The 57671-nt window shown below is 52.2% G+C and carries 53 protein-coding genes, 2 rRNA genes and 1 pseudogene (1 of these 56 running past the window's edge); 33 read left to right on the top strand and 23 right to left on the bottom strand.

The window, feature by feature from the left end:
- Window positions 1–422: the 3' portion of a GGDEF domain-containing protein gene (locus tag FE839_RS16325; RefSeq protein ID WP_138361835.1), read on the top strand. 625 nt of this gene lie to the left of the window's left edge; the window shows 422 of its 1047 coding nt (coding positions 626–1047); its start codon lies beyond the left edge, outside the window; it ends in the stop codon at window positions 420–422.
- Window positions 423–533: 111 nt separating this feature from the next.
- Window positions 534–1322 (top strand): siderophore-iron reductase FhuF, encoded by a 789-nt coding sequence (gene fhuF, locus FE839_RS16320; protein WP_138361834.1) that lies wholly within the window; start codon window positions 534–536, stop codon window positions 1320–1322.
- Between the two features lie 42 nt (window positions 1323–1364).
- Here fhuF and FE839_RS16315 read toward each other — a convergent pair whose 3' ends face one another.
- On the bottom strand, window positions 1365–2708 hold the full coding sequence (locus FE839_RS16315; protein WP_138361833.1) for a PTS sugar transporter subunit IIC: 1344 nt from the start codon (window positions 2706–2708) through the stop codon (window positions 1365–1367).
- A 344-nt stretch (window positions 2709–3052) separates the two neighbouring features.
- On the opposite strand from FE839_RS16315, the gene FE839_RS16310 reads away from it, so the two are divergent.
- A complete protein-coding gene (locus tag FE839_RS16310; RefSeq protein ID WP_138361832.1) occupies window positions 3053–3511 on the top strand; it encodes a YbaK/EbsC family protein in 459 nt (152 codons plus the stop codon).
- A 57-nt stretch (window positions 3512–3568) separates the two neighbouring features.
- On the opposite strand, the gene bglJ is transcribed toward FE839_RS16310, so the two are convergent.
- The 4 genes from bglJ to pobA form a co-directional block, all read right to left on the bottom strand.
- Window positions 3569–4207 (bottom strand): DNA-binding transcriptional activator BglJ, encoded by a 639-nt coding sequence (bglJ, locus tag FE839_RS16305; protein ID WP_171034904.1) that lies wholly within the window; start codon window positions 4205–4207, stop codon window positions 3569–3571.
- Window positions 4197–4889, bottom strand: coding sequence for a LuxR C-terminal-related transcriptional regulator (locus FE839_RS16300; protein WP_171034903.1), 693 nt, complete (start codon window positions 4887–4889; stop codon window positions 4197–4199). Before FE839_RS16300 ends, bglJ begins: the two co-directional genes overlap by 11 nt.
- 273 nt (window positions 4890–5162) lie before the next feature.
- Complete coding sequence (locus FE839_RS16295) at window positions 5163–6032, bottom strand: helix-turn-helix domain-containing protein (RefSeq protein WP_138361831.1); 870 nt, start codon at window positions 6030–6032, stop codon at window positions 5163–5165.
- Between the two features lie 21 nt (window positions 6033–6053).
- Window positions 6054–7238 carry a 4-hydroxybenzoate 3-monooxygenase gene (pobA, locus tag FE839_RS16290; protein WP_138361830.1) on the bottom strand — a complete coding sequence of 395 codons (1185 nt, stop codon included), beginning with the start codon at window positions 7236–7238 and terminating at the stop codon, window positions 6054–6056.
- A 280-nt stretch (window positions 7239–7518) separates the two neighbouring features.
- Between pobA and FE839_RS16285 the strand changes: the two genes are divergently transcribed.
- The 6 genes from FE839_RS16285 to opgB all read left to right on the top strand — a co-directional run bounded on the left by FE839_RS16285 (window position 7519) and on the right by opgB (window position 13259).
- A complete protein-coding gene (locus FE839_RS16285; protein ID WP_138361829.1) occupies window positions 7519–8295 on the top strand; it encodes a threonine/serine exporter family protein in 777 nt (258 codons plus the stop codon).
- The gene (locus FE839_RS16280) at window positions 8286–8759 is read left to right on the top strand and encodes a threonine/serine exporter (RefSeq protein ID WP_138361828.1); all 474 of its coding nucleotides are present in this window, start codon (window positions 8286–8288) and stop codon (window positions 8757–8759) included. The genes FE839_RS16285 and FE839_RS16280 overlap by 10 nt, the downstream gene beginning before the upstream one ends.
- A gap of 106 nt (window positions 8760–8865) precedes the next feature.
- On the top strand, window positions 8866–9408 hold the full coding sequence (dnaT, locus tag FE839_RS16275) for a primosomal protein DnaT (RefSeq protein WP_138361827.1): 543 nt from the start codon (window positions 8866–8868) through the stop codon (window positions 9406–9408).
- A 2-nt stretch (window positions 9409–9410) separates the two neighbouring features.
- Window positions 9411–10148, top strand: coding sequence for a replicative helicase loader DnaC (gene dnaC / locus FE839_RS16270; RefSeq protein WP_138362050.1), 738 nt, complete (start codon window positions 9411–9413; stop codon window positions 10146–10148).
- A gap of 65 nt (window positions 10149–10213) precedes the next feature.
- Entirely contained in the window at window positions 10214–10708 is a 495-nt protein-coding gene (locus FE839_RS16265; RefSeq protein ID WP_138361826.1) for a YjjA family protein, read from the top strand.
- 259 nt (window positions 10709–10967) lie between these two features.
- Complete coding sequence (gene opgB, locus FE839_RS16260) at window positions 10968–13259, top strand: phosphatidylglycerol--membrane-oligosaccharide glycerophosphotransferase (RefSeq protein ID WP_138361825.1); 2292 nt, start codon at window positions 10968–10970, stop codon at window positions 13257–13259.
- A 54-nt stretch (window positions 13260–13313) separates the two neighbouring features.
- On the opposite strand, the pseudogene FE839_RS16255 reads toward opgB, so the two are convergent.
- From FE839_RS16255 to FE839_RS16245, 3 genes and pseudogenes are all read right to left on the bottom strand, one after another.
- Window positions 13314–13514: pseudogene (locus FE839_RS16255) on the bottom strand (ISNCY family transposase); the annotation flags it as partial.
- 139 nt (window positions 13515–13653) lie between these two features.
- Window positions 13654–15099 carry a tagaturonate reductase gene (locus FE839_RS16250; protein ID WP_138361824.1) on the bottom strand — a complete coding sequence of 482 codons (1446 nt, stop codon included), beginning with the start codon at window positions 15097–15099 and terminating at the stop codon, window positions 13654–13656.
- An 11-nt stretch (window positions 15100–15110) separates the two neighbouring features.
- Entirely contained in the window at window positions 15111–16133 is a 1023-nt protein-coding gene (locus FE839_RS16245) for a zinc-binding alcohol dehydrogenase family protein (RefSeq protein WP_138361823.1), read from the bottom strand.
- Between the two features lie 139 nt (window positions 16134–16272).
- Between FE839_RS16245 and FE839_RS16240 the strand changes: the two genes are divergently transcribed.
- The 6 genes from FE839_RS16240 to yjiA all read left to right on the top strand — a co-directional run bounded on the left by FE839_RS16240 (window position 16273) and on the right by yjiA (window position 23983).
- On the top strand, window positions 16273–17193 hold the full coding sequence (locus tag FE839_RS16240; protein WP_138361822.1) for a GntR family transcriptional regulator: 921 nt from the start codon (window positions 16273–16275) through the stop codon (window positions 17191–17193).
- Between the two features lie 140 nt (window positions 17194–17333).
- Window positions 17334–18644, top strand: coding sequence for an enolase C-terminal domain-like protein (locus tag FE839_RS16235; protein ID WP_138361821.1), 1311 nt, complete (start codon window positions 17334–17336; stop codon window positions 18642–18644).
- Between the two features lie 160 nt (window positions 18645–18804).
- The gene (locus FE839_RS16230) at window positions 18805–20184 is read left to right on the top strand and encodes an MFS transporter (RefSeq protein WP_138361820.1); all 1380 of its coding nucleotides are present in this window, start codon (window positions 18805–18807) and stop codon (window positions 20182–20184) included.
- Between the two features lie 364 nt (window positions 20185–20548).
- The gene (gene btsT / locus FE839_RS16225; RefSeq protein ID WP_138361819.1) at window positions 20549–22699 is read left to right on the top strand and encodes a pyruvate/proton symporter BtsT; all 2151 of its coding nucleotides are present in this window, start codon (window positions 20549–20551) and stop codon (window positions 22697–22699) included.
- Between the two features lie 112 nt (window positions 22700–22811).
- Window positions 22812–23015 (top strand): YbdD/YjiX family protein, encoded by a 204-nt coding sequence (locus FE839_RS16220; RefSeq protein ID WP_138361818.1) that lies wholly within the window; start codon window positions 22812–22814, stop codon window positions 23013–23015.
- Window positions 23016–23026: 11 nt separating this feature from the next.
- Window positions 23027–23983, top strand: a complete 957-nt coding sequence (gene yjiA, locus FE839_RS16215; RefSeq protein ID WP_138361817.1) for a GTPase — start codon at window positions 23027–23029, stop codon at window positions 23981–23983.
- 98 nt (window positions 23984–24081) lie between these two features.
- Here the strand turns inward: yjiA and FE839_RS16210 are convergent, their stop codons facing one another.
- The 4 genes from FE839_RS16210 to FE839_RS16195 all read right to left on the bottom strand — a co-directional run bounded on the left by FE839_RS16210 (window position 24082) and on the right by FE839_RS16195 (window position 27002).
- Complete coding sequence (locus tag FE839_RS16210; protein WP_138361816.1) at window positions 24082–25164, bottom strand: DUF2955 domain-containing protein; 1083 nt, start codon at window positions 25162–25164, stop codon at window positions 24082–24084.
- A complete protein-coding gene (locus FE839_RS16205) occupies window positions 25154–26221 on the bottom strand; it encodes an HlyD family secretion protein (RefSeq protein WP_138361815.1) in 1068 nt (355 codons plus the stop codon). Before FE839_RS16205 ends, FE839_RS16210 begins: the two co-directional genes overlap by 11 nt.
- A 5-nt stretch (window positions 26222–26226) precedes the next feature.
- Window positions 26227–26691: a MarR family winged helix-turn-helix transcriptional regulator gene (locus FE839_RS16200; RefSeq protein ID WP_138361814.1), complete on the bottom strand. Its 465-nt coding sequence runs from the start codon at window positions 26689–26691 to the stop codon at window positions 26227–26229.
- Window positions 26692–26837: 146 nt separating this feature from the next.
- Window positions 26838–27002 (bottom strand): YjiS-like domain-containing protein, encoded by a 165-nt coding sequence (locus FE839_RS16195; RefSeq protein WP_138361813.1) that lies wholly within the window; start codon window positions 27000–27002, stop codon window positions 26838–26840.
- Window positions 27003–27182: 180 nt separating this feature from the next.
- On the opposite strand from FE839_RS16195, the gene FE839_RS16190 reads away from it, so the two are divergent.
- From FE839_RS16190 to mdtM, 5 genes are all read left to right on the top strand, one after another.
- On the top strand, window positions 27183–28595 hold the full coding sequence (locus FE839_RS16190) for an aminotransferase-like domain-containing protein (protein ID WP_138361812.1): 1413 nt from the start codon (window positions 27183–27185) through the stop codon (window positions 28593–28595).
- Window positions 28596–28750: 155 nt separating this feature from the next.
- A complete protein-coding gene (locus FE839_RS16185) occupies window positions 28751–29566 on the top strand; it encodes an AraC family transcriptional regulator (protein ID WP_138361811.1) in 816 nt (271 codons plus the stop codon).
- 46 nt (window positions 29567–29612) lie between these two features.
- Window positions 29613–30275 (top strand): LysE family translocator, encoded by a 663-nt coding sequence (locus tag FE839_RS16180; RefSeq protein WP_138361810.1) that lies wholly within the window; start codon window positions 29613–29615, stop codon window positions 30273–30275.
- Complete coding sequence (locus tag FE839_RS16175) at window positions 30268–31557, top strand: DUF445 domain-containing protein (RefSeq protein ID WP_138361809.1); 1290 nt, start codon at window positions 30268–30270, stop codon at window positions 31555–31557. The genes FE839_RS16180 and FE839_RS16175 overlap by 8 nt, the downstream gene beginning before the upstream one ends.
- A 311-nt stretch (window positions 31558–31868) precedes the next feature.
- The gene (gene mdtM, locus FE839_RS16170) at window positions 31869–33119 is read left to right on the top strand and encodes a multidrug efflux MFS transporter MdtM (protein WP_138361808.1); all 1251 of its coding nucleotides are present in this window, start codon (window positions 31869–31871) and stop codon (window positions 33117–33119) included.
- A 7-nt stretch (window positions 33120–33126) separates the two neighbouring features.
- Here the strand turns inward: mdtM and FE839_RS16165 are convergent, their stop codons facing one another.
- Window positions 33127–33753: an IbrB-like domain-containing protein gene (locus FE839_RS16165; protein ID WP_138362049.1), complete on the bottom strand. Its 627-nt coding sequence runs from the start codon at window positions 33751–33753 to the stop codon at window positions 33127–33129.
- Window positions 33753–34964, bottom strand: coding sequence for a phosphoadenosine phosphosulfate reductase (locus FE839_RS16160; RefSeq protein WP_138361807.1), 1212 nt, complete (start codon window positions 34962–34964; stop codon window positions 33753–33755). Before FE839_RS16160 ends, FE839_RS16165 begins: the two co-directional genes overlap by 1 nt.
- A gap of 615 nt (window positions 34965–35579) precedes the next feature.
- Here FE839_RS16160 and FE839_RS16155 point away from each other — a divergent pair.
- From FE839_RS16155 to FE839_RS16140, 4 genes are all read left to right on the top strand, one after another.
- On the top strand, window positions 35580–35819 hold the full coding sequence (locus FE839_RS16155; RefSeq protein WP_138361806.1) for a DUF2164 domain-containing protein: 240 nt from the start codon (window positions 35580–35582) through the stop codon (window positions 35817–35819).
- 82 nt (window positions 35820–35901) lie between these two features.
- Entirely contained in the window at window positions 35902–37059 is a 1158-nt protein-coding gene (locus FE839_RS16150; RefSeq protein ID WP_138361805.1) for a double-cubane-cluster-containing anaerobic reductase, read from the top strand.
- Between the two features lie 2 nt (window positions 37060–37061).
- On the top strand, window positions 37062–37829 hold the full coding sequence (yjiL, locus tag FE839_RS16145; RefSeq protein ID WP_138361804.1) for a putative 2-hydroxyacyl-CoA dehydratase activator YjiL: 768 nt from the start codon (window positions 37062–37064) through the stop codon (window positions 37827–37829).
- Window positions 37826–38074 (top strand): putative Se/S carrier protein, encoded by a 249-nt coding sequence (locus FE839_RS16140; RefSeq protein WP_138361803.1) that lies wholly within the window; start codon window positions 37826–37828, stop codon window positions 38072–38074. Before yjiL ends, FE839_RS16140 begins: the two co-directional genes overlap by 4 nt.
- 169 nt (window positions 38075–38243) lie before the next feature.
- On the opposite strand, the gene FE839_RS16135 is transcribed toward FE839_RS16140, so the two are convergent.
- From FE839_RS16135 to FE839_RS16125, 3 genes are read right to left on the bottom strand one after another with little or no spacing between them, the layout of a single operon-like run.
- Window positions 38244–39347, bottom strand: coding sequence for a M20 peptidase aminoacylase family protein (locus FE839_RS16135; protein ID WP_138361802.1), 1104 nt, complete (start codon window positions 39345–39347; stop codon window positions 38244–38246).
- Window positions 39348–39367: 20 nt separating this feature from the next.
- On the bottom strand, window positions 39368–39835 hold the full coding sequence (locus FE839_RS16130; RefSeq protein ID WP_138361801.1) for a YjiG family protein: 468 nt from the start codon (window positions 39833–39835) through the stop codon (window positions 39368–39370).
- Window positions 39828–40511 (bottom strand): nucleoside recognition domain-containing protein, encoded by a 684-nt coding sequence (locus FE839_RS16125; protein ID WP_138361800.1) that lies wholly within the window; start codon window positions 40509–40511, stop codon window positions 39828–39830. The genes FE839_RS16130 and FE839_RS16125 overlap by 8 nt, the downstream gene beginning before the upstream one ends.
- 365 nt (window positions 40512–40876) lie before the next feature.
- Here FE839_RS16125 and FE839_RS16120 point away from each other — a divergent pair, with 365 nt between their 5' ends.
- Window positions 40877–41791 carry a LysR family transcriptional regulator gene (locus tag FE839_RS16120; RefSeq protein ID WP_138361799.1) on the top strand — a complete coding sequence of 305 codons (915 nt, stop codon included), beginning with the start codon at window positions 40877–40879 and terminating at the stop codon, window positions 41789–41791.
- 239 nt (window positions 41792–42030) lie between these two features.
- Here the strand turns inward: FE839_RS16120 and FE839_RS16115 are convergent, their stop codons facing one another.
- Together FE839_RS16115 and FE839_RS16110 are read right to left on the bottom strand one after the other, a co-directional pair.
- The gene (locus FE839_RS16115; protein WP_138361798.1) at window positions 42031–42450 is read right to left on the bottom strand and encodes a FosA family fosfomycin resistance glutathione transferase; all 420 of its coding nucleotides are present in this window, start codon (window positions 42448–42450) and stop codon (window positions 42031–42033) included.
- Entirely contained in the window at window positions 42444–43352 is a 909-nt protein-coding gene (locus FE839_RS16110) for a LysR family transcriptional regulator (protein ID WP_138361797.1), read from the bottom strand. The genes FE839_RS16115 and FE839_RS16110 overlap by 7 nt, the downstream gene beginning before the upstream one ends.
- A gap of 87 nt (window positions 43353–43439) precedes the next feature.
- On the opposite strand from FE839_RS16110, the gene FE839_RS16105 reads away from it, so the two are divergent.
- From FE839_RS16105 to trpS, 5 genes are all read left to right on the top strand, one after another.
- A complete protein-coding gene (locus FE839_RS16105) occupies window positions 43440–44222 on the top strand; it encodes an NAD(P)H-dependent oxidoreductase (RefSeq protein WP_138361796.1) in 783 nt (260 codons plus the stop codon).
- Window positions 44223–44558: 336 nt separating this feature from the next.
- A complete protein-coding gene (gene tnaC, locus FE839_RS16100) occupies window positions 44559–44654 on the top strand; it encodes a tryptophanase leader peptide (RefSeq protein WP_138361795.1) in 96 nt (31 codons plus the stop codon).
- Window positions 44655–44776: 122 nt separating this feature from the next.
- Window positions 44777–46165, top strand: coding sequence for a tryptophanase (gene tnaA, locus FE839_RS16095; RefSeq protein ID WP_138361794.1), 1389 nt, complete (start codon window positions 44777–44779; stop codon window positions 46163–46165).
- A 139-nt stretch (window positions 46166–46304) separates the two neighbouring features.
- On the top strand, window positions 46305–47549 hold the full coding sequence (gene mtr, locus FE839_RS16090) for a tryptophan permease (protein WP_138361793.1): 1245 nt from the start codon (window positions 46305–46307) through the stop codon (window positions 47547–47549).
- A 205-nt stretch (window positions 47550–47754) separates the two neighbouring features.
- On the top strand, window positions 47755–48762 hold the full coding sequence (gene trpS / locus FE839_RS16085; protein WP_138361792.1) for a tryptophan--tRNA ligase: 1008 nt from the start codon (window positions 47755–47757) through the stop codon (window positions 48760–48762).
- A gap of 28 nt (window positions 48763–48790) precedes the next feature.
- Here the strand turns inward: trpS and FE839_RS16080 are convergent, their stop codons facing one another.
- Window positions 48791–50191, bottom strand: a complete 1401-nt coding sequence (locus tag FE839_RS16080) for a diguanylate cyclase (protein WP_138361791.1) — start codon at window positions 50189–50191, stop codon at window positions 48791–48793.
- Between the two features lie 512 nt (window positions 50192–50703).
- On the opposite strand from FE839_RS16080, the gene FE839_RS16075 reads away from it, so the two are divergent.
- Genes FE839_RS16075 through FE839_RS16065 form a run of 3 tightly spaced genes read left to right on the top strand, consistent with a single transcriptional unit; the run spans window position 50704 to window position 55621 of the window.
- Window positions 50704–51771 (top strand): HlyD family secretion protein, encoded by a 1068-nt coding sequence (locus FE839_RS16075; protein WP_138361790.1) that lies wholly within the window; start codon window positions 50704–50706, stop codon window positions 51769–51771.
- On the top strand, window positions 51768–54497 hold the full coding sequence (rbbA, locus tag FE839_RS16070; RefSeq protein ID WP_138361789.1) for a ribosome-associated ATPase/putative transporter RbbA: 2730 nt from the start codon (window positions 51768–51770) through the stop codon (window positions 54495–54497). The genes FE839_RS16075 and rbbA overlap by 4 nt, the downstream gene beginning before the upstream one ends.
- Window positions 54497–55621 (top strand): ABC transporter permease, encoded by a 1125-nt coding sequence (locus FE839_RS16065; protein WP_138362048.1) that lies wholly within the window; start codon window positions 54497–54499, stop codon window positions 55619–55621. The genes rbbA and FE839_RS16065 overlap by 1 nt, the downstream gene beginning before the upstream one ends.
- A 40-nt stretch (window positions 55622–55661) precedes the next feature.
- Here the strand turns inward: FE839_RS16065 and FE839_RS16060 are convergent, their stop codons facing one another.
- The 3 genes from FE839_RS16060 to FE839_RS16050 form a co-directional block, all read right to left on the bottom strand.
- Entirely contained in the window at window positions 55662–55979 is a 318-nt protein-coding gene (locus tag FE839_RS16060) for a hypothetical protein (protein ID WP_138361788.1), read from the bottom strand.
- Window positions 55980–56906: 927 nt separating this feature from the next.
- Window positions 56907–57022, bottom strand: a 5S ribosomal RNA gene (gene rrf / locus FE839_RS16055).
- A 198-nt stretch (window positions 57023–57220) separates the two neighbouring features.
- Window positions 57221–57671 (bottom strand): 23S ribosomal RNA (locus tag FE839_RS16050); the annotation flags it as partial.

Here is a 57671-nt window from a genome sequence, read left to right as displayed (position 1 = left end):
CTGTTCTTTCATTAGAAAATACCGAGCACTACGTCCTGCTGCTGGATATTGATCATTTCAAAGCTTACAACGATCATTATGGGCATATGATGGGCGATCAGGCGCTGATTCAGGTCTCCGCCGCCATCCGCAACGCCGTGCGCTCACGCGATATCGTTGCCCGCTTTGGCGGCGAAGAATTTATGGTGCTGTTGACCAACAGTACGGCGGAAAATGCGCTTCAGGCTGCGGAACGGATCCGTCAACGAGTCTACGACCTGAAAATTCCCCATATGTTTAATGAAAGTGTCGCGACCAATGTCACTATCAGTATTGGTATGACGCCGCTGATTGATGCCGATGTTGATAGTGCGCTGAAACGGGCGGATAACGCCCTTTATGAAGCCAAAAATATGGGGCGTAACATCATTCTCGCCAGCTAGATCTGGCTGTCCCCCTGCACGACATCATCGCGTAGACAAATCTCTTGCCAGGTCAACATCAGGATATTAATATCAAAAATCATTCTCATTTATATTTTCATTTTATATCCGATGGCTTACCGATCACTCTCATTCAACAATGATCTCATCTGGCGGGCGCCGCTCTCTTCGCCTGAGCAGGCATTGGCGAATACGATTCGGGACAAGATCGCGACATTACGCCCCCATCTGTTGGATTTTCTCCGACTGAATGAACAAGCGCCACATCATGCATTAACCCTGACAGAATGGTCACAGCCGGTGGCGCTAAGTTCCCTGCTGGCGACGTATTCAGACCACATTTATCGCAACCATCCCAAGCATGCGCGTGAACAAAAACCGTTGTTATCCCTGTGGGCGCAATGGTACATCGGTTTACTGGTTCCGCCGCTAATGCTGGCTCTGCTGAGCGAGGAGCGTGCCATTAGCCTGGCGCCGGAGCATATTCGCGTCGAATTTCATGAAACTGGCCGTGCCGCCTGTTTTTGGATCGCCATCCATTCAGCGGAGAACATCTCCGGACAATCCGCTTCATCACGAATGGAAAGGCTGGTCACCCATGCTTTACAGCCCGTCGTTCAGGCGCTGGAAGCCACTGGTGATATCAACGGCAAGCTTATCTGGAGCAATACTGGCTATCTGATCAACTGGTATCTGGGGGAAATGAAAGCCCTGCTGGGGGATGAAAAAGTCACCGAAATTCGCCAACACTGCTTCTTTGAAAAACAGCTTGCCGACGGTCAGGATAACCCGCTGTGGCGAACGGTGGTTTTACGCGAAGGACAACTCGTGCGCCGCACCTGCTGCCAGCGCTATCGTCTGGCGGATGTTCAACAATGCGGCGACTGTACGCTGAAATAGCCTTCTCCTGAAACGGGCGACCAGCCCGGCCACCCGTCATGTTTATGCCGTCTGCTGACTCTCCGCGGCAATACGCTGCGCCTCTTCTGCCTCCTGGGTCAGCAACTGTTTCTCGTACACTTTAAAGAATGGGAAATAAATGATCGCCGAAACGCACGCCAGAATAACGACCAGAATAGCTGCCCGGAAATCCCAGCCTAACGCCCATGCGCCGCCAATCGGTGCCGGCGCCGTCCACGGCACCACTGAAATCACCCGGCTAATCAGGTCCAGCTTCATTGTCGCCCAGGCCAGTACCGCATTAACCATCGGCGCCAACAGGAAAGGAATAAAGAACACCGGATTCATCACAATTGGCGTACCGAAAATCACCGGTTCGTTGATGTTAAACAGGCTTGGCACCACGCTCAAACGACCAATCGAACGCAAATGCGCGGAGCGACTGCGCAGATAGCAAAATACCAGCCCCATTGTGGCTCCCGAACCACCAATGACGATAAAGAATGTCCAGAACGCTTCCATAAAGATATGCGGTAACGGTGCGCCCTGCGCCAGGGCCTGCTGGTTCATGCCAAGATTGGTTAGCCAGAACATCTGCAGCATACCGGAGACAATCGCCGCACCGTGGATACCGGCAAACCACAACAGATGAGCAATCAGTACCGCCAGTAAAATGGCGGGCAACGAATCCGCCGCAGAAACCAGCGGTTTGAAGATAGCCATAATGGCCTGAGGGATCAGCATATCGAAATGATGCTGAATAAACAGACTGAGCGGATAGAGCGTCACCACCACAACCAGCACCGGGATCAGCAGATCAAAAGAGTTTTTAATCATCGGCGGCACCTGATCCGGCAGGCGAATACCGATGTTATGCGCTTTCAGAAAGCGCATCATTTCGACGCAGTAAACCGCCACAAGAAGGGCGGTAAAGATCCCCGTTCCCCCCAGACTATCAACCGGCAAACTGCCATTCGTCTTTGGTGCCGCTACGAGCAGAAAGGCCATAATCGACAGCATCGCGCACATAAAAGGATCAAGCTGATTCGTTTTTTCGTAATGCTTGCCGAGGTTATAGGCAATCGCGGCACAAATGTAGATAGACATAATGCCCATCGTCATATCAAACGGCGTCAGAATTCGCCCCTCATACTCTTTTGCCAGATCCAGCCAGGCACGGGCAATCCCCCAGGTGGTATCCGGCGAAAACGGCGGGTAAGCAAAGACGAGAAGAAAAGAGCCAACAATCATAAACGGCATGGCGGAAATAAAACCGTCGCGGATAGCCATAACATGGCGCTGAGACGAAATACGTCCCGCGGCCGGGCTGATGTAATTTTCTACAAAGCGAAATATCAAATTAAATGCAGCATGGTTAGCAGACATAGCAGCCCTCCTGACAGGCCAGATAAACAGTCCCGGCAACGATTATCTTGCCGCAGCAATGACCCCGGATTGGTGAGTGGGTCAGCACGTCGGATAGCACTCCTGGCGCACTGGCTGCGCAACCAGATCCGGTTCATATACGGCTCTTTTGTTATAGGTGACGCGGGAAATCACGTTGCCAGTATTCATATCTATATGAAAACCCGCAACCGGTTACAGTAACCGGTTGCAGTGATTGTGAAGGAGATCCAGAAATTGGAAAGATTCTTGATTATCCCCCAATGATATTTACACTTTGCGAAGCTTGTGACAGATTTTTAACAAGCCTTAATCAGGAGATTCCAATGAGTCTGCAGTCCGTGCGGCAGTTCTTTGCTGACCGCGCCCCCGATATCGAAATCATCGAACTTAATCAGAGTACAGCAACGGTCGCCTTAGCCGCAGCGGCGCATAACGTTGAGCCCGGGCAAATAGCAAAAACCCTGTCCTTAAAAGTCAAAGAAAGGGTCGTGCTTGTTGTCGCGAAAGGCGATGCACGCCTGGATAATAAAAAACTCAAAGAAGCGTTCGGCGCTAAAGCACGTATGCTAAGCAGTGATGAGGTGGTTACGCTAACCGGGCATCCCGTCGGTGGTGTGTGCCCATTTGGCCTGGAAATTCCGCTGGCGGTTTACTGTGACATCTCACTCAAGCAATACCCCGAAGTCCTGCCAGCCGCAGGATCAATCCATAGCGCCGTTCGCATTTCACCCGAACGAATGGCGCAGTTGACTGACGCCACCTGGATTGATGTTTGCTGTTAAGTAACACCAGGCTGGAGAGAGCAGGCCTCTCGTGCTTCTGGCAACATCCGAGCTCCACTACAGGCGCAGCAGAATATCTGCTGCGCTCAATAGCCCCATATCAGAACTGACGCCAAGCTTAGTCATCGCATTCGATTTATGCGCGCGGATAGTTTTGATATTTCGTTTCAGCTGCGTCGCTATCTCCGCCAGGGAATAGCCGTAGGACATATATCTCAGAATCGTATGTTCCATTGGGCTCAGGATCTGATGACACAACCTCGTTTTTGGGTTCATATCTGCCGCATTTACCTGAGGGTTGAGATTAAGAATCTGCAGCAAGCGTTCCTGCAACTCAATCCGACACGCTGATTTATTCAACAGACCATGTAAACGAGAAGATACCAGATGAACGATCAAACGCATTTCGGCTTCATCATTTGCCAGGACAATTCTTTGTATTTCAGGGTAATAGTGTGCGACTTCATTAAGGAAAAGTAAACTTTCCAGACGCGCTCGACGATTACCCGAAAGTGAAAAAATAATCGCGGAAAAATTATCAGATTTAAATGCTTGCTTTAATGTCTGAGTATCTTTAAAAAAACGAACACAAAATTTCTTATCGCTTTCATTCATTAATATGTGGTGAAGCGCCACTTCCGTCATCGTACATTTTTCGACGACAGCAATATATCGCGTTATGTGATTATTTTCCATTCTGCCGGTCCTCATTGGCCGAATCAATATTCAGCGTTCTCATTCCCTGAACACTGTTAATCCAGGCATACATTTCTGCGTTGCTGCGTAAAGATAAGCGCCGCATAGCGCTATTTTTTTGCGCGCTTATTGTTTTATTACTTTTCTTCAATAAAGCGGCGATTTGATTAATTCCCCACCCTTTTGCGAGAAGCCTCAGCACCTTCCGCTCAGAAAACGTCAGTATGGCCCGTTGATGCATCTCTTCATCAATATTTCCCCTTTCCGGGCGGCATCCCGCCTCGCTGACGCGTTCAGTCGCATTTCCTCCTGGGCAAATCGCGTCGATGAGGTAGTTCACCGGTTCACTGTTAGAAATTAATGTGCTTCCCGACCGCATTAATAACTCAACCGCTAATGGATAACAGGCATCTCCGGCCATAAATACCCAGTGTATATTCTGATATTGAATCATTAAAGAATGGTAATATTCACATATATCTCCAGGTTGATCGATTCCGCTGGAGAGATCTGCAATAACCAGCAGCGCACAACGTAATTGTAGTAAGGTTAACGCTTCCGGAGAGCGACAGAAACTGAATTCGTAATCAGGGCGATACTCCCCCACAATGGCTTTTAGCCCACACTGCATAACCGGAGCGCTACTAATAATAATACAGTGCTTCCCCTCTCCTGGTAACATAAACTCTCCGCTTCCTGTTGAAGATTCAGCCCAGGCAAAAGATCAGATGAATAATTGTGCATCCATCAGATTATTCTGCCGAAATAAATCTTTGTCGTCCCTGGCGAGCACACTATCTCGTGCGCTGAAGTCAATTTATATTATGGCGAGCAACATATTGCCGTTATCCATGCCAATAATTAACATTAACACAGGTATTTGTCAGCAATAAATTAGAAATGGTTAAAACCTTCGTTAGATATGCTAACGCAAGAGAGATGAGCCAACTATGATTTATTTTATTTTCTTCCGAAATGCTTTAGGTGATTCCCCACTATAGCGACGAAAGAAACGGGAGAAATAAGCAGCCTCAGTAAATCCCAAATAATCAGAAAGTTGTGCAATTGTCATGCTGGTATACTGCAGGTTACGACGAGCCTCAAGCATCAACCGTTGATGTAGAACGCCCAGCGCGCTACAGCCATAAAATTCATGGCATAAATAATTCAGATGCGTCACAGATATACCAACCCGCCGGGCATAACCCGTCAAAGGCATATGCTCGCGATAGTGGCTTTCAATAAGACGCGAAAAATGACGCATGACGGTGCGCTTACGCTCAGCTTTATCCTCCGTGATTAGCTGCGGTCGATACCGCCGGTTTAACCAAACCAGCAGCGCCCCCAACAGCGAATGCAGCATCATTTCGCGCGCATCATGATCCTCACGGTACTCTTCCTGTATGGCGGTAAACAGGGCACGGATATGGCTCCTGGACGTTTTCACCGGCACACACTGCGGCTGGTCGAGTACATCCAGTTGCCGCCCAAACTGATTTTCGAAACCTCTAAGCAGCGGCAACGCCAGCGATAAAACATATCCTTCCGTTCCCGGCGAAAAATGAAACCCATGAATACATAACGCCGGAACAACCTGAATACAGGATTCCGTCATCACGGTGGTGGCCCCTTCAATTTCGATGGCAGCCTGCCCTTTATGCAGATACAGCAATTGCACCAACTCCGCATGCTGATGCACGCGGATATGCCATTCATACAGACGGCTACGCTGCAGTATCGATTCACAGTGCAAAAGGTCGGGCGTTGGCCAGTCGCGATCTTCACCATACAGTTTAAAAACGGGAACGATGTTATCTGTCTGCATGATGGCTCCGGATCTTATCGCTTACGCCACACACACCATCGGCAGACCGACATAGTTTTCAGCGATAGTGGTTAAACCGGCACGTGATTCAAGAAAATAGCGACGGTCCGCCGCCTGCATTTTTCTGTCAAACTCGCTTTGCTGGGGGAAGTCATGCAACAGACGCGTCATAAACCAGCTGAATCGCTCACCTTTCCAGACACGATCCAGCGCCAGACGAGAATAGCTTGCTAACAGATCGGCGCGTCCATGGTGATAATATTCACGCAGGATCCGCCACAAATAGTTGACATCGGATGCCGCCAGATTCAGCCCTTTTGCCCCCGTTGGCGGTACGATATGCGCCGCATCCCCCACCAGAAATAATCGCCCATACTGCATCGGTTCCACCACGTAGCTACGCAGCGGCGCGATACTTTTCTCAAGTGAGTGACCAACCACTAACTTATTCGCCAGATCATCAGGCAACCGACGTTTGAGCTCATCCCAGAAACGTTCATCAGACCATGCTTCAACCTTTTCACTGAGCGGTACCTGCAAGTAGTAGCGGCTTCTGGTTAGTGAACGCTGACTGCAAAGCACAAACCCACGCTCATGATGGGCGTAAATGAGCTCCGGATTAACCGGCGGCGTATCCGCCAGCAGCCCAAGCCAGCCAAACGGCCAGACGCTTTCATACTCTTTAAGGATGCCGTCAGGAATACTTTGCCGGGAAACACCGTGAAACCCATCGCAGCCCGCAATAAAGTCGCACGCCAGACGGTAGTTTTCACCATCGCAGCGAAACGAGATCGAGGGCCGGTCGCTTTTCGCATCATTAATGATGACGTCCGTAACGCCATACATAATCGGTGCTGCGCATTCCGCACGCGCCGCCATTAAATCGCGCGTCACTTCGGTCTGCCCATAAACCATGACGCTTTTGCCTTCAGTAAGCTCCGTCAACGCAACCGGTACGCGCTGTCCCTCAAACAGAAACTCGATCCCGTGGTGCACCAGACCCTCAGCATCCATCCGCCGGGCAGCGCCCGCTTCACGCAACAACTCCACCGTTCCAGTTTCCAGAATCCCCGCACGAATCCGCCCTAACACATACTCAGGCGTTTGCCGCTCAAGAATGACCGTCTGGATCCCAGCGTTATGTAACAACTGCCCCAGCAGGAGTCCGGAAGGACCCGCGCCGATAATCGCAACCTGTGTTTTCATAGGATCGCCTCAGCAAGTTAATTATTTGTTGATTTTTTGTTTATTAAAAGTTCGAATTTGCATTTTTGATAAGTCGGGCAGGAAAAAGAAGGTAAGAATTGGTGCAAAAATTGCACTTTTTATCAATCTTGCGGAAATGTGGCAGAGGTCAAATTCCAGAGGCCAACAGACGGGCGATTTTTTACACATTGTTTGATCCTGACCGCTCAGCTAAAACAAGACTTCAGGTAAAAGTATCGCCAGACACGACAGCATCAGGCATCACGGACAGCAGGTATTTATGCAAGCAACGCAGGCAACTCAACGCGCAATCACGCGATTGTGCATTCAATGTGGTCTTTTCTTATTACAACATGGCGCAGAGAGCGCACTGGTTGAGGAGCTTTCAACCCGCCTGGGACGGGCATTGGGAATGGATAGCGTTGAAAGCGCCATCTCTTCCAACGCGATTGTGCTCACCACCATTAAAGATGGTGAATGTCTGACGTCAACGCGGAAAAATGCCGATCGCGGCATCAACATGCATGTCGTTACGGAAGTTCAACATATTGTGATTATGGCGGAGCATAAGCTGCTGGATTATAAGGATGTTGAAAAGCGGTTCGCGCAAATCAAACCGCTGCGCTATCCGCGATGGCAGTTGGTTTTAATGGTCGGCCTCTCCTGCGCCTGCTTTTGTAAACTCAACAATGGCGGTTGGGACGGGGCATTGGTGACCTTCTGCGCCAGCGCGGTGGCCATGTATATTCGCCAGGTGCTCACTCACCGCTCAATGCATCCGCAGATTAACTTCTGCCTTACCGCCTTTGTGGCCACCACAATATCCGGACTGATGCTGCGTCTTCCGGCTTTTGCCGGTACGCCGACAATCGCGATGGCCGCCAGTGTACTGCTGTTGGTTCCCGGTTTTCCGCTGATTAATGCCGTTGCCGACATGTTTAAAGGGCATATCAATACCGGTCTTGCACGCTGGGCCATCGCCAGTCTGCTAACGCTCGCCACCTGCATTGGTGTGGTGATGGCAATGACCATATGGGGGTTACGCGGATGGGTATAATCATGTATCTCCTCGCCCTTGCGCAGGATATGGTCCTGGCGGCTATTCCTGCCGTAGGTTTTGCCATGGTATTTAACGTGCCGCAGCGCGCGCTGCGCTGGTGCGCCCTGCTGGGGGCCATCGGCCACGGTTCGCGCATGGTGATGATGACGGCGGGTGTTAATATTGAGTGGTCGACATTTATGGCCTCCCTGCTGGTTGGCTGCATCGGGATCCAGTGGTCCCGTTGGTATCTGGCGCACCCGAAAATTTTCACCGTTGCGGCCGTCATCCCTATGTTTCCCGGTATATCCGCCTATACCGCGATGATTTCAGCGGTAAAAATCAGCCACTTTGGCTATTCGCAAGAGATGATGGTGATGCTCTTGAGCAACTTTCTTAAGACCTCGTCTATTGTTGGCGCATTATCTATCGGCCTTTCTATTCCAGGCCTGTGGCTCTACCGCAAACGTCCGCGCGTATAACGGTTCGCGTCGCCGGGTCACCTGCGGCGCTCCTTCCTGAGCGCACCCTATGCTACTATGTGTGCAGTTCCCCTCTTTCATTGTCGTTCAGAGTTGAGATTGATTTATGTCTTCACGAATATTAACTACCGATTTTAGCGGTCTGGATGACTTCATGCAGGATCACGCAACGGTACTGGCAAAATCGGCCAGCGGCGTCGTCGCCGTCTTCGCCAACAATGCCCCCGCATTCTATGCGCTCACGCCGGAACGTCTGGCAACGTTGCTGGAACTGGAGGCCAGACTATCGCGCCCTGGTAGCGATATTGCGCTGGACGCGCAGTTTTTTGCCGAGCCTCCTCAGGCGGAACCTTGCGTCGTGCCGATGGGTAAATTTCCAATGTATGCCGACTGGCAGCCGGATGCGGATTTCCAGCGTCTGGCCGCGCTTTGGGGCATTGCCCTGAGCCAGCCCGTCACGCCGGAAGAACTGGCCGCGTTCATCGCTTACTGGCAGGCGGAAGGCAAGGTCTTTCATCATGTCCAGTGGCAACAGAAGCTGGCGCGCAGCGTGCAGATTGGCCGGGCCAGCAACGGGGGTCAGCCGCGACGCGATGTCAACGCGATCAGCGAACCTGATAACCATATTCCACGAGGATTCCGAGGATGAGCATGAAAAATGTCGGCGATTTAATGAAGCGCCTGCAAAAAATGATGCCAGCCCATATCGAACCCGCGTTTAAAACAGGTGAAGAACTGCTGGCCTGGCAAAAAGAGCAGGGCAAACTGCGTTCGGAAGCGCTGGCGCGTGAAAACCGCGCCATGAAAATGCAGCGCACGTTTAACCGCTCCGGCATTCGCCCCCTGCATCAGAACTGTTCGCTGGATAATTACCGGGTAGAGTGCGAAGGCCAGATGATCGCGCTATCCAGGGCGCGACAGTACGTCGAGGAGTTCGACGGCAACATCGCCAGTTTTATCTTCTCCGGCAAACCGGGCACCGGAAAAAATCATCTCGCCGCCGCAATCTGCAATGAACTGCTGCTACGCGGTAAGTCAGTATTAATTATTACCGTCGCCGATATTATGTCGGCGATGAAAGAAACATTTAGCAACCGGGAAACCAGCGAAGAGCAGCTCCTTACTGACCTGAGTAAGGTCGATCTGCTGGTGATTGACGAAATCGGCATGCAAACGGAATCGCGCTACGAGAAGGTCATCATCAACCAGATTGTCGACCGCCGCTCTTCATCAAAACGCCCTACCGGCATGCTGACTAACAGCAATATGGACGAAATGAATAAACTGCTTGGCGAGCGCGTTATGGATCGCATGCGACTCGGCAACAGCCTGTGGGTCAATTTTAACTGGGACAGTTATCGCGACCGTGTGACCGGGAAAGAGTATTAAGATATTTCTGAACCCTGCCAGCGCTATAATTACACGATCGTTAAATCACGGCGAAGAGTATGTCTATGAAATCTACAAAAATGTTGTTCCGCACGGCGATGGTGTCAGCCGCTTTACTGACTTTCGGCGCCCACGCCAGCTCCTGGCAGGATTCTCTTTCCAGCGCCGCTAACCAGCTCAGCGCCCAGAGCGATAGCCAGCAAAGCAGCGGTATATCCCTCTCCTCGCTCACCGGCTTACTAAACGGCGGAAGCCAGTCGTTGACTTCCAGCAGCATGAATAATGCCGCCGGGATTATGTCCTATTGTGCGAAACAGAAGCTGGCATCGGTAACTAATGGCGAAAACATCAAAAATCAGGTTCTGGATAAACTGGGCCTCAACACTGAGGAGAAGCAAAAAGAGGACACCAACTACCTTGAGGGCCTTCAGGGGCTATTAAGTAGCAAAGACGGCCAGCAGTTGAATCTGAATAGCCTTGGCAGCAGCCCACTGGCGGAAAAAGTGAAAACTAAAGCCTGCGATCTGGTCTTAAAACAGGGCGTTAACTTCCTCTCCTGATCCCTTCCTTATCATGCCGCGTTTGGCGACTTAGCTCCGCCAGCGCGGCCGTCATGGCAATTTGTTGCACAGATGTCAGTTTGAGCCCCCTCCGGGCACGATGTGAAGCAGATCAAAAACGGCGTTTTCTAAACCAATTCTGAACCAAAGCACAATTTCATGACCCTATAATTGCAGCAATATGAAGCGGCAATTACAGTGTAGTGTGGAAAATGATCTGCCCCGGCCAGCCGACAGCTGGCATGAATGAGGATGAGCTGTGTCTGAGTTGTTATCTATCGCCCTGTTTCTTGCCTCGGTGATGATTTACGCATTAAAAGCAGGTCGTAATACCTGGTGGTTCGCCGTCACGCTCACCGTACTGGGCCTGTTCGTTATTCTGAATATTACCCTTTACGCCAGCGATTACTTCACCGGCGACGGTATCAACGATGCAGTACTCTATACATTGACCAACAGCCTGACGGGCGCAGGCGTGAGCAAATATATTTTGCCAGGTATTGGGCTGGTGATCGCGCTGGTTGCGGTGTTTGCTGCGCTCGGCTGGGTGCTGCGCCGTCGTCAGCATCATCCTCATCATTTTGGCTACAGCCTTGCCGCACTGGTTCTGGCGATGGCTTCAGTCGATGCCAGCCCCGCCTTTCGCCAGATTAGCGAACTGGTCAAATCCCAGTCACGCGATGGCGATCCCGATTTTGTGGCTTACTATAAAGAACCGTCAAAGAGCATTGCACATCCGAAGCTGAACCTGGTGTATATCTATGGGGAAAGCCTTGAACGGACTTATTTTGACAACGACGCGTTCCCGAAGCTGACTCCCGAACTCGGAAAACTGAAAAACGAGGGTCTGGATTTCAGCAATACCGCCCAGCTACCGGGTACCGACTACACCATTGCCGGGATGGTCGCCTCCCAGTGCGGGATCCCGCTGTTTGCGCCGTTTGAAGGCAATGCATCGGCCTCGGTCTCCAGCTTTTTCCCGCAAAATATCTGTCTGGGCGATATCCTGAAAAACTCCGGCTACGAAAACTACTTCGTCCAGGGGGCTAACCTGCGCTTCGCCGGCAAAGATGTCTTCCTCAAATCTCACGGCTTCGATCATCTGTACGGTGCGGAAGAGCTCAAAGCAACGGTCGCCGATCCCACTTACCGTAACGACTGGGGTTTCTATGATGACACCGTTCTTGATGAGACCTGGAAAAAATTCGTCGCCCTTTCACAATCGGGAAAACGCTTCTCGCTGTTCGCGCTGACGGTCGATACCCATCATCCGGATGGTTTTATCTCCCGCAGTTGCCAGCGAAAAAGCTACGAAATCGATGGTAAAAAGAACCTTTCCTTCAGCGCCGTTTCCTGTAGTCAGGAGCATATTGCCGCGCTGATTAACAAGATAAAAGCCTCGCCCTGGTTCAAAAACACGGTCATCGTCGTATCTTCCGATCACCTGGCGATGAAAAACACCGCGTGGGATTATCTGAACAAACAGGATCGCCGGGATCTTTTTTTCGTCCTGCGCGGCGATCAACCGCAGCAGGATATCCTGACGGTCAAGCGTAATACGATGGACAACGGCGCAACGGTGCTTGATATCCTCGGCGGCGATAACTTTATTGGCCTTGGCCGCAGCAGCCTTTCCGGCGAGTCGCTTTCCGCTATTTTCCTGAACATGAAAGAAAAAGTGCTGGCATGGAAACCAGATATCATCCGGCTGTGGAACTTCCCTAAAGAGATGAAGAATTTCACCATCGATGCGCAGAAGAACATGGTTTCATTTTCCGGCAGCCATTTCCGCCTGCCGTTACTGCTGCGTATCTCCAGTAAGCGCGTTGAACCGCTGCCGGAAAGCGAATACTCTGCGCCATTGCGCTTTCAGTTGGCTGATTTTGCCCCGCGCGACAACTTCGTCTGGATCGATCGCTGCTACAAGATGGGCCAGCTATGGTCGCCGGCGCTGGCGCTCTCTACGGACTGGTGCGTATCGCAGGGACAGTTGGGCGGCGAACAGCACGTCCAGCGTGTCGACAAAGCGCAATGGCAGGGCAAGACGGCGTTCAACGATACCCTTATCGACATGGGGCGCTATAAGAGCAATGTTAATACCCTGAAGATTGTCGATAACGATATTCGTTATAAAGCCGACAGTTTCATTTTTAACGTTGCCGGCGCGCCGGAGGAAGTGAAACAATTCAGCGGCATTTCCCGCCCGGAATCATGGGGGCGCTGGTCCAACGCGCAGCTTGGCGGTGACGTGAAGATAGAATATAAAGCGCCGCTGCCGGAGAAATTCGATCTGGTGATTACCGCCAAAGCCTATGGTCCGAATGCCAATAAGCCAATTCCCGTACGCGTTGGCGACAGCGAGCAAACGCTCACGCTGGCTAACACCGTCACCACCACCACCCTGCATTTTGATAATCCGTCACGCAGCAATACCTTGACCATTACGCCGCCAGATCCGCAGTCAACCAACGAGGGCAATATTCTCGGTCATTCCCCACGCCAGCTCGGTATCGGTATGGTTGAGATCAAAGTGGTAAAACGCGAAGGATAAAATAAACCCGCCCGGCGACTTTCTGTGCCGGGTCGTGGTGACTAAGGCCGGAAATCAGCCATGCAGCGGCTTTAACTCATCCGCCGACAGTCCGGTAATCCGCTGTATCGTCTCGGTATCTAAACCGTTCTTCAGCATACTATCGGCAATACGCAGCGCTTCCCGCCTGCTCCCTTCCTGCCGGCCTTCCTGCCTCCCCTCTTGCCGACCTTCTTGTCGACCTTCCTGCTTGAGTTTTTGAGCGATAGACATCAACCAACAGGAACTGGCGGTTATAATGGGAGTGGTGCTTATGATGCGGGAAATCCGCCAACCGTTGGCGCTTAATTCATTTTTGCGGTTCAGAGCACAAAAAAACGGCGCCCAAATCCGCGGACGCCGCACAACAACCCCACTACAGCCGCCTCAGGGCCTCTCGCATTCCCGCGCTCAACATCACTTCCAGATACCGCGTGACCTGTTCAGCAAGGCCCGGAATTGCCGTGAGATCTTCCCCCCAGTGCGCGTTATCCTGCAGGACTTCAGTGACCAGTTCATGCAGCGGGCGGCCACGCGACACTTGCGCCCACCCTTCGGAAAAACGGGTTAACCAGACTTCATCATCCTGTAATGGATACGCCTGCCCGTCGCGCTGACCGCGATAGAAGGCGATGAGCGCCGCCAGAGCGAACGTTAACCGCGGCGGAATAACGCCATGCCGGCGGATATTCGCCAGCAGTTGCGGCAGGATCCGGGTGCGAAACTTGGTCATGCCGTTCAGGGCGATGGAGGACAACTGATGGCGAATCCAGGGATTAAGGAAACGCCCGGTCACGGCATCGGCAAACTGGCGTAACTCATCGGCCGGCAAATCCAGCGCCGGAATAATCTCCTCGCCGATGGTTTGCTGCACATAATGGCGAATGGCTTTATCATTCATCGCTTCACCAACGGTATCCACACCGCACAGCCACGCCACCGGCACCATCGCGGTATGCGCGCCATTAAGAATGGCAACCTTGCGCTCTTTATAGGGCCGGATATCCTCTACAATACGGATATTGAGCGGGTAGCGATCTAGCCGCAGCGTCTCCGCCAGCGCCTGCGCCCCCTGGATTACGAATAACCAATAGTATTCGGCGGTATCCAGGAAAGCATCATGGTAACCCAGTTCCGTCTCCAGCTTTTCCACTTCATCGCGCGGATAGCCAGTCACGATGCGGTCAACCAGCGTCGAACAAAACGTATTGGCGATTTCAACCCAGTCGCGAAAAGCCGCGGGCAACCGCCACTCTTCGGCATAGCGCAACACCAGTGCTTTCAGTGATTCGCCGTTATAGTCGATCAGCTCGCACGGGATAAGTGTCCAGCCTTTATCCACTGCGCCATTGAAATATCGGAACCGTTCGAAAAGCAGTTGTACCAGCTTAGCCGGGAAGCTTACTGGCGGCCTGGCGTCAGGTCGGTCCCCGGCATGATAGCTGATGCCCGCTTCCGTGGTATTCGAAAACACGAACTCAATATCCGGGTTACGGGCCAGCGCCAGATAACCGGCAAAATCCTGCCATGGATTGATCTCATTATTAACAGAGCGAATAATCCGCGCCTCGCTCACTGCCTCGCCACACTCATTCAGCCCGCGAATCACCGTGGTGTAAAGCCCGTCCTGGGTATTTAACGATGGCGGGAACTTACTGTTAATCGGCCGAACAATGGTCACCCCGGCAGCCAGATCGGTTTTCTCATTCAACAGATCCAGTTGCCAGTCAATAAATGCCCGCAAGAAGTTACCCTCACCGAACTGAATCACACGCGTCGGGTACTGAGGTCCGGGAAAATCTTTTCTGTTTAACGATTTCATAGCCTTTCCTGCTAAAAATGAATGACGCCTTTGATGAGCTGGCGATTGTTAATCACTTCACTTTCGTAAATTTCCGCCAGCAACCTGAAATCGTAACGGTGGGTCAGCATCATCCTGGCAGTCACTTTCCCCTCGGCCATCAGTCGTCCGACTTTCACAAAATCTTCTTCCGTCGCATTACGGCTCCCCATCATGGTCGTCTCTTTCTTATGGAACTCCGGGTCCGAGAACGTCAGATCACCTTTAAACAGGCCAACAAAAGTGATACTGCCGCCGTGGCGAATTAAATTGACCGTGTTGTTCATCGCATGTTGGTTTCCAGTTGCGTCAATGACCTTCTGCGCCAAAGAACCGCCAAACGTTGTGCGCAGTTGCTCGGTGAACAGCCGATCGGTAGGATCGAGGGTTGCCAGACAAAGGTGCTGAGCCACATGATCGCGCCGCGCCGGACTGGTATCCGCCACCACTACGTGCGCTCCGTCCGCTTTGGCAATAGCCGCCGCCCCAAGGCCGATGGGACCCGCACCAACCACCAGCACCTGATCTCCCGGCTGGATAGCCGCACGACGCACTGCGTGAGCGCTAATGGCAAAGGGTTCAATCAGTGCCACAGCTTCAGGATCGACATCATCCACCACCAGCAGATTTTTGACCGGGACGCAGAGGTATTCACTAAACCCGCCGTCCCGATGGACGCCGATCACGGAGATTTTCTCACAACAGTTTGTCCGACCGCTCAGACAGGCCGGGCACTGACAACAGGCGACGTAGGGAATAACGGCAACCTGGAGGCCACTTTTCAGATTAAGAATATTTTTACCGAGACCAATTATCTCACCACATATTTCATGACCGAGAACGCGTGGATAGCTAAAAAAAGGTTGATTGCCACCCCATGCATGAATATCCGTCCCACAAATCCCCACCGTTTTTACTTTAATAAGAACCTCATCATCACCTGGAATGGGAATCTGGCGTTTTTCCCAGTGAAATTTTTTTGGTTCCTGACACACTAATGTATTCATCGACGTCATAATTACTGCCTCCGTTTTTGTTGGCTTAGATATCGATGAAAAATAGAATCGAGGATAAAGTCATTGTGAAAATTGTGAAATCTCGCGCACAAAACTGTTTTAAATCCGGCTTTAATAGCGAAAAAACAGGAAAACCATTATGAGCCGCTCACAAAACCTTCGTCACAACGTGATTAACCAGGTCATTAGCGATATGGCGCGCGGCTTTCTCCCGTCGCCGTTGCCCTCACAAAGCGCGCTCGCCGAGATGTACAATATCAGCCGCACCACCGTGCGCCATATCCTTAGCCACTTATGCGAGCGCGGCGTACTGCATCAGGTCAATCAGGATTACAAGATCCTCCGCCAACCGGAGGTTCGTGACGGCTTCGATGGTTCAAGCGCCACGCTGGCCGAGCAGAATCGCCTCTTTGAACAAGCGTTTTTCACCATGATTAACCAACGTCAGTTGCGCCCCGGAGAAATGTTTTCCGAGCTACAGCTGGCGCGCGCTGCGGGCGTCAGCCCGGTGGTGGTCAGAGAGTTTTTGTTGAAATTCAGCCGCTACAACCTGATTGAAAGCGAAAAGCGCGGCCAGTGGAATATGAAGAAGTTTGAGTTATCCTGGGCGGAACAACTGTTCGAACTGCGGGAAATGCTGGAAACCCATGCGCTTCAGCACTTCCTCAACCTGCCGGACAACGACGCCCGCTGGCTGCAGGCAAAAACTCTGCTTGAACGCCATCGTGCCCTGCGGGACCGCATCGGCGACAGCTTTCGCATGTTTTCCCAGCTCGATCGCGATTTTCACTCACTGCTGCTGTCAGCGGCTGATAATATATTTTTTAATCAATCGCTTGAGATTATTTCTGTTATTTTCCACTTTCACTATCAGTGGGATGAGAGCGACCTTAAACAGCGCAATATCATCGCCATCGATGAACATATGACCATCCTGAGCGCGCTCATCTGCCGCAGCGATCTGGACGCGGTCCTCGCACTTCGTGCTCACCTGGAAAGCGCTAAACAATCAATGATTCGCTCAATCAGACAGGGCGCTCATGGATTAAAAACAGATTAAAAACATAAAATTGCAAAATAATCCACAATATTATTATCAACTCATACTGTTCTATTTACCCACCCTTACACTGAGGATGTTTTTAAAAGCTATCTTTTTACAATCATAATTAGTAAAAAAGCATCGACACAGGAGTAAATATGACTATTACAATCAAAGACATATGTGTAAAAGATATTCGATTTCCAACATCCAAAAATCTGGATGGTTCTGATGCAATGAATGCAATATCAGATTATTCTGCAACTTATGTCACATTAATAACTGACCACTCAGAAGAGCTAAAAGGTTATGGACTAACATTCACAATTGGTCGTGGAAATGATTTGTGCGTTAGCGCGGTAAAATCTTTAGCAGAGTTATTTGTTATTGGTCGTACGCTAGAAGACATTACTGCTAACTTTGGTCTATTCTGGCATGAACTGGTTTCTGGCGATTGCCAGCTACGCTGGGTTGGACCGGAAAAAGGCGTTATTCATCTCGCTACTGCGGCAATTATTAATGCCTTATGGGATCTTTGGGGACGCTCGCAGAATAAAACCGTCTGGAAAATGCTTGTTGATATGTCACCAGAAGAGCTTGTGCGTTGTATCGATTTTACGTACATCTCCGATGTGCTCACACCTGAAGAAGCAATAGCACTATTGCGTAAAGTAGAAAAAGGTAAGGCTCAGCGCGAAAGGGAAATGTTTGAAACTGGTTTCCCTGGCTATACCACCGCCGCTGGCTGGCTTGGTTATTCCGAAGAAAAAATGCGCCAACTCGCGCGGCAAGCTGTTGAAGACGGCTGGACCCACCTAAAACAAAAAGTGGGCGCAGACCTTGAGCAAGACATTCGTCGGGCAACGATCCTACGCGAAGAATTAGGCTGGGAGCGTCATCTGATGATGGATGCGAACCAAACCTGGGGAGTTGATCAAGCTATTGATGCTATGCGTAAACTGGCGAAATTCGATCCGCTGTGGATTGAAGAACCGACAAGTCCCGACGATATCCTGGGGCACGCGGCAATTAAAGCCCGAATCGGCAATATTGGCATTGCCACGGGTGAACATGCACATAACCGGGTTATGTTTAAGCAGTTCTTCCAGACTGGTGCAATGGATTTTTGTCAACTTGACCCTGCCCGCCTTGGCGGACTGAATGAAGTCCTCGCTGTAGTATTGATGGCAGCAAAATTTGGTGTTCCCGTTTGTCCTCATGGCGGTGGTGTAGGCCTGTGCCAATACTCATTAAACATTGTGCTATTCGACTATATCGCGGTTTCTGCATCACTGGAGAACAGAGTGTTAGAATATGTGGATCACTTACATGAAAATTTTGTCGAACCATTAGTTATTAAACGTGGGCGTTATTACCCTCTGTTGCAACCCGGATATGGCGTAAAAATGAAAGCAGAATCATTACAACGCTATTCATGGCCAGATGGGCAAGAATGGGCTCTTGGATAAGAGATGTACAATCAAGCGTTAATTATAACATCTGAATTTTTTCAAAAACTGTATTTACAGGTAAATAATTCGCTATTTTCACATCCATTAGGAAATATAACTATATATTATCCATATGGAAACCATAATACAATTTTGAACATTTTTATTGGAAAAAATCATGAGCCAAAGTGACAATGAAAAAATTGTTAATTCGGCAGTGCGAAAGTCTATTATTCGACTACTGCCGTTTTTAGCACTTATGTATGTTATGGCTTATCTGGATCGAGCCAACATCGGTTTTGCCAAAGATGCCTTCCAAGTCGATACTGGCTTAAGTAATGCAGCATATGCGTTTGGTGCTGGCGTTTTTTTTATCGGCTATGCTATTTTTGAAGTTCCCAGTAATATTTTTTTATATAAAACAGGAGCACGTCTATGGCTTTCACGAATAATGGTAACATGGGGAATTATTTCTGCAGCAATGATGTTTGCCCATGATGAAAAAACGTTTATTATCTTACGTTTTCTTCTCGGGGCATCCGAAGCAGGTTTTATGCCTGGCGTTATGCTATACCTGACATTCTGGTTCCCACTCAATATTCGAGCGAAGGTTTCTGGGTATTTTTGGTTCGGACCACCAATTGCTTTCATTCTTGGAGGGCCAATTTCCGGTGGATTATTAACTATTCATGATTTGTGGGGATTACATAACTGGCAATTAATGTTCATGGTTGAAGGCTTATTGGCTGCACTGGTAGGCATAGTCGCTTTTTTCTACCTTGATAATAAACCCTCAGATAAACGATGTACATTTCTGACACCAGAAGAGAAAAAGGCACTCAGTGCTGTTATGGATACAGAAGAACGTGCAAAAGTTAGCCATGGCCCACAAGGAATATTAAAAGCACTATGCGACCCCAAAGTACTCTATCTGTGCCTGATTTGTTTTACCATTCAGGTTGGCTCATACGGTATTGCTTTTTTCCTGCCTTCTCAGATAGCAGCGCTGTCAGGACATGGAGTCGGCTTTATCGTTGGCGCCTTATCGGGTATCCCATGGCTATGCGCTCTTTTTGCCGCATGGTATATCCCCAATCTTTCGACAAAACTGAAAGAGCGGCGCTGGATCAGCACCATCACTCTATTATTCGGCGGACTGGGAGTTGCCATGTCTGGCGCACTGGCCGGAACACCTATATGGGCGTTTATCGCATTATGCATTGGCTGTGCTGGTTTACTCGCAGTACAACCAATTTACTGGACGTTCCCGACCAGTTATCTCGGAGGTGCAGCAGCAGCTTCCGGCATTGCGTTGATAAATTCAATTGGAAACCTCGGTGGATTTGTTGCACCGAATATCCGTGTGTGGGCTGAAGGTGTGTTTGAGTCGAATATAGCAGGACTTTATCTGTTAGGTGGTATCGCCATTGTCGGAGCGATCATGCTTGCAGCAATCTTCAGAATTGGTATCAAACGTGATATGGATGATACGTCACCAGAGAAAAACCATGGGAAATCCTCATCCGCAGCCATGACAGTCCCCGACTCTACTCATTAGTATCATTCGTCCCCCTATACAAGCAGGGGGACTTCTCTTCCAGTCTCTGGTTCAGAGTTTCCTGAGTAAAGACTTCACTGGCGTCATTACTAAAAAATGAAAATAGTTATTTCATTCGCGTCAAAATTTGTTGTGATCTCAATCACATATCTACCACCCGTCGGCCTTATACCCAACCGCTTACTCCGGCAAGTGACCGCTTAACCCCGCATATAACCACTCGCAGATTTACCCAACTTTACGCATATGAAGTTCTGGCAAGATCGTCTCCAGCATAGCGAGTCAATATCTCCTCAACCCCTAACTTAAACCCAGAACCAGACGGCTTCGGCCTATTACTCATCTAATTAAGCCAGGTTTTACTATGGATACTAAAAAGTTATTCAAGCACATACCCTGGGTGATTCTTGGAATCATCGGGGCATTTTGCCTCTCAGTCATCGCCCTGCGCCGCGGCGAGCACGTTAGTGCCCTGTGGATCGTAGTGGCATCGGTTTCCGTCTACCTTGTCGCCTATCGTTACTACAGCCTGTACATCGCGCAAAAGGTGATGAAGCTCGACCCCACGCGCGCCACGCCGGCGGTCATTAACAACGATGGCCTGAACTACGTACCGACTAACCGCTACGTGCTCTTCGGCCACCACTTTGCCGCTATTGCCGGTGCCGGTCCGCTGGTAGGCCCGGTTCTCGCCGCGCAGATGGGCTACCTGCCGGGCACTCTGTGGCTGCTGGCGGGCGTCGTGCTGGCGGGGGCGGTACAGGACTTTATGGTGCTGTTTATCTCCTCGCGTCGTAACGGCGCTTCGCTGGGGGAAATGATCAAGCAAGAGATGGGGCCGGTACCGGGTTCCATTGCCCTGTTCGGCTGCTTCCTGATTATGATCATCATCCTCGCCGTGCTGGCATTGATTGTCGTAAAAGCGCTGGCGGAAAGCCCGTGGGGCGTGTTCACGGTCTGCTCGACCGTACCGATCGCCCTGTTTATGGGTATCTACATGCGCTTCCTGCGCCCGGGCCGGGTGGGTGAAGTGTCGGTTATCGGTATCGTTCTGCTGGTTGCATCCATCTGGTTCGGCGGCATCATTGCGCACGACCCGTACTGGGGCCCGGCGCTGACCTTTAAAGACACCACCATCACCTTTACCCTGATTGGCTACGCCTTTATTTCCGCACTGCTGCCGGTATGGCTGATTCTGGCGCCGCGCGACTACCTGGCGACCTTCCTGAAAATCGGCGTTATCGTCGGCCTGGCGCTGGGTATCGTGATTCTCAATCCGGATCTGAAAATGCCGGCCGTGACCCAGTATATCGATGGCACCGGCCCGCTGTGGAAAGGCGCGCTGTTCCCGTTCCTGTTTATCACTATCGCCTGCGGCGCGGTCTCCGGCTTCCACGCCCTTATCTCTTCCGGTACGACGCCGAAGCTGCTGGCTAACGAAACCGACGCCCGCTTTATCGGCTACGGCGCGATGCTGATGGAGTCCTTTGTAGCGGTGATGGCGCTGGTGGCGGCATCAATTATCGAGCCGGGCCTCTACTTCGCGATGAATACCCCACCTGCTGGCCTTGGCATCACCATGCCAAACCTGCATGAAATGGGCGGTGAGAACGCCGCGATGATTGCCGCGCAACTGAAGGATGTGACCGCGCACGCCGCAGCAACCGTCAGTTCCTGGGGCTTTGTGATTTCGCCTGAACAGATCCTGCAAACCGCGAAAGATATCGGCGAACCGTCGGTACTGAACCGCGCAGGCGGCGCGCCAACCCTGGCGGTCGGTATTGCTCATGTGTTCCACAAAATTGTTCCGATGGCGGATATGGGCTTCTGGTACCACTTCGGTATTCTGTTTGAAGCGCTGTTTATCCTCACCGCACTGGATGCCGGTACCCGCGCAGGCCGCTTTATGCTCCAGGATCTGCTGGGCAACTTCGTGCCGTTCCTCAAGAAAACCGATTCTCTGGTTGCTGGCGTCATCGGTACTGCGGGTTGCGTCGGTCTGTGGGGATATCTCCTGTATCAGGGCGTGGTCGACCCGCTGGGCGGCGTGAAGAGCCTGTGGCCGCTGTTCGGTATCTCTAACCAGATGCTGGCCGCCGTGGCGCTGGTGCTTGGCACCGTGGTGCTGGTCAAAATGCAGCGCACCAAATACATCTGGGTTACCGTCATCCCCGCCGTATGGCTGCTGCTGTGCACCACCTGGGCACTGGGTCTGAAACTGTTCAGCACCAACCCGCAGATGGAAGGCTTCTTCTACATGGCCCAGCAGTACAAAGAGAAGATTGCTTCCGGCGGTGAACTGACCGCACAGCAGATTGCCAACATGAACCATATCGTGGTGAACAATTACACCAACGCCGGTCTTAGCATTCTGTTCCTGGTGGTGGTCTACAGCATCATCTTCTACGGCATCAAAACCTGGCTCAACGTGCGCAACAATAAAGTGCGCACCGATAAAGAGACCCCGTACGTGCCGGTACCGGAAGGCGGTGTGGAGACCTCTTCACATCACTAACTAAACCTGATGCCGGATGGCGCTACGCTTATCCGGCCTACAAAATGCAGTTAACGTAGGCCGGGTAAGGCGAAAGCCGCCATCCGGCTTTATTCATTAACGGGACGGCAAAATGTTTGGTAACTTAGGTCAGGCAAAAAAATATCTCGGCCAGGCGGCGAAAATGCTGATTGGCATTCCGGATTATGACAACTACGTCGAGCATATGCAGACCAACCATCCGGACAAGCCGTATATGACCTACGATGAATTCTTTCGCGAACGCCAGCTAGCCCGCTACGGTGGCGATGGCAAAGGCGGTATGCGCTGCTGTTAATGGAGGCAAACATGACACCGATTGCAGTGACCCTGCTGACCGGGTTTCTTGGCGCGGGGAAAACCACCCTACTACGCCATATTCTCAACGAACAGCACGGTTTTAAAATCGCCGTTATCGAAAACGAATTTGGCGAGGTTGCTGTTGACGATCAGCTCATCGGCGATCGCGCCACCCAGATCAAAACCCTGACCAACGGCTGCATCTGCTGTACCCGCTCCAATGAACTGGAAGATGCCTTGTTAGACCTGCTCGACAACCTCGACCAGGGCAACATCCATTTTGACCGGCTGGTAATTGAGTGCACCGGCATGGCCGACCCCGGCCCGATTATTCAGACCTTTTTCTCCCATGAAGTGCTGTGCGAACGTTACCTGCTGGACGGCGTCATTGCCTTAGTTGATGCGGTACATGCCGACCAGCAGATGAATCAGTTCACCATCGCCCAGTCGCAGATCGGCTATGCCGATCGCATTCTGCTAACCAAAACCGACGTGGCAGGCGAAAGCGAAAAACTGTGTGAGCGTTTAGCGCGTATCAACGCCCGTGCCCCGATTTACACCGTCACGCACGGCGATATCGACCTCTCCCTGTTGTTCGACACCAGCGGCTTTATGCTGGAAGAGAACGTGGTTAGCAGCAAACCGCGTTTTCACTTTATCGCCGATAAGCAAAACGATGTTTCATCGGTTGTGGTGGAACTGGATTATCCGGTGGATATCAGCGACGTGTCGCGAGTGATGGAAAACCTGCTGCTGGAATCGGCGGAGAAACTTCTGCGCTACAAAGGCATGCTGTGGATTGACGGCGAACCGAACCGCCTGCTGTTCCAGGGCGTCCAGCGCCTTTACAGCGCCGACTGGGACCGCCCGTGGGGCGACGAACAACCGCACAGCACGCTGGTGTTTATCGGCATTCAGTTGCCGGAAGATGAGATCAGAGCCGCATTTGCGGGGTTGAAGAAGTAACCCTTATTCTGGATTGTCCGGTGGCGCTTACCGGACCTACAAATCAACGACACAGGCCGGATAAGGCGAAGCCGCCATCCGGCACTCACTCCCCCCACTCACTCAGTAATCACAAACCGCGTCGCGGCAAAGCAGTTGAGGATGCGGTGGACCAGGAACACCATCGTCAGCGTCGCTACCAGCGCGACGGTGACTGAAGTGATGCGGTACAGATCGCTGAAAACCAGATCGCTGTCCGGGTGCAGGTTCTGGCCGAACATAATCCCGATGGTGGTGATACTGGCAAAACCGACGCCCGCGCCGACCTTTTCCATCACATGCAGACGAGCGCTAAAGGCCAGCCCGAGACCGATCAGCGGCATCATCAGCAGCATATGGTTGCTGAAGTCATAAATGAGCAGCTGCACCAGCAGAATATAGAGACAGGCCAAGACCACGCCGACCACGCGCCAGAGAGAACTTAACACCGCCCCGCGATAATGCATCGGAAACAGAATCAAAATACCCGCCATCAGCGCCGACAACGAATCGCTCAAATCGCAGATCTGAAAGATCACAAAGATCATCGTCGCCACGGTGCCGGAAAGCAGCGACTCATGGCGAATCCGGGCATCATCTTTCTCAATACGCGGCGGCGGCTGACGCGGTTCGACATCGGGGATCAGATAATGCAGCAGCGCGCTCAGGGCTACCGCCATCACGCAGGCTTCCATATTGGAGAACATCAGCGTATGCCAGTTGGTGGTGGGGTAACTCATAAAGTTGAGCATCGTGCTCTGGCACACCACTCCCATCGCTCCGAGTAAAAACAGCGGCCCCTTGCTCATAAAACGAAAGCGCATCACGTACAAACCAAACACCACCAGCGTCATAATGACCGGCCACTGCGAGAGATAGCCGACAATCAACACCATTTCGACACAGTTCACCGCCGCGCTGAATACAAACTGTCTCGCCACATGGCGATTAAACACCGGCACCAGCGACAGCAGCATCAGCGGATAAACCACAAAGAACACGCCGTACTGCACGTTGTAGAAGGTCGAAATGCTCAGCGCTATCGTCCCGGCAACGGAAATACGCACGGTCTGGCGAAAATCATTGGCGGTGTAGGCCACATTATCATGCGAGTTGAATACACGGGCCAGGGTGTTGATCGACGCCAGCAAGTTAATAAACATAATGCAACCAGCTAACGAGGTGAATTTGCACCCCGGCAAAGGTGCGGGCAAACGGCCCTTCGCTGTTATACAACTGCACCGTAGCGCGCGCCCCGGTCGGCAGGGTGGTCTCCAGCGGCTCGTTCAATGCCACATGAATACGCATCCGTTGGGCATCGCGTACCCAGCGCGTCGACTGCTCCGGCTGCGACAACTGGCCGTTAACCGCTTCCTGCCCGGCCAGAATCCCGGCATCGCTACTGGTCACATGCGCAGGAAACACTTTGCCCGGCATGGCGTCAAACACCACTGCCGCATCCGTGCCAATACGGGTATGGCGCAGGCTTTTTTCACGAAAGTCAGCAACAATATCCATCTCAGGACTGACCAGCGCCAGTAAAGGCGTGGCAGCAGTGGCGTAAAGCCCAGGGTTGAGCTGGAGATTGTTCACCGTCCCGTCGGTTTCCGCCCGCACCTTTGTCCACTCCAGGTTCAGTTGCGCCTCCTCCAGCGCATTGCGGTATTTTTGCAGTGTCACATTGCGACTGTCGTCGCGTTCACCGCGCTGGATCAGCAGGTTCTGGATACTGGCATTCAGCGCCGCCACCGACTGCTCGCTGGTCTGCCAGGCCGTGCGTACCTTATCCAGATCAGACTGCGAGACATTCTGCATTGCGCTCAGTCGCTGATAGCGGTCAAGCGTGAGTTTATCGTTGCGGGCGGTATATTGCGCGGTGCGCAGGTTGGCGCGCGCAGAGGCGATCTGCGCATCCAGCTGTTGGTTGCTCAGCTTCGCCTGCTCAAAGGCAATCTGTGCGGCTTCAACTTTATTGATAAACGGCGTTGGGTCCAGTTCATACAACAGGTCGCCCTTTTTCACCTGGCTATTGTTGCGTACGTAGACGTGAGAGACATAGCCGGAAACGCGCGAAGAGATCGGCGTCACCACGCGCATCACGGTGGAATCCGGCGTCAGCGGGATCCAGATATCGGCAACGATAAACCAGGTGAATATTGCAAGGAAAGCGGCAATACTCACCCTTACCCAACGGGCAAATTTTTGTTCTGGGGTCATCATAATTTTTAGTGTTGATTGTCTTCTTCGCGGATTAACCGCAGATTGCAGGCGATTTGATTTAATGTGGCGCTGAAAGCGGCGAGTTCCGCTTCAGGAAGCGTACGCGTGACCCGATGTTGATAGATCTCAATCACCCGGTTCAGTTCTACCAGCCGGGAGCGCCCTGCTTCCGTTAGCGTCAGCAGGCGGATGCGCTTATCATATGGCGATGTTGAACGCACCAGATAACCTTGATTTTCCAGTTGAGTAAGGGTACGCATCAGCGGCGGCAGCTCAATGCCCTGTACCTCCGCCAGTTCACTCACCGAGACGTTATCACCCAGTTGATGCAGTTGCATCAACACCGTCCAGCTTGACTGCGTCAGGCCGGTATCGGTGATAGCGGCATCAATAATGGCTCGCCACTGGCGCACCACCATCGCCATACGCATCCCCATCGGGCGGCGGGCAAACAGATCATCTTCGGTCATGTATTTTCCCTCTTAGCTGAAGAGAAAATAATAGTTACCAGGATAAGTATCAAGAAACAAACTATCAGGAAGCATTAATTGATAAATTTTATGAATATAAAAAGGCCGGATATCAACCTGTTCAGCCTTTATAAACGACCTCATGGCTACTCGACCTGATCCCGCCGTAAGCCAATATCTTTCAATCTCTCATCGCTCATGCATTGCAGGATGCGCCGGGTTTGTGCCTGCCGTCGCCGCGCTTTGTAGGCACGCCAGATCAGCACAAAACCGATAAACGGCTGTTTTGCTTTGTTCTCATGAAATTCCACACGCCACCTCCCCATATGATTAGCAGAGGCTTCATTCTGAGGGCTTGCAGGCCGTATAATACAGATTCACAAAATACTTTTATTTAACATACAGATTGGTTAAAACGGTACCTGAACCGGATTAATTCCCGCCATCTGTACTGGTTTTTCTATCTGTATGACATCCATGAGGGATACAGCGTGACGCGTTACCAACATCTGGCTAATCTGCTGGCCGAGCGTATTGAGCAAGGGCTGTATCGGCACGGGGAAAAACTGCCGTCGGTGCGGAGTCTGAGCCAGCAACACGGGGTCAGCATCAGTACCGTACAGCAGGCGTATCAGACCCTGGAAATGCGGCAGCTCATTACGCCGCAGCCGCGATCGGGCTACTTTGTCGCGCCGCGGAAAGCGCAGCCGCCAGTCCCTCCCATGTCACGTCCGGTACAGCGCCCGGTAGAAATTACGCAATGGGATCAGGTGCTGGATATGCTTGAGGGCCATCACGATAGCTCGATTGTCCCGTTCAGTAGCGGTATTCCGGATGTCAGTCAACCCAGCCTGAAACCGCTCTGGCGCGAGCTTAGCCGGGTGGCGCAGCATAATCTGAAGTCGGTGCTGGGCTACGACCAACTCCCCGGCAGCCGGGAACTGCGTCAACAAATTGCCCGCCTGATGCTGGATAGCGGTTCAGTCATCGACGCCGATGATATTGTGATCACCAGCGGTAGCCAGAGCGCAATGTCACTGGCGCTGTTGACGGTTTGTCAGCCGGGAGACATTGTCGCTATTGAATCCCCCGCCTACTACGGCACCATGCAGCTGTTGCGCGGTCTGGGAATAAAAGTCATTGAAATCCCCACCGATTCTGACACTGGTATCAGTATTGAGGCGCTGGAACTGGCGCTGGAGCAGTGGCCCATCAAAGGCGTCATTCTGGTCCCCAATTGCAATAATCCGCTGGGATTTATCATGCCGGAGGCCCGTAAAAGAGCGGTACTGTCCCTTGCTCAACGCCACGATATTGTGATTTTTGAGGACGATGTGTATGGCGAACTGGCGACGGAATACCCGCGTCCACGCACTATTCACTCCTGGGACATCGACGGCCGGGTCATTCTGTGCAGTTCATTAACCAAATCTGTCGCGCCGGGTCTGCGTGTCGGTTGGGCCGTTCCCGGTCGCTATCATGACAAACTGCTGCACATGAAATACGCCGTTATCGGCACCAATGTCCCCGCCACGCAGCTGGCGGCGGCGGCCTTTATTCGTGAGGGGCATTATCACCGCCATGTCCGACGGATGCGTCAGATCTATCAGCGTAATATGGAGATATTTACCTGCTGGGCGCAAGAATACTTTCCCTGCGGGATCTGCGTTACGCGCCCCAAAGGCGGCTTTATGCTGTGGGTAGAATTGCCGGAGCAGGTTGATATGGTCTGCGTCGCCAGACAGTTATGTCGCCTGAAAATCCAGGTCGCACCGGGCTCGCTCTTTTCCGCATCAGGAAAATACCGCAACTGCGTGCGCATCAACTGCGCGTTAGCGCCAGATGAGAAACATCGGGAAGTCATGCAAAAATTGGGGAACGCGATAAAAGTGGCAATGACATGAAACGTCCTCCTTCCGGCAGGAGAAGAGATCGCTTACTGGCGTATAACCACCAGCTTCGGGTTCACAACGCTTTAATTCGGGAATGGAGGGCTTGCGGCCAAACAATGTGTCCATCTGTGTTATAACAAACCATCCCTTGCCAACACGAGCGCACCATGACGCAACCCCGTGATATTCCGCAAACCTTCTGGCGCAACGAGCAGCTTCCCTGGCTGGAGCTGCGCAGCACCTGGCGCAGCCGCCAGGCCTATAAATGCCACCATCACCCACAACTCTCTCTCGGGGCGATTATTGAAGGGGAAACGCGCTGTATCTGCAACGGACAGGAGTATCTACTGCGTACTGGCGATCTGATTCTTATCCCTGCACAAACGCCCCACAGTTGCAATCCGCGTAACGATCAGCCGCGCAGTTACCATATGCTTTACCTCGATTTAAACTGGTGCCGACAACAGCTGGTGAATATTCCTCTTCAGTGCCAGTTGGCGACATCTCAGCCGGTAATACATGACCGCGGGCTCTTCACGCAGTATCTGCAGATCGTGGACCAGATGAAACAACAACAAACCGCGACGCTCCCCGCAAACATAGCCCGATTACTTCAGTGCCTACCTCTGCGCCCGCTCGCGCCTCTGGCGCTCAGCCAAACCAGCTCACGGCTGTTTAACCGTCTGGGAACAAGCCTGCAGGCTCCGCCTACGCTGGATAACCTCGCCGATGAGTTCGCCCTGCGCAAAGAGACGCTGATCCGCGTCTTTAAGCAGGATACTGGCCTGACTCCTGCCAGTTTTCTGAATATAGCGCGTATTGAATTCGCCAAAACGCGCCTGCGCGCCGGAGATAATATTGCCGACGTCGGCTATCAGGCCGGGTTTGCCGACCAGAGTCACTTCCATAAGACCTTTGTCAGCTATACCGCCGCCACGCCGCGTCAGTACGCACAGGGCCGATCAATATCAGACAATAATTAACGTTCGCGCAGGCGTAGGGTGGCCTCAGTTTATTACTGAGGTTGCTATGAACACACTTACTACGCTCTTTCCCTCAGCCTTTCCGGCGCTCGCGCTCTCTCATTTTGTTGCCTTGTTAAGCCCAGGGCCTGATTTTTTCCTGCTGGTGGGCTACGCCATCCGCTATCGGCTGCGCGGCAGCGCCGGGCTGTGCGTCGGTATTGCTGCCGGTAATGGCCTCTATATCATGCTGGCGATTATCGGCTGGGAAATTCTGCGCCAGCACCCCCTGCTTTTTACGCTGATTGAACTGCTGGGTGCGGCGTATTTGCTGTGGATTGGCAGTTTGCTTGTACGCAGTCGCCCGACAATGCTGGATTTACGCGGCGCGCCGGCTTCACGCCCGTCGCAGCTAAAACAACTGCTTCTGGGGCTCGGTTCCTCACTGCTCAATCCAAAAAACGCCCTGTTTTACCTCGCGCTGATGACCTCGCTACTTGGCCCAAATGTCACGATGTTGCAACAAGTGGTGAGCGGAGTCTGGATGACCGGCGTCGTGTTGCTGTGGGATCTGTTACTGGTATCCCTAATGGCACTCACGTCGGTGCAACGCCGCCTTTCCGCCGTCGTCTGGCGAATTGAGCAGGTAGCCGGTGGCATACTGATGGCTTTTGGTTGCTGGATTGTGTGGCAGTTTTTGCACCCGTTCGCCGTCAGGTTATATGCTTAACCCTATGAATAAAATCGCTGACCTGAAACGCGCCAAACGACTGGCGTTATTGCTGCTGCTGATCGCAGCCGCTATTTTTATCACTACTCTCGTGCTGCCGCCGGCTCCGTGGGTCGGTGCGCTGAAGGCTATTTCCGAAGCGGCGATGGTTGGCGCGCTGGCGGACTGGTTTGCGGTAGTGGCGCTATTTCGCCGCATTCCGCTGCCGTTTGTGTCACGGCATACAGCCATTATCCCGCGCAATAAGAATCGTATTGCGGACAATCTCGGCCATTTCGTGCAGGAAAAATTTCTCGACACGCCGTCGCTGGTGGCGCTAATCCGCCGCTATCAACCGGCGCTAATGCTCGGCAACTGGCTCAGCCAGCCGGAAAACGCTCGCAGGATTGGTCAGCATCTGCTGCAAGTGATGAGCGGCTTTCTGGAACTGACCGATGATGCGCGAATTCAACGTCTGCTGCGTCGGGCGGTGCATAAGGCGATTGATAAGGTTGATTTAACCCAAACCAGCGCCATGATGCTCGAAGGGCTGACCCGCGATAACCGCCACCAGAAACTGCTGGATTCGCTCATTAGCCAGTTGATCGCCCTGCTACAACGCGACAGTTCACGGGCATTTATCTCCCGCGGGATCGTACACTGGCTGAAGACCGAACATCCGCTAAAGGCCAGACTGTTACCCACCGAATGGCTGGGCGAGCACAGCGCGGAAATGGTCACCGATGCGGTCAATACGCTACTTGACGAAGTCAGCCAGGATCGGGCCCATCAGATCCGCAAGGCCTTCGATCGCGCCACGTTGACGTTGATCGACAACCTTAAGTCCGATCCGCAGATGGCGGAAAAAGCGGATCATATTAAGGCATATCTGAAAAACGATGAAACCTTTAATCGTTACCTTGGAGAGGTATGGGCCGACCTGCGCGGCTGGATCAAACGCGACGTCAATCACGAGCATTCACGTATTAAGCAGCGCATTGCCGACGCCGGACAATGGTTTGGTGAAACGCTGCTCCATGATAAAGCGCTGCGTGAATCACTGAGCGAGCATCTTGAGCAGGCGGCGCATCGGGTTGCGCCAGAATTTGCGACGTTCCTGACACGCCATATTAGCGATACGGTAAAAAGCTGGGACTCACGCGACATGTCACGGCAAATCGAACTGAACATTGGCAAGGATCTGCAGTTTATCCGCATCAACGGCACGCTGGTTGGCGGTACTATCGGCCTGGTATTGTGGCTATTTTCACAAATTCCGTCGCTGCTGCATCTTCATATATGACGTAATAGATTGTTTTTAATATCTTTTTATCATAAAGATAATTAACATATTAAAAAATATGGATATTTCTATTGACCCTAAATTTGTTGCCGTGTGAACTGCTGAAATAGCATGCGCCGGTTCAGAATCTATCCCACCGGGGTTATTTCACTGGTCATTTTGCCTCCCGGCCGTACCTGAACAAAACGCTGTGCGTTTTGATAGCCCGATGACCAACCAGTATTACAGACCGTGCTCGCATTTCTGTCAGGCGGTGGATTACGCCAGAGCCGGGCGATAAAATGTACAGAGACTCGACAAGGAGCCCACTGATGTTGCAAGGAATGACTCGTTTTTTCGCCCGGCATTCCGCCACGCTGTTCTTTCCTGTGGCGCTGATCCTGTATGATTTCGCCGCTTACCTGACCACCGATCTTATCCAGCCCGGCATCATTCACGTCGTGCATGATTTTGACGCCGATGTGGCGCTGGCGCCCGCATCGGTTAGCCTGTATATGGCTGGCGGAATGATACTGCAGTGGCTGCTCGGACCGCTATCGGACCGCGTCGGTCGTCGGCCGGTGCTGCTTACCGGCGCGCTGATTTTTACCCTTGCCTGCTGCGCGACGATGTTTACCACCTCGATGACGCAATTCCTCGCAACACGTTTTATCCAGGGCACCAGCATCTGTTTTATCGCTACAGTCGGTTACGTCACCGTGCAGGAGGCGTTCAGCGAGACGAAATCGATCAAGCTAATGGCAATTATTACCTCCACCGTGCTGATCGCCCCGATTATCGGCCCGCTCTCCGGCGCCGCGCTGATGCATTTCGTCCACTGGAAAACGCTGTTCGGTATTATTGCCACGATGGGATTTATCGCCTGGCTGGGGCTATTGCTGAATATGCCGGAAACCATACGACGCGGCGACGTTGCCTTTAGCGTCAGCGGCGTCGTCCGCGACTTCCGCGACGCGTTTCGCAACCGAATCTTTCTGTTCGGCGCCGCCACGATCTCGCTCAGTTATATCCCGCTGATGAGCTGGGTTGCGGTTTCACCGGTTATTCTGATTGATGACGGCGGGTTGAGCTCCGCAGCGTTTGCCTGGACTCAGGCCCCCATATTCAGCTCAGTGATTATCGCCAGTCTGTCAGTGGCGCGCCGGGTAAAAGATCCGGCCCACCCACGCTTTATCTGGCGTGCAGTACCCATTCAAATGACCGGACTGACGCTACTGATCGCCGGCAATCTGCTTTGGCCGCACATCTGGCTGTGGTCAGTGCTGGGCACTTGCTTCTATGCTTTTGGCATTGGGCTGATTTTCCCGACGCTGTTCCGCTTTACCCTGTTCTCTAACGATCTGCCAAAAGGCACCGTTTCCGCTTCGCTGAACATTGTGATCCTCAGCGTCAGCGCACTCTCCATCGAAGCAGCACGCTGGCTGTGGTTTAATGGCGGCAGACTGCCTTTTCACATCCTGGGCGTCGCGGCAGGGATAGCAGCCGCTTTCTGTCTGGCAGGATTGCTGAACCGGATGCGCAAGTTGCCGGATGCAACGCCGATGCAGGAGACGCAGGAGTAGAGAAACGCTACTCCACGGTCCAGGCCTCGCTAAAGTTCTCATCGGCAAACAGTTCCGTCAGGCCGCTGATCTGTTTGAGGCGCAGCACCTCGTCGGCATCCATACCCAGCTCTTCGCCAATGCGCCGATCGTCCCACCCCTGACGGTGTAAATCGCGCACAATATCCGACATCGCCGCGATCTGATGTTTGCCCCTGGCGCGATTATGGCGAATGGTCGCAGCAATACGCTCTTTCTCTCCCTCTCGTTCGGCATTGATCAGCGTCACCGGAAGATAACCATGCAGGCGTCGGCTCAGTTGTGGACGACGCTGGCCAATCAGATGGCGATGAAAACCGTCCACAACCAGATGACGCTGCTGCTGGCGAGCCACCACGACCGGTTGCGTAAAACCATCCAGCTCGATGGAGCGCTCCAGAAGCTGCTTTTCCACACTCGCCATCACGTTTGGATTATAGTCATTCGCCTCTACCGTTTGCGCCTTCACCCAAAGAACGCAGTCCACCGGTTCACGGCGAAACGGACTGTGCTGATGAATCAGGCTCTTTAGCTCGTTTATTGCCTTGATTTTCATATCAAGGTCATCAAACGATTGCAGATATTCAATCACTGTTTTAGCCACATCCGGTGATATCACAACACTCTCCATTCTTTGCGTTTGTTACCCATAAGCCGACAGTACCGTTCATAGTGCTTAGGCTGCGTCGGACTGAATGAAAGCATCCGACACCAGAAATCATTTTTCAGTAGCGTTTTGCAGATACGACGCCATGAGGGAATATCACGATAGCCGAGATCTTTTTCCTGCTCATCGGGAATATCATCGGGGAAACCGCGGGTCTGGTACCAGCGCAGATAAATCGCGATTTTATTCCGGTAATGCTCGGCCGTTTTTTCCGGCATGCTATCGAGCAAAAAGAGCGCATACTCGCGCCAGCTATAGTGCGGCGGCTTGCGGATTTTCGTCTTCAGCGCAAAGTAATCGCCGCTGGTATTGGCGTAAATCGCGCCGCTGTGCGCCCCGCATACCCGACGGCACATGCGCTCCCACGTATCAGGTTCCAGAATATGATAGAGCCATAGCCCACGACGCTGCTCAGGGCCAAAAGGTTCGCATACGCGCATATTCTTCAATGGCACGCCAGCACGATACATCAGATCATAAAGTGGATTGTAGGGCAGTTTCGACTTGTGATTAAAAATCCAGATATCGCGGGTCCGCCAGTCATAGAGGGGATAGCAGGTGTAGCTAAACCCTTCCGGCGAGGCCGTCGTCCAGGGTTTATCTTCCTCAAAGCGCAGTTTCGTCGATGAGGTTAGCGCCATATAGCGATGCAGCGACTCGTCGGTACGAATACCGATCAGCGAGGCGAGACTTTTGCCTGCGGCCAGCCAGTGCGCAAAAGCCGGGACAAAGGATTCGAATGTCATTTCTGGCTGATAAAAAGGAAAGAAGGCCGCATCCGTGATGGCATCATGAGGCGGTTGTCTCACCCATTCCACCCCTGGACGCCAGGCAACCCATTCGGGCTCATGTTGCGATACGCCGCTCACCGTTGTCATAGGCAGCGCCACCCAGTAGAACCGACTCACGACGTCCTGATAACGGTCTTTCATATTTTGTACATGTTGAATGGTTAATAAATACTGCGCTTCCCAGTCAACAAACAATACCGCAAATGTCTTCCCTTTTTTCCGCGCGACGGCGGCAGCCAAATGAAATAATACCGTTGAATCTTTGCCGCCGGAAAAAGATAAACACACCCGATCAAAGGTATCAAATACCCAATCTAAGCGCATCAGGGCAGCGTCAAAAACATTCATATTCAGTTTTACGAGCTTCATCCTTCACCCATGATAAATGAATCGCTGTCAAAATGTACTTATATACCCTCAATAATTCGAGTTGCAGGACAAACGATAACCGTTTTGAACGCGCATACGCCGACTCCGAAACACGATACCGAAGACCGGCCATGCGGCAAGCAAGAGTGTCCCGATGAGCTTACGCAAGTAAGTGATTCGGGAGACAAATCTGCCAGAAACAGATTTGAACGCTGCCTGCAGCAGCCCTGAACGGACCGAATAACGCGCGTCGTCAACGCATAAGCAACTTGAAATATGACGGATATAGATAAATTCCGTCAGCCTGATAATCCAGAATCAGGCCAGAGAATATTCAGATAGATATTACTATGCTGAAAAAAGGCGAACGCAACTAAATGTTGCTAACACTGGCGAGATGATACTATCCCATTTAAATTCATGATGTTATGAGAAATATTGATTATTTCCATTTAATCCGATGAAATTTGATCCAGATCATGTTCTATACTCTGACATATTTTATCAATATCTTCCTGATGAGGAAAAACATCGCGCTTTCGGGCAAGTTAATCATTAATATCGGATATAATTTTGAATTCTGTCTAACGGTAACAATATTTATTAAGGAATGTAATGAACGATATCGATCTCAGCCTGGCGCAACGCGATTTGCTGCGCGAAAAGTTATGTAAATACTGCGAAGATAATTTTGAACTGGAACTGCAGCAATTTGATGCCGAATTCTTTATCGACTTTATCACTAAAGAACTGGGCCCAACGTTTTACAATGCCGGGATTGATGCGGCGATTAGCACTCACCTTGCCTGGAGCGATCGAATCCAGGAAGAGATGGATCTGAAAAAGATCTATTAGCGGGAGATCAATAAATACGTAGTGTTTGCAGGGTTATAATGTGGCTTCTTTCATCATCTCCCGTGTACGGGGAAGGAAAACCATGTCACTTATCACCGATCTACCCGCCATCTTTGACCAGTTCTCTGCAGCCCGCCAGAAGGGATTTCTCACGGTCATGGAGCTTAAAGAACACCATATTCCGCTGGTTGGTACCTACTGCACCTTTATGCCACAAGAGATCCCGCTGGCCGCAGGTGCGGTAGTCGTTTCGCTGTGCTCAACCTCTGACGAAACGATTGAAGAGGCGGAAAAAGATCTGCCGCGCAATCTCTGTCCGCTGATAAAAAGCAGCTACGGCTTTGGCAAAACCGACAAATGTCCCTACTTCTACTTTTCCGACCTCGTGGTGGGTGAAACCACCTGCGACGGCAAAAAGAAAATGTACGAATACATGGCCGAGTTTAAGGCGGTGCACATTATGCAACTGCCCAATAGCGCCAACGACGCGGCCTCAAGAGCGCTGTGGAAAGCGGAAATTCTGCGCCTGCAGCAGGTGGTTGAGGCGCGTTTTGGCACGCCGATCACCGAAGCCGCACTGCGCGAGGCGATTATCCTCAAGAATCGTGAACGCCGGGCGCTGGCGAATTTCTATCGCGTCGGGCAACTCAATCCTCCCGCGCTCAGCGGCAGCGATATCTTAAAAGTGGTCTACGGCGCGACATTCCGCTTCGATAAAGAGGCGTTGATTGATGAACTCAATAACATGGCTGAACGGGTTCGCCAGGAGTGGCACGAGGGTAAACGGCTGGAAGCGCGGCCACGTATTCTGATCACCGGCTGCCCGATTGGCGGCGCGGCGGAAAAAGTCGTCCGCGCTATTGAAGAGAACGGTGGTTGGGTGGTGGGCTTTGAAAACTGCACCGGCGCCAAAGCCACCGAACGCTGTGTGGAGGAGAACGGCGACGTTTACGACGCCCTGACCGACAAATATCTCGCCATCGGCTGCTCCTGCATCTCACCGAATGACCAGCGCTTAACCCTGCTCAGCCAGATGATTGACGAGTATCAGGCCGATGGCGTGGTGGATGTCATTTTGCAGGCCTGCCATACCTACGCGGTGGAATCGCTGGCGATTAAACGTCACGTGCGCCAGCAGCACAACATTCCCTATATCGCTATCGAGACCGACTATTCAACGGCGGATATCGGCCAGCTCAGCACGCGTGTCGCAGCCTTTGTTGAAATGCTCGAGGAGTAAGCATGAGTGTTTGCGTAGGAATTGATTCCGGTTCCACCGCCACAAAGGGCATCCTGCTTGAAAACGGCATCATTCAGCGCCGTTTTCTTAGCCCAACGCCGTTTCGCCCCGCCGACGCCATCGTCGAAGCCTGGGAAACGCTCTGTGCCGGGTTAAGCGAACGCCCGTTTTTAACCTTAACCGGCTATGGTCGCCAGTTAGTGGATTTTGCCGATAAGCAGGTCACCGAAATCTCCTGCCATGGACTGGGGGCTCGCCTGCTGGCCCCCGCCACCCGCACGATCATCGATATTGGCGGCCAGGACAGTAAGGTTATCCAACTGGATGACGACGGTAATCTGACCGACTTTCTGATGAATGACAAATGCGCGGCGGGTACCGGTCGCTTCCTGGAGGTGATCTCGCGCACGCTGGGCGCCAGCGTCGAGCAACTGGACAGCATCACCGCGGGTATTGAGCCGCATGAGATGACCAGCATGTGCACGGTATTTGCCGAATCCGAGGCCATCAGCCTGCGTTCTGCAGGGGTGCAGCCAGAGGCGATCCTTGCCGGGGTCATCAATGCCATGGCCCGGCGCAGCGCCCATTTTATTGGCCGCCTTTCGGCGCATGGTCCACTGCTGTTTACCGGCGGCGTCAGCCATTGCGCGGCATTCGCACGAATGCTGGAGGGGCACATCGGCATGGCGGTGCATACCCACCCCGACGCTCAGTTTGCCGGGGCTATCGGTGCGGCGCTGATTGGTCTACGCCAGAGGAGTCGCAAATGACGGAATATCTGTTTTTATTTCATTCCACGGTAGGCGTGGTGAGGATGCGCAAAGCCCTGCAGGCCGCAGAAATGCATTTTCGGGTAAAGGATATTCCCCGCCAGCTACGCGGCGGCTGCGGACTCTGTATTTATCTGAGCTGTAAGGCGGGAGAGCAGCAGCAGTGGGTAATCCCCGGCGAAACGGAAGCAATATTTTGTGTCACCGGGGATAACTACCAGCTACTGACCCGCTTCCCGCAATGAACATGAGGGATCTTAAGAACATCCCGCACATTGCAGCAGAGCGCACAATGCGGAATGAGTCGGCGGCGCGTTGTTTACGCGGACCGCCGAATTTTACGGTTTTGTCTTCAGGATAGGGCCATGACCCTACCAGCAGAAAAAATGCGCGCGCAATCGCCGGATGCTTCCCTTAACCCAGCACCTGACGAATGCAAGATTTAAACACCCGCACGCCATCCGCCAGCGATTCGCGATCGAAATGCATCTCCGGGTGATGCAGACCCGGCACCAGGTTACAGCCCAGTCCCCAGAACCCGCCTTTCACTTCCGGGCGCAAACGCAGATAGTGGAAAAAATCTTCGCTACCCGGCGTGCTCTTCGCTTCCGTTAAGCCCGCATCGCCAAACGTTTCCCGAATCGCCTGGCTGACAATGGCCGTAGCCTCTTCATTAATAATGGCGGCAGGCATCTCTTTGACGATCCTGATATCCACTGTGGCGCCGTAAGCTGCCGCGCTGCTCTCTATCGCTCTGACTACGCGCTCTTTCAGCATTGCCATCCCGTCATTTTCCGCGCTCCGCAGATCCCAGCACACGTGCGCTTTAGCCGGAACAGAATTCGTCACTCCCGCATCGCAAAGAAAACGTGTAGCTTTCGCACTCCAGGTCAGCGAAGGCGCCAGGTGGATACCGTTTACCGCCTGCACAGCATGCGACGCGGCATCCAGCGCGTTAATGCCCAGATGAGGACGGGCCGCATGCGCGGCTTTACCGTGGAAATCAACCATTACCGTCGCGGAAGCGGAGTAGTACATCGCCGGAACCGCCTTCCCTTTTGGACACTCTTCCAGCGGCCTGAGATGGAAACCAAACAACATCTCCACATCATCCAGAACGCCCGCTTCCGTCAGCGCTATCGCCCCGGTTCCCAGTTCTTCAGCTGGCTGGAAAAGTATTTTTAACGTCCCACGCTTCACCAGACCTTCAGCGAGGATCTCTTCGGCAGCGGTCAACACCACCGAAGAGTGCCCGTCATGGCCGCAGGTATGGCGGGCCTCTAAACGACCACCGATAATATGGCCCAGCGCATCCATATCTGCCCGCAGCGCCACTACCGGCCCCGGTTTGCCGCTATCCAGTTGCGCAACAATGCCGGTGGTGCCGCCAACGTTGCGGGAAACCTGAAAACCCGCAGCTTCCAGCGCATCGCCGATATAAGCCGACGTTTTGTACTCCTCAAAGCCCAATTCCGGAATTTGATGCAAATAATTGAAATGCTCTAAAGTTCGCGACACGTTTTACTCCTTGTCTTTTATTATGCAATCACGCGCATGACCAGCATGGCGATAACGGCGTTGATAATGCTCACCGCCATCAGCAGCGGCCAATATTTTTTCGGTACATCCGCCACCCCGAGCAGCCGTCCCATGTACTGGAGCTGCGAGCCCATCAGAAAAATCGCCGGGATCAGGATAGTGATATCTGTCACATTGAGGGTACCTTTGCTCAGCAGGCTCACCGCCACACCGGTCCCCGCGGAAGCGGAAAGCCAGGAGGTCAGCAGAACGGTAATCGCTTCGCCAGGCAGGCCAAACAGCCCCATCAGCGGCGCGCAAAGATGGCCTATTATCTGCATCACGCCGAGCAAGTTAAGCATTTCGGCAATGACGTAGGCCATTAATACATTCGGCATCAGATTGTTGATGGCGATATTAAATCCTTTCCGTGCGCCAATAACAAAAATATCGAACGGATTACTGGCGACTTTTGCCGAATTACTCATTGTCAAAATCTCCTTTATAGGCAGTATTCAAAACCATACGGACGATTACTGCGCCAACAAATTTCAGGACAAACATTAAAAGCAGCGGGATAATAATGGGGATCGTTAACGATGCGAACAGCGCCGAACCAATAGAGAAATAGTTATTAATCAGGCCCGCGCCGGAATATTGCCAGGCCCCCATAATCACCACATCTTTGCGGTTAATTTTTTTGCTGTCATACAACTCTTTCGTTAACGCCGCACCGGCATCGGTGCTCTGTAGATCGGTAATTAAGGCCAGACCGGTGTACCCCGGAATACCCAACAGCGGACGTAATAGCGGTGTCAGCAGCTTATGCGCCGCGCGGATCGCGCCGTAGTGAGTAAATATTTCCAGCAGCCCCAGCGCCAGCATTACCGTCGGTACCAGTGACAGGGCAAATAAAAACCCGGCCTTCGCGCTGATCCCACCACTGCCGATAAAAGAGTTGGTTTCTGGCGTTTTCATGGTCCCAAACGCGCCGCCAAGCGTGGTGAAGTCAAAAGCCCCCAACCAGGCCATCCCTTCAACTTTAAAAAATAACCCTGAGAAAACCAATAATACGATTACCAGCGAAATCCAGGCGCCAGGCCCTACTTTCCATTCATTTGTTGTATCGTTGGAGGAACATTCCAACGTTTTATTTTCACTCATACCCAATCCTCTCACATCATGGAATATCTGTCCGATTGTATGTAATGTGCAATATTGTCAATTTATTATTCTTCTGGCTTATTATTTTGACGAAATAACATCCATAGATAACTAAGGCTTTCCTTTTTTAAAAGAGGCTGGCAGACATACCAAAACCTTATTCATCTTATTTATTTTATATAAATACCTTATTCATCAGCACCCATAATTGGGTTATCTGATTAGTATCGCTGTCTTATCCGCCCCGCATTTTCCTCCATTCCTGTTTTTTGTCCGAATAACGATTATCTATAACCAGACAGGATGATAAATGCCTGCTAAAGGGTGTTATTGTTGACTTTAGGTCAACAAAGGAGTGAGAAACGATGTTACACGAGAAGCCCATGAGCTATCTGTATGAAGTCGGTATTCAGGGAGGTATTCGGCGGGCAGCCGATATTCTGGGGATCAATCCGTCGGTCATTAGCCGCCAGATAGCACAACTGGAGCGAGCGCTGGAACTGCCTTTGCTGGAGCGCCGGGGGCGCAATGTCGTGCTTACCGAAGCGGGGCGTCTGCTGGCGGAGGATTACTGCGAAAGCCGCCAGCGACGAGAAAAACTGGAAAGCCATCTAAAGGATTTACGCCACATGCGCGGCGGGAGTATATCGGTGAGGATTGGCGGAGGACTGGTCACCACCTTTATTGAATCGGTGATGAGCACCTTCTCTCAATCCTGGCCGAACGTGTTCGTCGATATTATCGTCAGCAGCATGCAGGAGATGCTTAATGATATCGCCAGCGGCGAAGCGGATATGGCAGTGGCCTTCGGCCCCATCGGCAACCCGGAGCTGAAACGCCACAGCTTTCAGTGGGGGCCTATCTGCGCGGTCGTATCTCCGCAGCATCCCATAGCGACGCAGTCTATCGTCACGATTGACGAGTTAACCCAATATCGCCTGATCGCGCTAACCGAAAGCTTCGGTCTCCAGCGCCATATGAACGCCATGTTTAAAACCGCCGGACTACAGTTTCATCCCGCTTATCGCTGTAACCTCTTTTCAACCGCCATGAGCCTGAGCCAGGCTGGTCTGGGGATCTCGTTTATGACCGAATATGCCGCCCGGGAAGCCATCGCCCATGGCATACTGACCGCGATCCCCATCGACCATCCTATCGCCAGTAGCGCCCAATGCCACTTATTACGCAACTCCGACCGTCGGTTTTCACCCGCAGCCCATCATATGTGGCGACTATTGCATAACGCTTTTCGTGATGCGCAGCGGGCGCTGACGACCTGAGTTCACTGATGAAACGTAAACCATATTGCGCGCTGTCGCACGGTGTCACATGAAAATCCAATACAAAAATTGCTGGCGAATCGACAATATCCTGCTGCCGGTTGAAAAGCATTGAGAGGTGATGGTGCAACCGCGAGCAACGGTTACTCTAGCAATAGAGTGGTCGCCAGAGTGATAAAATCTATAGTATCCCTCACCCGGTGCACCAGGCAGCGTCTTCGGAAAAAATGTTGCCTCATTCACTCCCCAAAAAACACCATCCCCTTATAGGGTTTCTCCCGGCAGGACGCCAGACGCCTGGCGAGATCGCCAACGTGCAACTCCAGCTTGTGACCGTCTGGATCGAGGAAGTAGTGCGATGCCCCTTCGCTTTTATTCACCTTCCATACCGCCACGCCAGCAACCTCGAGGCGGGCGGCAAAGCGGGCAAAATCCTCTTCCGCTATGCTAAACGCATAATGTGTGTAGTCGCTTTCCTCCGGCGGGGGAACGCGCCGTTGCGGATCCAGCGACAGACACAGCCAGAGATCGCCGCAGGAGAGATACGCACCGGTATCCCACGTCGCGTGCAATCTCATACCCAGAAGCTGCTGATAAAACATAATGGCTGGTGCCAGTTGGCTGACTGCCAGGGTCAGATGATTCAATCCGCTTAACATGGCTTATCCTCTAATGACATCACGATTTGCTGACGTAGCCACCGATGCGCCGGGTCACGGTGCCAGCGTTCATGCCACAGCATCAGCATATCAAATCCCGCCACCGCCAGCGGCGGTTCGACCACCGTCAGGCCGCCAGCGCCACGGACCAGCCGTTCCGGCAGCACCGCCACCAGCTCGCTATTGCGCAGGGTTTCCAGCATAAACAGAAAATGTGGCACAGAAAGCACAACCCGGCGGGTTAGCCCCAGGTTGGCCAGTGCGCTATCAGTCGCGGCGCTGAATCCTCCGCCTTCCGGCGAGACAATCACCTGTTCCAGCTGGCAGAACTGTTCCAGGCTTAACGCAGATTGCAGAGCCCAATGCCCCACTCTGCCCGCCAGCACGTAGCGCTCACGAAACAACAAACGCTGATGTAGTCCCGGCGGCGCGCCATCGTGAGTATGAAAAAACAGATCCACTTCATCTCGCTCCGCCTGCTGTATCAGCCGGGAAGGTTGCAGCCTGTATACCGCCAGACGACTGAGCGGGGAAGCAATTCGCAGCGCATTAATCACCGGTAGCAAAATTGCCGATGCCATATAGTCCGTCGCCGCCACTCGCCAGGTCTGCACCGCTGTCTGCGGATCAAACCCCTGAGCTGGCGTCACTGCCAGCTCCAGCGCCAGTAGCGCATCGCGCAGAGGACCGCGTAGTTCATCGGCGCGAGCGGTGGGCTGCATACCCCGCGGCCCAGGCAGCAGCAGAGGATCGGCAAATATTTCACGCAACCTTGCCAGTTGCACGCTAACCGACGGCTGCGACAAATTAAGGCGCTGCGCCGCACGGGTCACATTATTTTCACTGAGCAGGACATCAAGAGTGCGGAGCAGATTAAGATCCAGACGCTGGAGATTAGACATAACTATACCTGTTATTAAAGTAATTCATTTTTACTATAACGCCAGCCACTCTACTCTGCAGTTCTCCATTGCTCAGAGGTGCTCTCAATGAATGTGTTACTGGTTTATGCCCATCCTGAACCGCGTTCCCTTAACGGCGCGTTGAAAGATTTTGCCGTGCAGCGTCTGCACAATGCCGGTCACGAAGTTCAGGTTTCCGATCTTTACGCCATGCGCTGGAAGGCCGGATTTGATGCCGATGACAGCAGCGCCCCGCCGGTGGGGGCGTGCTGGCGAGCGACGCTGGATTCGCAATACGCCTTCGCTCATGGTACACAACGCGAGGATATCGTTCGCGAACAAGAGAAGCTACTGTGGGCCGATACGGTGATTTTTCAGTTTCCGCTGTGGTGGTTTTCTATGCCCGCTATCATGAAAGGCTGGATTGACCGGGTCTACGCTTACGGGTTTGCCTACGGCGTCGGCGAGCACAACGAAAAACACTGGGGCGATCGCTACGGTGAAGGGACGTTCGCGGGCAAACGGGCGATGCTGATCGTTACCGCTGGAGGGTGGGCGGAGCACTACTCGTCTCGGGGGATTAACGGCTCTATCGACGACATCCTGTTCCCTATTCAGCACGGAATCCTGTTCTATCCTGGCTTCGACGTACTGCCACCGCTGGTATTTTACCGTACAAATAAAATAGACGATTCACGCTTCGCCACATTGTGCGAGGAACTGGCCCGACGGCTGGATACGTTATCCGAAACCGCTCCGATTCCCTTCCGCCGCCAGAATCAGGGCGACTATCTGATCCCGTCGTTAACGCTGCGCCCGGAACTGGCGCCGGGAGAAAGCGGCCTTAGCATTCATCTCAGCCACAAGTGATCTTTCTGCAAGTTGCAGGACAAAACGATTAACCGTTTGCACAACGCTTGTGCTGGCCTCAAAAAGGCAAGGCTCAGGGATGAGCCGGGTCACCGTAGCCGAGGGCGACCCGAATTATTTTTTGAACATATACACTAAATAATACATACAACCGCAATCAAAGAAATAAAAAACCATAACGAACCAACCAGATAATCAAAGCTGCTAGAAACACGATGAATGTCAAAGTTTGTCACTGTGCTTATCGATAAATAACATTTTGTGATTTCAATCGCGGTTATTTTTTCCTTTTTCCCTATTTTGATTACACCCTTTAACCAACAAGAGGACGATGTAATGATACCTAAATCGATTTATCGTCTCATCGCCCAGGGTGGCCTGGACGACTGGTATAATTTGGATCACCGCATCACCAACGACTTCCCTCGTTAATTCTCCGCTGCTGCTTACTCTCTGAAAAATTAATTTATTACTGCGTTTAGTCGTTATTTGTCGCGCCTGTTATTTGTCGCCAGATAACTAAACGCGGCACAGCATTCCCATGGAGAAAATAAATGAAACGTATCCCTGAACCGTTCCGCATTAAAATGGTTGAAAACATTCGTATGACCACCTTTGACGATCGCGTGAAAGCCCTGGAAGAAGCGGGCTACAATCCGTTTTTGCTTAATAGTCAGGATGTTTATATTGACCTGTTAACCGACTCTGGTACCGGCGCCATGAGCGACCACCAGTGGGCCGGGCTGATGATGGGCGACGAAGCTTATGCCGGGTCGCGCAACTATCAGCACCTGTGTGAAAAGGTCAAAGAGATCATCGGCTATCCATACACCATTCCAACCCATCAGGGACGCGGCGCGGAGCAGATCCTGTTCCCGAGCCTGATTGCCCGCCGCAAGTCGGCGCATCCGGTATTTATTTCTAACTTCCACTTCGATACCACCGCCGCTCACGTCGAACTCAACGGTGCAAAAGCCATTAACGTGGTGACGCCGAAAGCCTTCGACACCACCTCCTGGTATGACTGGAAAGGCAATTTTGACATCGATTTGCTGAAAACGACCATCGCCGAGCAGGGTGCGGAAAACGTGGTGGCAATCATTACGACCGTCACCTGCAATAGCTCAGGCGGCCAGCCAGTATCGCTGGCCAATATGCGCGAGGTGTATCAGATCGCTCGTCAGAATAATATTCCGGTGGTGATCGACTCAGCCCGTTTCTGCGAAAACGCCTGGTTTATTAAACAACGTGAAGAGGGCTATGCCGATAAGTCGGTGAAAGAGATTATTCTGGAGATGTACCAGTACGGCGATATGCTGACCATGTCCGCCAAGAAGGACCCGATGGTCAATATTGGCGGGTTGTGCTGCTTCCGCGATGACGTAGCGTTATTCAACGAAGTGCGCATTCGCTGCGTGCCGATGGAAGGCTTTGTCACTTACGGCGGACTGGCGGGACGTGATATGGAAGCAATGGCTATCGGCCTGGAAGAAGGGACCAACGAGGACTATCTCGCTTATCGTATTAACCAGGTGGAATACCTTGGCGAACGCCTGCGTGAAAGCGGCATTCCGATTCAGTATCCGACCGGCGGCCATGCGGTGTTCGTCGATGCCAAACTACTGCTACCACATATCCCGCCAGAGCAGTTCCCGGCCCACGCCTTAAACAACGAACTCTACCTGGAGGCCGGAATTCGCAGCGTGGAAATTGGTTCCCTGCTGCTGGGGCGCGACCCGGAAACCGGCAAGCAGAAGTCGTCGCCAATGGAGCTATTACGTCTGACCATTCCGCGCCGCGTCTACACTAACGATCATATGGACTATATCGCTGACGCGCTGCTCGCCGTTAAGGCCCGTGCCGCAACGATTAAGGGCTTGACCTTCACCTATGAACCACCGGTACTGCGCCACTTCGTCGCCAGACTGAAGCCGGTGAAATAACCTCCCCATAGCGCTCCCGCAACGGGAGCGCCTTTAATCACAAGTCAGTACCAATACCCTCAATCACTCGGGTTGCGTCCGGGTAGCTGTTTGCGCAGCCTGTTATTTAATAAATATAGCCGCATGAGGAATACACCTTATGGCTACATTATCGGTTACAAAAAATACGCCATCGCTCATTGGCGGAGCGATGATCATTGGCGGTACAATTATTGGCGCGGGTATGTTCTCTTTACCAGTGGTGATGTCCGGAGCCTGGTTTTTTTGGTCGCTGCTGGCGCTCATATTAACCTGGTTTTGTATGCTTCACTCCGGATTAATGATCCTGGAAGCGAATCTGAATTATCATATTGGCGCCAGCTTCGACACAATTACCAAAGATTTACTGGGAAACGGTTGGAATATTATTAATGGTGCGACCGTCGCTTTTGTATTATATATTTTGACCTACGCCTATATTTCCGCCAGCGGTTCAGTTATTCAGCATACTTTCGCGCAAATAAATCTCGCTGTACCAGCGCGCTTAGGCGGCCTGGGGTTCGCGCTGGTGGTCGCCTTTATTGTCTGGCTCAGTACCAGAGCGGTATGCCGGATGACCACCATCGTTCTGGGTGCCAAAATTATAACCTTCTTTATGACCTTTGGCGGCCTGATGTGGCATGTTGAACCCGCCATTCTGTTCAACCGCTCGGAAGCCAATGCGACGTATCTGCCTTATGTTCTAATGACGCTGCCGTTCTGCCTGGCATCATTTGGCTATCACGGCAACGTCCCCAGCCTGATGAAATACTACGGTAAAGACCCGCTCATCATTCGCCGCTGCCTGCTGTTCGGTACGCTGATGGCACTGGTGCTGTATATTATCTGGCTGGTGGGCACTATGGGCAATATTCCGCGCCCGGCGTTTATCGATATCGCCGCGAAAGGCGGCAATATCGATGTACTGGTGCAAACCTTAAGCGGTCTGCTGAACAGTTCGACGCTGGATTTACTCCTGACCGTTTTTTCCAACTTCGCCGTCGCCAGTTCGTTCCTTGGCGTGACTCTCGGCCTGTTTGATTATCTGGCGGATCTGTTTAAGTTTAACGATAGTCGACTGGGACGTTTTAAAACCGCGCTGGTCACCTTTCTGCCGCCAATCGTCGGCGGACTGCTGTGGCCAAACGGTTTTATCTATGCCATCGGCTTCGCTGGTCTTGCCGCCACCGTCTGGGCAGCTATCGTACCTGCTCTGCTGGCGCGTGCCTCACGTCGGCGTTTCGGCAGCCCAAACTATCGGGTATGGGGCGGTAATGCCATGATTCTGCTGATCTTATGCTTCGGCGGCGTCAACGCGCTAATTCATATTTTATCCAGCGTTAACCTGATGCCGGTTTATCGCTAAGTGAAAAACTGCTTTTACTGCCCTCACTTTTCGTGGCAGGATAACCGTTATGAACAGAAACGTTGTCGTTGCCTACTCGCGTCGTTGGTGGCTGCCTGTATAACAGGCGGCATGATTACGTTTCCTCTATTCAAAGCCGCCGGAAGGCGGCTTTGCTGTTTCTGAGTGGCGCCTTTCGGCCTGATTACACCGTAAGGAGTGACTCATGACCACCACACAAACTATTCTTACCGGCGATCGTCCCACCGGCCAACTGCACCTCGGCCATTACGTCGGCTCCCTGCGCCAGCGCGTACAGCTTCAGCATGACCATCAACAATTTATCCTGATTGCGGACCTGCAAGGGCTCACCGATAACGGTAATAACCCACAAAAAGTCAGCAGCAATATTCTTGAAGTGATGGCTGATTATCTGGCCGTCGGCATCGACCCGCAGAAAACCACCATCTGCCTGCAATCGGCCCTGCCGGCACTGGCCGAACTCAGCGCGCTGTACATGAATATCGTCACCGTCTCCCGCGTCGAGCGTAATCCCACGGTTAAAAATGAAATCGCCCAGAAGGGCTTTTCCCGTTCGCTGCCGGTCGGATTTTTAGCCTACCCCATTAGTCAGGCCGCCGATATCACCGCCTTCAAAGCCGAGCTGGTGCCTGTGGGCGACGATCAACTGCCAATGATTGAACAGACCAACGAGATCGTGCACAAAATGAATAGCCTGACGACAACACCGATATTGCGGCACTGTAAAGCCCTCCTCAGCGAAGTCAGCCGTCTGCCCGGCATCGACGGCAATGCCAAGATGTCGAAATCGCTGGGAAATACGCTCACGCTTTCGGCCAGCGAAGAGGAGATTCATCGTACGGTCAGCGCCATGTATACCGATCCCAATCATCTCCGGGTCGCCGATCCCGGCCAGACAAAAGGTAACGTTGTCTTCACGTATCTCGACGCCTTTCATCCTGATAAGGCATTGGTTGCAGACATGAAAGCGCACTATCAGCGTGGAGGGCTGGGGGACCGACAATGCAAAAATGAACTCGAGTCCTGTCTTCAGGCATTGCTGGCGCCGATGCGTGAACGTCGGGCAACCTGTATTCAGGATAAAGGTATGCTACTGGAACTGCTGCGCCAGGGAAGCAAGCGGGCGCATCAGTTAACGCAGCAGACGCTGTATGAAGTGAAACGCGGCCTTGGATTACCGGTGCTGTTCTGAACGCCCCGGGCGCAGGCGAAAACCGGGATTAATGACCGCTGTCGCCTTCGTGCAATTTCACGCAGTTGCGCCCATTGCGCTTGGCAACATACAATGCGCTGTCGGCGTCGCGCAGCAGCAGATTGTAATCCGGATGACCGGTGTGGGCGGCGTAGCCAATGCTGACGGTAAGCGAAACCTCGCTCTCCGCACCAACGTCAAACGCCAGTTGGCTAATTTTCTGGCGCAGACGATCGAGAATCGTAAAAGCTTCCGCCGCACCGGTCTCCACCAGCACCAGCAGAAACTCTTCGCCACCGTAGCGGAAGATATAGTCGCTGGAGCGGATATTATCGCTGATGAGCTCCGCGACGAGCTTGATCGCACGGTCGCCTACCATATGGCCCCAGTGATCATTGATCTCTTTGAAATGGTCAATATCAATAATGGCCACCGTCATCGGCAACTCATAATTCATCGCCAGGGCGACTTCATGCTTGAGAACCACCGGCAGATAACGGCGGTTCAACAGGCTGGTCAGCGCATCTTTGCCACCTTGCATCTGCGTTAAACTGCTAAAGAGAACAGCGAGCTGGCTGCCAATCTGCTGACAATGGATATGGATACCCTGTAACAGACTTTGGGTATTTTTATAGTCTGAGCCTTCCACCGAGGCTTTCCAGGCGGATAACAGAGTATCCACCTTGTTAATTAAGTCAGCGATTTCTTGCATTTGCGGATTTTTATTAAAATAACGCACGCATTTATGGCGGAACCACAAACCAAACTCCGAATCAGACAATAACGTACTGTTAATATCCGTTTTATTATCGCTGACAATATTAAAAATAGCGGTATTTTCCCATCCGGAGAGTGAAGCCTGCTGTTTTCCGTATTCCAGCGGCACGTTATCCATCAGACTATACAGGCGGTAAGCCTCTTCATTTTTTGTCGCCCGAGAGTGCGATAAAGTATAAGCATGACACATCATCTCTATCGCCATACTAATCGCCATGCTGGCGTAGTGGATGGCGGCGATGCTGGTTTCACGGTCAATGGCGCTATCGCGGATAGTTTCAATCAATCCGGCCTTCAACTGACGCGCGCCGCGCAGTACGGCCTCTGCCGGGATCCCGATGCGCGAATGAATGCTGCCGATCAGGTACTGCCGTTCCGCCAGCGCCTGCAGGCCCGCTTTCTCACATGTCAGGAGGTCTTTCACCCACCCGGCCAGCGAGCTACTGAGCCGCTCCTGGACTAAATCATAGGTGAGATACCGTGCGATATCCGGATCCTGGAAAATAAAGTCATAAAAACGGGTCGCTAACGCTTCCGCCTGCTGCCCCGCAATATTTTTAAGTACCGACTTCACTTCCGGCGTCAGGCTGTCGTACAACGGCAACCACTCCTTAAAAATAAGGGCAATATATTTTTGACTTTCATCTTTCATTGAATACAGCACTCGCCAGGCGTTAGTGTATTTTCAGGGCCGGAGATCATACAACAGTTCACCCAGGGTAACCAGATTAAAAATGCGCCAGCCAGCCACCAATAATATCCTCTGGTTATTAGCCATGAAGGCATTGCTTATCGATACGAAGATAAAATGAACTGACGCCCGGAGCCGTAATCTCAATAAATATCATGGGGAATATTGGCTCCCGGTTTCTTCTGCTGTTTTTCTGTTAACCTTGCAACAAGTCCATGCTTTGCATATGGACATATTTATTGCGGGTGCTAGTCTTGCCTTGACGGTAGAAAAAATATGCGTGTTTCATTTAAGGCGAGGATTGCTGATGATGACCACATTAATCGCACCTCCTTCTGACCGGTTAGCAGTTCCTCAGCCCCCCTGCGCCGACTGGCCCTTCCCCTCATTCCTCACTTCTCTGAAGAGACAGTACTTCACTATGCGAAGAAGAAACACGCGCCACTCAGCAAATGGAACAAAGCGAGTCGTGTATGGACAAAATCAAACGACGTTGGGTTGGATTCACTACGGCTTTACTGATGGTGATAGCCGCCGCGGCATGGTGGATGCTACGCCCGCCAGGGGTGCCGGCAGGTTTTGCCAGCAGCAATGGCAGAATTGAGGCGACCGAAGTCGACATCGCCACAAAAACCGCCGGACGTATCGCCACGATTCGGGTTAATGAGGGACAGTTTGTCCGCCAGGGCGAAGTCCTGGCCCGGATGGATATCCGGGTACTCAACGAACAGCGCCTGGAAGCCTCCGCACAAATTAAGGAAGCGGAAAGCGCAATCGCCGCTGCCAAAGCGCTGCTCGACCAGCGCCAAAGCGAAATGCGCGCCGCCGAAGCAGTGGTGAAGCAACGCCAGGCCGAATTAAATTCCGCCGCCAAACGCCACGCTCGCTCCAGCACGCTATCGCAACGCGGCGCAGTCTCCGCTCAACAGCTTGACGACGATCGGGCGACAGCGGAAAGCGCCAGGGCAGCGCTGGAATCAGCAAAAGCGCAAGTGTCAGCGGCCAGAGCGGCTATCGAGGCGGCGCGAACCAACATTATTCAGGCCAAAACCCGGGTCGAAGCAGCTCAGGCCACCGAACGTCGAATCATCGCCGATATTGACGATAGCGAACTTAAAGCACCGCGCGATGGCCGTATTCAGTATCGCGTTGCTGAGCCGGGAGAAGTGCTGGCAGCAGGTGGTCGGGTGCTAAATATGGTCGACTTGTCCGATGTCTATATGACCTTCTTCCTGCCCACTGAACAGGCAGGTCTGTTGGCGCTGGGCAGCGAAGCGCGGATTATCCTTGATGCCGCACCGAATCTGGTCATTCCGGCCAATATCAGTTTTGTCGCCAGCGTAGCGCAATTTACCCCAAAAACGGTAGAAACCCGCGACGAGAGGCTGAAGCTGATGTTTCGCGTCAAAGCCCGCATTCCGCCTGAATTACTTGTACAGCATCTTGAGTATGTGAAAACGGGCCTGCCCGGCATGGCCTGGGTAAGGCTGGATAACCAGCAGACGTGGCCCGAAGCATTGACGGTGAGGGTGCCGCGATGAAAACGGTCGCCAGCCTGGAAAATGTGAGTCAGCACTTTGGCGCCACCGTCGCCCTAAAGGACATTACGCTGAATATTCCCGCCCGCGGTATGGTGGGGCTGATCGGGCCTGATGGCGTGGGTAAATCCAGCCTGCTATCGCTGATTTCCGGTGCGCGAGTGATTGAGCATGGTAGCGTCATGGTTCTCGGCGGTGACATGCACGATGCGCGTCACCGTCTGAATGTGTGTCCCAAAATCGCCTGGATGCCTCAGGGACTGGGGAAGAATCTCTATCACTCCTTGTCGGTATACGAAAACATTGAGTTCTTTGCCCGCTTATTCGGTCATGACAAGGCCGAACGCGAAAGCCGGATCCATGCGTTGCTGCACAGCACGGGGCTGACGCCGTTTCGCGACCGTCCGGCAGGGAAACTCTCCGGAGGGATGAAGCAAAAGCTTGGTCTCTGCTGCGCGCTTATTCACGATCCGCAGTTGTTGATCCTTGATGAACCCACTACCGGGGTCGATCCCCTCTCCCGGGCACAATTCTGGGATTTGATCGACAGCATTCGCCAGCGTCAGCCGGAAATGAGCGTACTGGTCGCCACCGCCTATATGGAAGAGGCGGAACGTTTTGACTGGCTGGTCGCGATGAATGCGGGAGAGATACTGGCGACCGGCAGCGCCGAAGAATTAAAAGCCCAAACGGAGAGCCGGACGCTGGAGCAGGCCTTTATTGCTCTGTTGCCGGAGACGCAGCGCCGGGCGCATAAAGAGGTGCTCATTCCGCCGCGCAACGCCGGGGAGAATGACATTGCAATTGAAGCTCGCGATCTGACGATGCGCTTCGGTAATTTTATCGCCGTTGATCATGTTAACTTTCGCATCGCCCGTGGCGAAATTTTCGGTTTCCTCGGTTCTAACGGCTGCGGTAAATCCACGACCATGAAAATGCTGACCGGGCTGCTACCGGCCAGCGAAGGCGAAGCGTGGCTGTTTGGCCAGCCAGTGGATCCTAAGGACATCGAAACCCGTCGTCGTGTCGGCTATATGTCGCAATCCTTTTCCCTCTATAGCGAGCTGACCGTCCGGCAAAACCTCGAACTGCATGCTCGCCTGTTCCATATTCCGGATATCGAGATCCCCGATCGGGTTGCTGAGATGAGCCGGCGCTTTATGCTGGAAGACGTTGTGGATACTCTGCCCGCCTCACTGCCATTGGGGATTCGTCAACGATTATCACTGGCGGTAGCGGTGATTCACCGCCCGGAAATGTTAATTCTTGATGAACCGACCTCCGGCGTCGATCCCGTTGCCCGGGATATGTTCTGGCAACTGATGGTCGATTTAGCCCGTCAGGATCGGGTGACGATTTTTATCTCCACCCACTTTATGAACGAAGCGGAACGCTGCGATCGCATTTCGCTTATGCATGCCGGGAAGGTGTTAGCCAGTAATACGCCGCAGGCACTGGTCGAACAGCGTGGAACGGATAGCCTCGAAGCAGCGTTTATCGCCTGGCTACGGGAGGCAGCAGACGCCGCCCGGCCACCAGAGGTTGAGCGCGCACAGGGTCCTGTTAATGCACTTAAAAACGAAATGCCGCAACCGCGTCAGGCATTTAGCTTGTCCCGCCTGTTTAGCTACAGTCGCCGCGAGGCGCTTGAGTTACGCCGCGATCCGGTACGATCGATCCTGGCATTGCTCGGCACTGTGATCCTGATGTTTATTATGGGTTATGGGATCAGTATGGACGTTGAAGATCTGCGATTCGCGGTTCTCGACCGTGACCAGACCATCAGTAGCCAACGCTGGTCGCAAAATATCACCGGCTCACGCTACTTTATTGAACAAGCGCCGTTGCAAAGTTATAGCGAACTGGACAGACGAATGCGCGACGGCGAACTGGCGGTGGCTATCGAGATTCCGCCCAATTTCGGCCGCAATATCGCCCGGGGTACGCCGGTGCAAATTGGCGTGTGGGTGGATGGTGCGATGCCAAACCGGGCGGAAACAATACGCGGCTACGTGCAGGCAATGCATCTGGCCTGGCTACAGGAAATGGCTGCTCGTCAGTCGAGCCCCAAGCGCGATACTTCTCTGATTTCCATCGAAACCCGTTACCGCTATAACCCGGATGTGAAGAGTCTTCCAGCCATTGTCCCGGCGGTTATTCCACTGCTATTGATGATGATCCCGGCGATGCTCAGCGCGCTTAGCGTCGTTCGCGAAAAAGAGCTTGGCTCAATAATTAATTTATACGTGACGCCAACCACCCGTAGCGAATTTCTGCTGGGTAAACAGATGCCGTATATCGTTCTGGGGATGTTCAACTTCTTTCTGCTTTGTGGGCTGTCGGTATTTGTCTTTGGCGTGCCGCATAAAGGGAGCTTTTTGACTCTCATGCTGGCCGCGCTGCTCTATATCACTATTGCTACCGGGCTCGGCCTGCTGATCTCAACCTTTATGAAAAGCCAGATTGCGGCGATTTTTGGCACCGCGATCATCACGCTTATCCCGGCGACGCAGTTTTCAGGAATGATCGATCCCGTCGCCTCCCTGGAAGGGCCAGGCCGCTGGATTGGTCAAATTTATCCAACCAGCCACTTTCTGACGATTGTGCGGGGGACGTTTTCGAAGGCGCTGAATCTGACAGATCTATGGATGTCCTTTATACCTCTGCTCATTGCTGTTCCTCTGGTGCTTGGCCTGAGCGTATGGCTGCTGAAAAAACAGGAGGGATGATGCGCGGATTACGCAATATTTATAATCTGGGCGTGAAAGAGCTACGCAGTCTGCTAGGCGATAAAGCAATGCTGACATTAATCGTATTCGCTTTTACCGTCTCGGTATACTCCTCCGCCACCGTGATGCCCGGATCGTTGCATTTAGCCCCTATCGCCATCGCTGATATGGATAAATCCCAGCTCTCATCGCGTATTATTAACGGCTTTTATCGGCCCTGGTTTTTACCGCCTGAACTCATTACCGCTGATGAAATGGACGCGGGCCTGGATGCCGGGCGCTACACTTTCGCCATTAATATTCCGCCCGAATTTCAGCACGATGTGCTGGCCGGACGCCAGCCAGAGCTACAGGTTAACGTTGACGCTACGCGAATGAGTCAGGCGTTTACCGGTAATAGCTATATTCAGAATATCGTCACTGGTGAGGTAAATAGCTTTGTCGCTCGCTATCGGGATAACAGCTCGCTGCCGGTTGAGCTGAACGTCAGGATGCGTTTTAATCCGAACCTTGAACAAGAACGTTTCGGTGCGGTAATGGCGATTATCAACAATATCACCATGCTGGCGATTGTTCTTACCGGTTCGGCGCTGATACGCGAGCGTGAACACGGCACCGTGGAACATCTGTTGGTTATGCCGGTCACGCCGTTTGAGATTATGCTGGCGAAAATATGGTCAATGGGGCTGGTCGTGCTGGTGGTTTCCGGTCTATCCCTGATATTGATGGTTCAGGGGGTTCTTCAAGTGCCGATTGAAGGTTCCGTACCGCTGTTTATGCTGGGGGTGGCCCTGAGTCTGTTTGCCACCACCTCGATTGGCATTTTTATGGGGACGGTGGCGCGTTCAATGCCGCAACTGGGTTTGTTGATGATTCTGGTCCTTTTACCGTTGCAGATGCTCTCAGGGGGATCAACGCCGCGGGAAAGTATGCCGCAGGCGGTGCAGGACATCATGCTCACCATGCCGACAACCCATTTTGTCAGCCTCGCGCAAGCGATTCTGTATCGGAGTGCGGATTTCGCAATAGTCTGGCCGCAGTTTCTGACGCTTCTGGCTATTGGTAGTGTGTTTTTTACGATTGCGCTACTGCGCTTTCGTAAGACCATCGGTGCAATGGCATGAGCCAGTACCGTTATTGCAATATCAGGTAGTGGTATCTGCGTTATTTATTACGGTTCATAAAGCGGCGCAGCAGCCAGGTGAACCCCATTGCCATGCTGAATAAGATAAACAACAGTAGCACCCAACTGACTGAGATTCGCAGCAACGTATTTAGCGTCATAAAGGGCTGAAGATACACGGTAAATGAGTGATCTACAGGCTTTCCCAGCAGAGTCATAACGCCATCCGTCAGCCATACCAGCACCCGGCAGACCAGCCAGATAATCGCAGGCCAGCAGAGCAAAACCAGAAAGGTGAAACGCTCCTGAATATAAATTATCAGTTGGCGCAGAGGAGGACAGTTGATCAAAATTTTCATTTATATTCTATATTCTCATATTGCCAGCCGGTGACATACATCAGTCGTCAAAAGACGTTATCGGATTCACCGCCATACAGGTGATGCTTCCTATGTTTTATCAGATTTGAATTAACCTGAATCCGATCGAGTTAACAAAGTGTTAAGGACACTAAGACATTTGTCTGAAAAAGTCCAGCCATTACGCCATTGTTCTACATTAAGCGAGGGTATTGTCGCCATTTGTTAATATAATTATATTATCGTAACTAAATAATTATACTTAAAATAAGCCACACCGTATTCACATTCAACATTAAGACTTTTCCCTATATATTCATTCACTATCAGAACTAAAAAATAATAACACCATAAGGTAACCCATTGTATTTTATATATTAAATTAATATTATTATTTAGTTTCAAGCAATCATGTTGTTCTTAAAAACCATGTCTGAGAATAGCTTTTGCCTTGCATCGCCACAGCATTGGCTCTTTTAGTTACCGCCCGAAGTGAATGATATAAATTATTTTTATCAAAATCATACCCATGATTACCGTATAACTCATGAAGTTGCCTGTTACTGATAGCAGTACAACAGGTAGGCGTTGTTCTATCAGTCACAATCCGTTAGTTTTACTCCAGAAGCTAAAGTAAGATCTCAACCAGTGGCAACCCTTTCATTAATTTGCCACCTTTTAATCGAGCTGCCAGTGGTAAAGTTTCCTCTCCTCAGCATTCAGACAACAGAATATGAAGGTATCTGAAAGCAAAAATGTTGTGGCATATTGAAAATATGGGGCAACAACACTTAGTCAGCCAGATCTGACCGCATCCCTAACCATTTTTTATTATCCTTAACGAAAAAAGCCCATTCGTCAGGATGGGCTTAGACGACAAAAAGCAAAAGGCCCAGTCTTTCGACTGAGCCCTTTGCTTTATTTGATGCCTGGCAGTTCCCTACTCTCGCATGGGGAGACCCCACACTACCATCGGCGCTACGGCGTTTCACTTCTGAGTTCGGCATGGGGTCAGGTGGGACCACCGCGCTACGGCCGCCAAGCAAATTCTTGATGCTCTGTACGCAATACTTTATCGCATCCGCTGCGTTGGCTGCGCTTGTAAAGTCAGTCACATACTCTTGTATGCTCCTTCCTTTCCTGCGCTTGCCGCCTTGCCGCTGCGCAAACTATTGCGTACTACAATCCGGTATCAATGCTGAATATTGTCTCTCAAATCGCCAAAACATCTTCGGCGTTGTAAGGTTAAGCCTCACGGTTCATTAGTACCGGTTAGCTCAACGCATCGCTGCGCTTACACACCCGGCCTATCAACGTCGTCGTCTTCAACGTTCCTTCAGGACTCTCAAGGAGTCAGGGAGAACTCATCTCGGGGCAAGTTTCGTGCTTAGATGCTTTCAGCACTTATCTCTTCCGCATTTAGCTACCGGGCAGTGCCATTGGCATGACAACCCGAACACCAGTGATGCGTCCACTCCGGTCCTCTCGTACTAGGAGCAGCCCCCCTCAGTTCTCCAGCGCCCACGGCAGATAGGGACCGAACTGTCTCACGACGTTCTAAACCCAGCTCGCGTACCACTTTAAATGGCGAACAGCCATACCCTTGGGACCTACTTCAGCCCCAGGATGTGATGAGCCGACATCGAGGTGCCAAACACCGCCGTCGATATGAACTCTTGGGCGGTATCAGCC

The sequence above is a fragment of the Klebsiella indica genome (assembly GCF_005860775.1).
Lineage (GTDB): Bacteria > Pseudomonadota > Gammaproteobacteria > Enterobacterales > Enterobacteriaceae > Klebsiella > Klebsiella indica.
Note: the sequence above shows the minus strand (reverse complement) of the source record. Positions and strands in the feature narration are given on the sequence as shown.

Excerpts from the sequence above, each read along its gene's own strand:
- fhuF (WP_138361834.1), top strand. The coding sequence starts at position 534 with ATGGCTTACCGATCACTCTCATTCAACAATGATCTCATCTGGCGGGCG.
- FE839_RS16315 (WP_138361833.1), bottom strand. The coding sequence starts at position 2,708 with ATGTCTGCTAACCATGCTGCATTTAATTTGATATTTCGCTTTGTAGAA.
- FE839_RS16310 (WP_138361832.1), top strand. The coding sequence starts at position 3,053 with ATGAGTCTGCAGTCCGTGCGGCAGTTCTTTGCTGACCGCGCCCCCGAT.
- bglJ (WP_171034904.1), bottom strand. The coding sequence starts at position 4,207 with ATGGAAAATAATCACATAACGCGATATATTGCTGTCGTCGAAAAATGT.
- FE839_RS16300 (WP_171034903.1), bottom strand. The coding sequence starts at position 4,889 with ATGTTACCAGGAGAGGGGAAGCACTGTATTATTATTAGTAGCGCTCCG.
- FE839_RS16295 (WP_138361831.1), bottom strand. The coding sequence starts at position 6,032 with ATGCAGACAGATAACATCGTTCCCGTTTTTAAACTGTATGGTGAAGAT.
- pobA (WP_138361830.1), bottom strand. The coding sequence starts at position 7,238 with ATGAAAACACAGGTTGCGATTATCGGCGCGGGTCCTTCCGGACTCCTG.
- FE839_RS16285 (WP_138361829.1), top strand. The coding sequence starts at position 7,519 with ATGCAAGCAACGCAGGCAACTCAACGCGCAATCACGCGATTGTGCATT.
- FE839_RS16280 (WP_138361828.1), top strand. The coding sequence starts at position 8,286 with ATGGGTATAATCATGTATCTCCTCGCCCTTGCGCAGGATATGGTCCTG.
- dnaT (WP_138361827.1), top strand. The coding sequence starts at position 8,866 with ATGTCTTCACGAATATTAACTACCGATTTTAGCGGTCTGGATGACTTC.
- dnaC (WP_138362050.1), top strand. The coding sequence starts at position 9,411 with ATGAAAAATGTCGGCGATTTAATGAAGCGCCTGCAAAAAATGATGCCA.
- FE839_RS16265 (WP_138361826.1), top strand. The coding sequence starts at position 10,214 with ATGAAATCTACAAAAATGTTGTTCCGCACGGCGATGGTGTCAGCCGCT.
- FE839_RS16250 (WP_138361824.1), bottom strand. The coding sequence starts at position 15,099 with ATGAAATCGTTAAACAGAAAAGATTTTCCCGGACCTCAGTACCCGACG.
- FE839_RS16245 (WP_138361823.1), bottom strand. The coding sequence starts at position 16,133 with ATGACGTCGATGAATACATTAGTGTGTCAGGAACCAAAAAAATTTCAC.
- FE839_RS16240 (WP_138361822.1), top strand. The coding sequence starts at position 16,273 with ATGAGCCGCTCACAAAACCTTCGTCACAACGTGATTAACCAGGTCATT.
- FE839_RS16235 (WP_138361821.1), top strand. The coding sequence starts at position 17,334 with ATGACTATTACAATCAAAGACATATGTGTAAAAGATATTCGATTTCCA.
- FE839_RS16230 (WP_138361820.1), top strand. The coding sequence starts at position 18,805 with ATGAGCCAAAGTGACAATGAAAAAATTGTTAATTCGGCAGTGCGAAAG.
- btsT (WP_138361819.1), top strand. The coding sequence starts at position 20,549 with ATGGATACTAAAAAGTTATTCAAGCACATACCCTGGGTGATTCTTGGA.
- FE839_RS16220 (WP_138361818.1), top strand. The coding sequence starts at position 22,812 with ATGTTTGGTAACTTAGGTCAGGCAAAAAAATATCTCGGCCAGGCGGCG.
- yjiA (WP_138361817.1), top strand. The coding sequence starts at position 23,027 with ATGACACCGATTGCAGTGACCCTGCTGACCGGGTTTCTTGGCGCGGGG.
- FE839_RS16210 (WP_138361816.1), bottom strand. The coding sequence starts at position 25,164 with ATGTTTATTAACTTGCTGGCGTCGATCAACACCCTGGCCCGTGTATTC.
- FE839_RS16205 (WP_138361815.1), bottom strand. The coding sequence starts at position 26,221 with ATGATGACCCCAGAACAAAAATTTGCCCGTTGGGTAAGGGTGAGTATT.
- FE839_RS16200 (WP_138361814.1), bottom strand. The coding sequence starts at position 26,691 with ATGACCGAAGATGATCTGTTTGCCCGCCGCCCGATGGGGATGCGTATG.
- FE839_RS16185 (WP_138361811.1), top strand. The coding sequence starts at position 28,751 with ATGACGCAACCCCGTGATATTCCGCAAACCTTCTGGCGCAACGAGCAG.
- FE839_RS16180 (WP_138361810.1), top strand. The coding sequence starts at position 29,613 with ATGAACACACTTACTACGCTCTTTCCCTCAGCCTTTCCGGCGCTCGCG.
- FE839_RS16175 (WP_138361809.1), top strand. The coding sequence starts at position 30,268 with ATGCTTAACCCTATGAATAAAATCGCTGACCTGAAACGCGCCAAACGA.
- mdtM (WP_138361808.1), top strand. The coding sequence starts at position 31,869 with ATGTTGCAAGGAATGACTCGTTTTTTCGCCCGGCATTCCGCCACGCTG.
- FE839_RS16160 (WP_138361807.1), bottom strand. The coding sequence starts at position 34,964 with ATGAAGCTCGTAAAACTGAATATGAATGTTTTTGACGCTGCCCTGATG.
- FE839_RS16155 (WP_138361806.1), top strand. The coding sequence starts at position 35,580 with ATGAACGATATCGATCTCAGCCTGGCGCAACGCGATTTGCTGCGCGAA.
- FE839_RS16150 (WP_138361805.1), top strand. The coding sequence starts at position 35,902 with ATGTCACTTATCACCGATCTACCCGCCATCTTTGACCAGTTCTCTGCA.
- yjiL (WP_138361804.1), top strand. The coding sequence starts at position 37,062 with ATGAGTGTTTGCGTAGGAATTGATTCCGGTTCCACCGCCACAAAGGGC.
- FE839_RS16140 (WP_138361803.1), top strand. The coding sequence starts at position 37,826 with ATGACGGAATATCTGTTTTTATTTCATTCCACGGTAGGCGTGGTGAGG.
- FE839_RS16130 (WP_138361801.1), bottom strand. The coding sequence starts at position 39,835 with ATGAGTAATTCGGCAAAAGTCGCCAGTAATCCGTTCGATATTTTTGTT.
- FE839_RS16125 (WP_138361800.1), bottom strand. The coding sequence starts at position 40,511 with ATGAGTGAAAATAAAACGTTGGAATGTTCCTCCAACGATACAACAAAT.
- FE839_RS16120 (WP_138361799.1), top strand. The coding sequence starts at position 40,877 with ATGTTACACGAGAAGCCCATGAGCTATCTGTATGAAGTCGGTATTCAG.
- FE839_RS16115 (WP_138361798.1), bottom strand. The coding sequence starts at position 42,450 with ATGTTAAGCGGATTGAATCATCTGACCCTGGCAGTCAGCCAACTGGCA.
- FE839_RS16110 (WP_138361797.1), bottom strand. The coding sequence starts at position 43,352 with ATGTCTAATCTCCAGCGTCTGGATCTTAATCTGCTCCGCACTCTTGAT.
- FE839_RS16105 (WP_138361796.1), top strand. The coding sequence starts at position 43,440 with ATGAATGTGTTACTGGTTTATGCCCATCCTGAACCGCGTTCCCTTAAC.
- tnaC (WP_138361795.1), top strand. The coding sequence starts at position 44,559 with ATGATACCTAAATCGATTTATCGTCTCATCGCCCAGGGTGGCCTGGAC.
- tnaA (WP_138361794.1), top strand. The coding sequence starts at position 44,777 with ATGAAACGTATCCCTGAACCGTTCCGCATTAAAATGGTTGAAAACATT.
- mtr (WP_138361793.1), top strand. The coding sequence starts at position 46,305 with ATGGCTACATTATCGGTTACAAAAAATACGCCATCGCTCATTGGCGGA.
- trpS (WP_138361792.1), top strand. The coding sequence starts at position 47,755 with ATGACCACCACACAAACTATTCTTACCGGCGATCGTCCCACCGGCCAA.
- FE839_RS16080 (WP_138361791.1), bottom strand. The coding sequence starts at position 50,191 with ATGAAAGATGAAAGTCAAAAATATATTGCCCTTATTTTTAAGGAGTGG.
- FE839_RS16075 (WP_138361790.1), top strand. The coding sequence starts at position 50,704 with ATGGACAAAATCAAACGACGTTGGGTTGGATTCACTACGGCTTTACTG.
- rbbA (WP_138361789.1), top strand. The coding sequence starts at position 51,768 with ATGAAAACGGTCGCCAGCCTGGAAAATGTGAGTCAGCACTTTGGCGCC.
- FE839_RS16065 (WP_138362048.1), top strand. The coding sequence starts at position 54,497 with ATGCGCGGATTACGCAATATTTATAATCTGGGCGTGAAAGAGCTACGC.
- FE839_RS16060 (WP_138361788.1), bottom strand. The coding sequence starts at position 55,979 with ATGAAAATTTTGATCAACTGTCCTCCTCTGCGCCAACTGATAATTTAT.